The 57,671-nt window shown below is 72.1% G+C and carries 51 protein-coding genes (2 of these 51 cut by a window edge); 29 read left to right on the forward strand and 22 right to left on the reverse strand.

The features are described from left to right. From FO059_RS09890 to FO059_RS09915, 6 genes are all read left to right on the forward strand, one after another. A protein-coding gene (locus tag FO059_RS09890) for an XdhC family protein (protein WP_143908402.1) crosses the window boundary here: on the forward strand, positions 1-850 show its 3' portion. 266 nt of this gene lie to the left of the window's left edge; only the last 850 of its 1,116 coding nucleotides appear in the window; its start codon lies beyond the left edge, outside the window; its stop codon occupies positions 848-850. A 128-nt stretch (positions 851-978) separates the two neighbouring features. After that, entirely contained in the window at positions 979-1,473 is a 495-nt protein-coding gene (locus FO059_RS09895; RefSeq protein WP_143908404.1) for a (2Fe-2S)-binding protein, read from the forward strand. Further along, the gene (locus FO059_RS09900; protein WP_143908406.1) at positions 1,470-3,872 is read left to right on the forward strand and encodes a xanthine dehydrogenase family protein molybdopterin-binding subunit; all 2,403 of its coding nucleotides are present in this window, start codon (positions 1,470-1,472) and stop codon (positions 3,870-3,872) included. Before FO059_RS09895 ends, FO059_RS09900 begins: the two co-directional genes overlap by 4 nt. Beyond that, positions 3,869-4,723: an FAD binding domain-containing protein gene (locus tag FO059_RS09905; RefSeq protein WP_143908408.1), complete on the forward strand. Its 855-nt coding sequence runs from the start codon at positions 3,869-3,871 to the stop codon at positions 4,721-4,723. The genes FO059_RS09900 and FO059_RS09905 overlap by 4 nt, the downstream gene beginning before the upstream one ends. Positions 4,724-4,811: 88 nt before the next feature. After that, on the forward strand, positions 4,812-5,594 hold the full coding sequence (locus FO059_RS09910) for an SRPBCC family protein (protein WP_143908410.1): 783 nt from the start codon (positions 4,812-4,814) through the stop codon (positions 5,592-5,594). Between the two features lie 20 nt (positions 5,595-5,614). After that, the gene (locus FO059_RS09915) at positions 5,615-6,157 is read left to right on the forward strand and encodes a GNAT family N-acetyltransferase (protein ID WP_143908412.1); all 543 of its coding nucleotides are present in this window, start codon (positions 5,615-5,617) and stop codon (positions 6,155-6,157) included. A 40-nt stretch (positions 6,158-6,197) separates the two neighbouring features. Here the strand turns inward: FO059_RS09915 and zapE are convergent, their stop codons facing one another. Further along, positions 6,198-7,214 (reverse strand): cell division protein ZapE, encoded by a 1,017-nt coding sequence (zapE, locus tag FO059_RS09920; RefSeq protein ID WP_143908414.1) that lies wholly within the window; start codon positions 7,212-7,214, stop codon positions 6,198-6,200. A 35-nt stretch (positions 7,215-7,249) separates the two neighbouring features. Here zapE and FO059_RS09925 point away from each other — a divergent pair, with 35 nt between their 5' ends. The 4 genes from FO059_RS09925 to msrB all read left to right on the forward strand — a co-directional run bounded on the left by FO059_RS09925 (position 7,250) and on the right by msrB (position 11,639). Next, positions 7,250-8,122 (forward strand): pyrimidine reductase family protein, encoded by an 873-nt coding sequence (locus FO059_RS09925; protein ID WP_233266950.1) that lies wholly within the window; start codon positions 7,250-7,252, stop codon positions 8,120-8,122. Positions 8,123-8,148: 26 nt separating this feature from the next. Continuing rightward, positions 8,149-9,693: an alpha/beta hydrolase gene (locus tag FO059_RS09930; protein ID WP_143908418.1), complete on the forward strand. Its 1,545-nt coding sequence runs from the start codon at positions 8,149-8,151 to the stop codon at positions 9,691-9,693. A 150-nt stretch (positions 9,694-9,843) separates the two neighbouring features. Then, entirely contained in the window at positions 9,844-11,223 is a 1,380-nt protein-coding gene (locus FO059_RS09935; RefSeq protein ID WP_233266949.1) for a glycosyltransferase family 87 protein, read from the forward strand. Beyond that, positions 11,220-11,639: a peptide-methionine (R)-S-oxide reductase MsrB gene (gene msrB / locus FO059_RS09940; RefSeq protein WP_143908420.1), complete on the forward strand. Its 420-nt coding sequence runs from the start codon at positions 11,220-11,222 to the stop codon at positions 11,637-11,639. The genes FO059_RS09935 and msrB overlap by 4 nt, the downstream gene beginning before the upstream one ends. A gap of 89 nt (positions 11,640-11,728) precedes the next feature. Here the strand turns inward: msrB and hemQ are convergent, their stop codons facing one another. From hemQ to hemE, 3 genes are read right to left on the reverse strand one after another with little or no spacing between them, the layout of a single operon-like run. Beyond that, positions 11,729-12,424 (reverse strand): hydrogen peroxide-dependent heme synthase, encoded by a 696-nt coding sequence (gene hemQ / locus FO059_RS09945; protein ID WP_143908422.1) that lies wholly within the window; start codon positions 12,422-12,424, stop codon positions 11,729-11,731. 59 nt (positions 12,425-12,483) lie between these two features. Next, positions 12,484-13,980, reverse strand: coding sequence for a protoporphyrinogen oxidase (gene hemG, locus FO059_RS09950; RefSeq protein ID WP_143908424.1), 1,497 nt, complete (start codon positions 13,978-13,980; stop codon positions 12,484-12,486). Further along, entirely contained in the window at positions 13,980-15,113 is a 1,134-nt protein-coding gene (hemE, locus tag FO059_RS09955) for a uroporphyrinogen decarboxylase (protein ID WP_143908426.1), read from the reverse strand. The genes hemG and hemE overlap by 1 nt, the downstream gene beginning before the upstream one ends. Before the next feature lie 189 nt (positions 15,114-15,302). Between hemE and FO059_RS09960 the strand changes: the two genes are divergently transcribed. After that, positions 15,303-15,893 (forward strand): DUF3000 domain-containing protein, encoded by a 591-nt coding sequence (locus FO059_RS09960; protein ID WP_143910628.1) that lies wholly within the window; start codon positions 15,303-15,305, stop codon positions 15,891-15,893. Here the strand turns inward: FO059_RS09960 and FO059_RS09965 are convergent. Next, positions 15,862-17,103 carry an alpha/beta hydrolase gene (locus tag FO059_RS09965; protein WP_143908428.1) on the reverse strand — a complete coding sequence of 414 codons (1,242 nt, stop codon included), beginning with the start codon at positions 17,101-17,103 and terminating at the stop codon, positions 15,862-15,864. The two genes, FO059_RS09960 and FO059_RS09965, sit on opposite strands and share 32 nt — an antisense overlap. Before the next feature lie 186 nt (positions 17,104-17,289). On the opposite strand from FO059_RS09965, the gene FO059_RS09970 reads away from it, so the two are divergent. Together FO059_RS09970 and FO059_RS09975 are read left to right on the forward strand one after the other, a co-directional pair. Beyond that, complete coding sequence (locus FO059_RS09970; protein ID WP_143908430.1) at positions 17,290-18,720, forward strand: WS/DGAT/MGAT family O-acyltransferase; 1,431 nt, start codon at positions 17,290-17,292, stop codon at positions 18,718-18,720. Positions 18,721-18,729: 9 nt separating this feature from the next. Beyond that, positions 18,730-20,022 (forward strand): HRDC domain-containing protein, encoded by a 1,293-nt coding sequence (locus FO059_RS09975; RefSeq protein ID WP_143908432.1) that lies wholly within the window; start codon positions 18,730-18,732, stop codon positions 20,020-20,022. Positions 20,023-20,080: 58 nt separating this feature from the next. Here FO059_RS09975 and dxs read toward each other — a convergent pair whose 3' ends face one another. The 3 genes from dxs to FO059_RS09990 form a co-directional block, all read right to left on the reverse strand. Next, a complete protein-coding gene (gene dxs / locus FO059_RS09980; RefSeq protein WP_143908434.1) occupies positions 20,081-22,039 on the reverse strand; it encodes a 1-deoxy-D-xylulose-5-phosphate synthase in 1,959 nt (652 codons plus the stop codon). A gap of 410 nt (positions 22,040-22,449) precedes the next feature. After that, the gene (locus FO059_RS09985) at positions 22,450-23,781 is read right to left on the reverse strand and encodes a class I SAM-dependent RNA methyltransferase (protein WP_143908436.1); all 1,332 of its coding nucleotides are present in this window, start codon (positions 23,779-23,781) and stop codon (positions 22,450-22,452) included. A 6-nt stretch (positions 23,782-23,787) separates the two neighbouring features. Further along, a complete protein-coding gene (locus FO059_RS09990; protein WP_143908438.1) occupies positions 23,788-25,833 on the reverse strand; it encodes an APC family permease in 2,046 nt (681 codons plus the stop codon). Positions 25,834-26,044: 211 nt separating this feature from the next. On the opposite strand from FO059_RS09990, the gene FO059_RS09995 reads away from it, so the two are divergent. Both FO059_RS09995 and FO059_RS10000 read left to right on the forward strand, forming a co-directional pair. Beyond that, a complete protein-coding gene (locus FO059_RS09995; protein ID WP_143908441.1) occupies positions 26,045-26,710 on the forward strand; it encodes a potassium channel family protein in 666 nt (221 codons plus the stop codon). 60 nt (positions 26,711-26,770) lie between these two features. Continuing rightward, the gene (locus FO059_RS10000; RefSeq protein WP_143908444.1) at positions 26,771-27,460 is read left to right on the forward strand and encodes a potassium channel family protein; all 690 of its coding nucleotides are present in this window, start codon (positions 26,771-26,773) and stop codon (positions 27,458-27,460) included. Here FO059_RS10000 and FO059_RS10005 read toward each other — a convergent pair. Together FO059_RS10005 and FO059_RS10010 are read right to left on the reverse strand one after the other, a co-directional pair. Beyond that, positions 27,409-28,185: a DUF3159 domain-containing protein gene (locus FO059_RS10005; protein WP_143910629.1), complete on the reverse strand. Its 777-nt coding sequence runs from the start codon at positions 28,183-28,185 to the stop codon at positions 27,409-27,411. The two genes, FO059_RS10000 and FO059_RS10005, sit on opposite strands and share 52 nt — an antisense overlap. Before the next feature lie 106 nt (positions 28,186-28,291). Beyond that, complete coding sequence (locus FO059_RS10010) at positions 28,292-28,669, reverse strand: OB-fold nucleic acid binding domain-containing protein (RefSeq protein WP_143908446.1); 378 nt, start codon at positions 28,667-28,669, stop codon at positions 28,292-28,294. A 102-nt stretch (positions 28,670-28,771) separates the two neighbouring features. Between FO059_RS10010 and FO059_RS10015 the strand changes: the two genes are divergently transcribed. Further along, on the forward strand, positions 28,772-29,494 hold the full coding sequence (locus FO059_RS10015; protein ID WP_199257086.1) for an alpha/beta hydrolase: 723 nt from the start codon (positions 28,772-28,774) through the stop codon (positions 29,492-29,494). 19 nt (positions 29,495-29,513) lie between these two features. Here FO059_RS10015 and FO059_RS10020 read toward each other — a convergent pair whose 3' ends face one another. Both FO059_RS10020 and dut read right to left on the reverse strand, forming a co-directional pair. Then, on the reverse strand, positions 29,514-30,524 hold the full coding sequence (locus FO059_RS10020; protein ID WP_143908448.1) for a DUF3710 domain-containing protein: 1,011 nt from the start codon (positions 30,522-30,524) through the stop codon (positions 29,514-29,516). 2 nt (positions 30,525-30,526) lie between these two features. Next, positions 30,527-31,021, reverse strand: a complete 495-nt coding sequence (gene dut, locus FO059_RS10025; protein ID WP_143910631.1) for a dUTP diphosphatase — start codon at positions 31,019-31,021, stop codon at positions 30,527-30,529. 111 nt (positions 31,022-31,132) lie between these two features. Between dut and FO059_RS10030 the strand changes: the two genes are divergently transcribed. Beyond that, the gene (locus tag FO059_RS10030; RefSeq protein ID WP_233266947.1) at positions 31,133-31,717 is read left to right on the forward strand and encodes a DUF3093 domain-containing protein; all 585 of its coding nucleotides are present in this window, start codon (positions 31,133-31,135) and stop codon (positions 31,715-31,717) included. 116 nt (positions 31,718-31,833) lie between these two features. Here FO059_RS10030 and FO059_RS10035 read toward each other — a convergent pair whose 3' ends face one another. Beyond that, positions 31,834-32,139 carry a DUF4193 domain-containing protein gene (locus FO059_RS10035; RefSeq protein WP_143908450.1) on the reverse strand — a complete coding sequence of 102 codons (306 nt, stop codon included), beginning with the start codon at positions 32,137-32,139 and terminating at the stop codon, positions 31,834-31,836. A gap of 491 nt (positions 32,140-32,630) precedes the next feature. Here FO059_RS10035 and cei point away from each other — a divergent pair, with 491 nt between their 5' ends. Continuing rightward, on the forward strand, positions 32,631-33,284 hold the full coding sequence (gene cei, locus FO059_RS10040; protein WP_143908453.1) for an envelope integrity protein Cei: 654 nt from the start codon (positions 32,631-32,633) through the stop codon (positions 33,282-33,284). A 57-nt stretch (positions 33,285-33,341) separates the two neighbouring features. Here cei and FO059_RS10045 read toward each other — a convergent pair whose 3' ends face one another. Continuing rightward, positions 33,342-34,259 carry an inositol monophosphatase family protein gene (locus tag FO059_RS10045; protein ID WP_372497894.1) on the reverse strand — a complete coding sequence of 306 codons (918 nt, stop codon included), beginning with the start codon at positions 34,257-34,259 and terminating at the stop codon, positions 33,342-33,344. A 253-nt stretch (positions 34,260-34,512) separates the two neighbouring features. Between FO059_RS10045 and ppgK the strand changes: the two genes are divergently transcribed. Both ppgK and FO059_RS10055 read left to right on the forward strand, forming a co-directional pair. Next, positions 34,513-35,286, forward strand: coding sequence for a polyphosphate--glucose phosphotransferase (gene ppgK / locus FO059_RS10050; protein WP_268892885.1), 774 nt, complete (start codon positions 34,513-34,515; stop codon positions 35,284-35,286). A gap of 245 nt (positions 35,287-35,531) precedes the next feature. Further along, positions 35,532-36,827 carry an RNA polymerase sigma factor gene (locus FO059_RS10055; protein WP_143908457.1) on the forward strand — a complete coding sequence of 432 codons (1,296 nt, stop codon included), beginning with the start codon at positions 35,532-35,534 and terminating at the stop codon, positions 36,825-36,827. A 150-nt stretch (positions 36,828-36,977) separates the two neighbouring features. Here FO059_RS10055 and FO059_RS10060 read toward each other — a convergent pair whose 3' ends face one another. Then, positions 36,978-38,288 (reverse strand): cation:proton antiporter, encoded by a 1,311-nt coding sequence (locus tag FO059_RS10060; RefSeq protein WP_143908459.1) that lies wholly within the window; start codon positions 38,286-38,288, stop codon positions 36,978-36,980. A gap of 6 nt (positions 38,289-38,294) precedes the next feature. Continuing rightward, the gene (locus tag FO059_RS10065) at positions 38,295-38,777 is read right to left on the reverse strand and encodes a cation:proton antiporter regulatory subunit (RefSeq protein ID WP_143908461.1); all 483 of its coding nucleotides are present in this window, start codon (positions 38,775-38,777) and stop codon (positions 38,295-38,297) included. A gap of 358 nt (positions 38,778-39,135) precedes the next feature. On the opposite strand from FO059_RS10065, the gene FO059_RS10070 reads away from it, so the two are divergent. After that, positions 39,136-39,327, forward strand: coding sequence for a DUF7455 domain-containing protein (locus FO059_RS10070; RefSeq protein ID WP_143908463.1), 192 nt, complete (start codon positions 39,136-39,138; stop codon positions 39,325-39,327). Between the two features lie 126 nt (positions 39,328-39,453). Here the strand turns inward: FO059_RS10070 and FO059_RS10075 are convergent, their stop codons facing one another. Then, entirely contained in the window at positions 39,454-41,217 is a 1,764-nt protein-coding gene (locus FO059_RS10075; RefSeq protein WP_143910634.1) for a DEAD/DEAH box helicase, read from the reverse strand. A gap of 205 nt (positions 41,218-41,422) precedes the next feature. On the opposite strand from FO059_RS10075, the gene FO059_RS10080 reads away from it, so the two are divergent. Continuing rightward, complete coding sequence (locus FO059_RS10080; protein ID WP_143908465.1) at positions 41,423-42,616, forward strand: YihY/virulence factor BrkB family protein; 1,194 nt, start codon at positions 41,423-41,425, stop codon at positions 42,614-42,616. Here FO059_RS10080 and FO059_RS10085 read toward each other — a convergent pair. Further along, the gene (locus FO059_RS10085) at positions 42,589-42,840 is read right to left on the reverse strand and encodes a DUF3039 domain-containing protein (RefSeq protein WP_372497893.1); all 252 of its coding nucleotides are present in this window, start codon (positions 42,838-42,840) and stop codon (positions 42,589-42,591) included. The two genes, FO059_RS10080 and FO059_RS10085, sit on opposite strands and share 28 nt — an antisense overlap. An 82-nt stretch (positions 42,841-42,922) precedes the next feature. On the opposite strand from FO059_RS10085, the gene FO059_RS10090 reads away from it, so the two are divergent. The 3 genes from FO059_RS10090 (at position 42,923) to FO059_RS10100 (ending at position 46,149) form a co-directional block, all read left to right on the forward strand. Next, positions 42,923-43,336 carry a DUF3099 domain-containing protein gene (locus FO059_RS10090; protein WP_143908469.1) on the forward strand — a complete coding sequence of 138 codons (414 nt, stop codon included), beginning with the start codon at positions 42,923-42,925 and terminating at the stop codon, positions 43,334-43,336. Between the two features lie 64 nt (positions 43,337-43,400). Next, positions 43,401-44,957, forward strand: coding sequence for a DUF7782 domain-containing protein (locus tag FO059_RS10095; RefSeq protein WP_372497892.1), 1,557 nt, complete (start codon positions 43,401-43,403; stop codon positions 44,955-44,957). Between the two features lie 205 nt (positions 44,958-45,162). Further along, positions 45,163-46,149 (forward strand): sigma-70 family RNA polymerase sigma factor, encoded by a 987-nt coding sequence (locus tag FO059_RS10100; RefSeq protein ID WP_143908471.1) that lies wholly within the window; start codon positions 45,163-45,165, stop codon positions 46,147-46,149. A gap of 210 nt (positions 46,150-46,359) precedes the next feature. Here FO059_RS10100 and FO059_RS10105 read toward each other — a convergent pair whose 3' ends face one another. Continuing rightward, entirely contained in the window at positions 46,360-49,065 is a 2,706-nt protein-coding gene (locus FO059_RS10105; protein ID WP_143908473.1) for a bifunctional acetate--CoA ligase family protein/GNAT family N-acetyltransferase, read from the reverse strand. Then, positions 49,049-50,368: an acetoin utilization protein AcuC gene (locus FO059_RS10110; protein ID WP_143908475.1), complete on the reverse strand. Its 1,320-nt coding sequence runs from the start codon at positions 50,366-50,368 to the stop codon at positions 49,049-49,051. The genes FO059_RS10105 and FO059_RS10110 overlap by 17 nt, the downstream gene beginning before the upstream one ends. Before the next feature lie 204 nt (positions 50,369-50,572). Between FO059_RS10110 and FO059_RS10115 the strand changes: the two genes are divergently transcribed. Together FO059_RS10115 and galE are read left to right on the forward strand one after the other, a co-directional pair. After that, a complete protein-coding gene (locus FO059_RS10115) occupies positions 50,573-51,265 on the forward strand; it encodes a metal-dependent transcriptional regulator (protein WP_143908477.1) in 693 nt (230 codons plus the stop codon). Positions 51,266-51,288: 23 nt separating this feature from the next. Next, a complete protein-coding gene (galE, locus tag FO059_RS10120) occupies positions 51,289-52,293 on the forward strand; it encodes a UDP-glucose 4-epimerase GalE (RefSeq protein ID WP_143910636.1) in 1,005 nt (334 codons plus the stop codon). A gap of 12 nt (positions 52,294-52,305) precedes the next feature. Here galE and FO059_RS10125 read toward each other — a convergent pair whose 3' ends face one another. Further along, a complete protein-coding gene (locus FO059_RS10125) occupies positions 52,306-53,472 on the reverse strand; it encodes a DUF4192 domain-containing protein (protein ID WP_143908479.1) in 1,167 nt (388 codons plus the stop codon). Between the two features lie 118 nt (positions 53,473-53,590). Next, positions 53,591-54,451: a hypothetical protein gene (locus FO059_RS10130; RefSeq protein WP_143908481.1), complete on the reverse strand. Its 861-nt coding sequence runs from the start codon at positions 54,449-54,451 to the stop codon at positions 53,591-53,593. Positions 54,452-54,737: 286 nt separating this feature from the next. Between FO059_RS10130 and FO059_RS10135 the strand changes: the two genes are divergently transcribed. Together FO059_RS10135 and FO059_RS10140 are read left to right on the forward strand one after the other, a co-directional pair. Beyond that, entirely contained in the window at positions 54,738-55,826 is a 1,089-nt protein-coding gene (locus tag FO059_RS10135; RefSeq protein WP_143910637.1) for a proteasome assembly chaperone family protein, read from the forward strand. 60 nt (positions 55,827-55,886) lie between these two features. Then, positions 55,887-57,671: the 5' portion of a DEAD/DEAH box helicase gene (locus FO059_RS10140; protein ID WP_143908483.1), read on the forward strand. It continues 741 nt past the right edge of the window; the window shows 1,785 of its 2,526 coding nt (coding positions 1-1,785); its start codon is at positions 55,887-55,889; its stop codon lies beyond the right edge, outside the window.

A 57,671-nucleotide genomic window follows, 5' to 3' on the forward strand; every position in this document is an offset into this window, starting at 1 on the left:
GACCTGCGGCGGCATCATCGACATCTTCGTCGAGCGCGTCGACACGCGGAGCTACGCCGAGTTGCGCGAGGCCATCGACGCGGTGCGCGACGAGGTGCCGCTCGCGGTCGCCACCGTGACCGGCCATCCCGATCCCCGGCTGATCGGGCGCCACATGCTCGTCTACGACGACGGCGCCACCGGGACTCTCGGATCCCGGCGCGTCGACGACGCCGTCGTCGACGACGCCCGCGGACAGCTCGACAGCGGCCGCTCCGGCACGCTCCACTACGGGCCGGACGGTCAGCGCCGCGGCGAGGGCCTGTCGGTGTTCGTCAACGTGTTCCGGCCGCCGCCGCGGCTGCTCGTGTTCGGCGCGATCGATTTCGCCGCCGCCATGGCGCGCATCGGCGCGTTCCTCGGCTACCGGGTGACGGTGTGCGATGCGCGGGCCGTGTTCGCCACCCGCACCCGGTTCCCCGAGGCCGACGAGGTGGTCACCGACTGGCCGCACCGGTACCTGGCCGCCGAGGCCGAGGCGGGGCGCGTGGACCGCCGCACCGTCGTCACGGTGCTGACGCACGACCCCAAGTTCGACGTGCCGCTGCTGGAGGTGGCGCTGCGGCTGGACCTGGCCTACGTGGGCGCGATGGGTTCGCGGCGCACGCACGACGACCGGCTTTCGCGGCTGCGGGAGGCCGGCATGGCCGAGGACGAGCTCGCCGCGCTGAGCTCGCCGATAGGCCTGGACCTGGGCGCACGCACCCCGGAGGAGACGGCGGTGGCCATCGCCGCCGAGATCATCCAGCTGCATTGGGGCGCCGCCGGCGCGCGCCTCACGCATTCGGACGGCCCGATACACGGCGCGTGACCGGGGCGGCCGGCGGCCGGAAGGCGCGGGCGCCCCGCGAATTTCGCCGATCCGGTTGTCCTCCGACCCGTTCCGGGGAAGAGTTGGGCAGTGACACTCCTCACACCCGCGTCAAGCCGGAGGTTTCCATGCGCATCTCTGTTGTGGTCGACGGCACCAGATACACCGACGATGTGGAGCCGCGCACCCTGCTGGTGCACTATCTGCGCGAGCGGATCGGCAAGGTCGGCACCGTGTCCGGCTGCGACACCAGCAACTGCGGCGCCTGCACGGTGCATCTGGACGGGCGCAGCGTCAAATCCTGCTCGGTGCTGGCCGTCCAGGCGGACGGGCATGAGGTGACGACCATCGAGGGGCTGGCGCGCGACGGACGGCTGCACCCGGTGCAGGAGGCGTTCCACGAGCATCACGCTCTGCAGTGCGGGTACTGCACGCCGGGCATGATCATGCAGTCCGTCGACCTGCTCGGCGAGAACCCGGACCCCGACGAGCAGGAGATCCGTGAGGGGCTCGAGGGCAACCTGTGCCGCTGCACCGGGTACCAGAACATCGTCCGTGCGGTACAGGATGCAGCGGGCCGCATGCACGAACAATCCGCCGCACGGTCGGGAGGTGCCCGATGACCTCCGTCGCCGAACCCGAGGCCCACTCCGGCGAGATCGGCCGGTCGCGTCCACGCAAGGAGGACGCGCACCTGATCACCGGGCGCTCGCGCTGGACCGCCAACATCACGCTGCCGGGCATGCTGCACATGGCCGTGCTCCGCAGCCCGCTCGCCCACGCGCGCATCACCGGCATCGACGTCTCCGAGGCGCGCGACATGCCGGGTGTCGTCGCCGTCTACACCGGCGCGGACCTGGCGGAGGAGCAGGGCAGCCTGCCGTGCGCGTGGCCGATCACCCCGGACATGCTCACGCCGCCCGCGCCGTCGCTGGCCGTCGGCACGGTCAACTTCGCCGGTGACGCGGTGGCCGTCGTCGTCGCCCGCAGCGACTACGAGGCGCACGACGCGCTCGAGGCCATCGACGTGGACTACGAGGACCTTCCCGTGGTGCTCGACCTCGACGAGGCCGCGGCGGACGGCGCTCCTCTCGTGCACGAGGACCTCGGTACCAACGTCTGCGCCACGTGGACGTTCGACTCCGTGGAGGCGGGCACCGGCGACGACGTCGACCAGGCCATCGCCGAGGCCGAGGACTCGCCCGACCACATCGTGGTGCGCCGCACCCTGCACCAGCAGCGCCTGATCCCGGCGTTCATGGAGCCGCGGGCCGTCGTCGTCGACCCCACCGCCGAGCAGATCACCATGTGGTCCGCCACGCAGATTCCGCACATCCTGAAGCTGATGCTGGCCATGACGTTGGGCCTGCCCGAACACAAGCTCCGCGTCATCGCCCCCGACGTGGGCGGCGGCTTCGGCGGCAAGCTGCAGGTGACGCCGGAGGAGGTGCTCACGCTGCTCGCCGCCCGGCGCCTGGGCAAGCCGGTCAAGTACGCCGAGTCGCGCAGCGAGACCATGCAGGCCGCACATCACGGTCGCGCGCAGGTCCAGCGGCTCACGGTAGCCGCCCGCCGCGACGGCACGCTCACCGGCCTCAAGGTGGACCTGCTGGCCGACATGGGCGGATATCTGCGGCTGATCTCCCCGGGCATCCCGGTGCTCGGGGCGTTCATGTACAGCGGCATCTACAAGATCCCCGCCTACCGTTTCACCTGCAGGCCGATCTTCACCACCAAGGTCCCCACCGACGCCTACCGGGGCGCCGGCCGCCCGGAGGCCACCTTCGCCATCGAGCGGATGATGTCCGAGCTCGCGTTCGAGCTGGGCATGGACCCGCTGGAGGTGCGCGAGAAAAACTGGATCGCGCACGAAGAGTTCCCCCACACCACGGTCGCGGGACTGACCTACGACACCGGAAACTACGAGGCCGCCACCGGCAAGGCCCGCGGGCTGTTCGACTACGACGCGCTGCGCCGCGAACAGGCGGAGCGGCGGGAACGCGGCGACGCCGTGCAGCTGGGCATCGGGGTATCCACCTTCACGGAGATGTGCGGGCTGGCGCCGTCGCGGGTCCTCGGCTCCCTCGACTACGGCGCCGGCGGCTGGGAGCACGCCTCGATCCGCATGCTGCCCACCGGCAAGGTCGAGGTGGTCACCGGCATCTCCCCGCACGGCCAGGGGCACGTCACCGGCTTCAGCCAGCTCGTGGCGGACCGGCTGGGCGTGCCGTTCGAGGACGTGGAGATCATCCACGGCGACACCCAGTCCTCGCCCAAAGGCCTCGACACCTACGGCTCCCGGTCGCTGACCGTCGGCGGCGTGGCCGTCGCACATGCTGTGGACAAGGTGATCGCGAAGGCACGGCCCATCGCCGCACACATGATGGAGTGCTCCGAGGACGACCTCGACTTCGCCGACGGCGGCTTCCGCGTGCGCGGCACAGACAAGTCGGTGGCGGTGACCGACGTGGCGCTGGCCGTGTTCGCGGCGCACGACCTGCCCGACGGCGTCGAGCCCAACCTCGACTCGCAGGTCACCTACGATCCCGAGAACTTCTCGTATCCGCACGGCACCCACCTGTGCGCCGTCGAGGTGGACACCGACACGGGCAGGGTGGGGCTCCGCTCGTATGTGGCGGTCGACGACGTCGGCACCGTGGTCAACCCGATGCTCGTGGAGGGGCAGGTCCACGGCGGCCTCGCCCAGGGCATCGCGCAGGCGCTGTTCGAGGAGGCGACCTACGACGAGTCCGGCACGCTGCTCAGCGGCTCGTTCGCCGAGTACCTGCTCCCCTCCGCGGCGGACCTCCCCTCGTTCACGACCGACCGCACCGAGACGCCCGCCACCAGCAACATCCTCGGCGTCAAGGGCGTGGGCGAGGCCGGGACCATCGCATCGACTCCGGCGGTGGTCAATGCGGTGCTCGACGCCGTCCGCCACCTCGGGGTCAAGGACATCGACATGCCGTGCACGCCGATGCGTGTGTGGAAGGCCATCCAGGAAGGCGCAGGTGCACGATGATCCCCTCCGCATTCGACTACACCTCCCCGGAGACGCTGGACGACGCGCTGCGCGCCCTGGCCGACGCCGGCGACGACGCCAAGATCATCGCCGGCGGCCAGAGCCTCATGCCCGTGCTGCGCCTGCGCATGAACGACCCGGCGGTGGTGGTGGACCTGGGGCGCATCCCCGAGCTGCGCGGCGTGCGCGACGACGGCGACGCGCTGGCCATCGGGGCGATGACCACCCACCACGACGTCCTGCACGACCCGCTCGTGCGCCGGCACGCGCTGCTGCTGGCGGAGGCCGCGGCCACCGTCGCGGACGCGCAGATCCGGCACCGCGGAACCCTGGGCGGGGCCCTCGCCCACGCCGACCCGGCCGGCGACCTCCTCGCGCCCGCGCTCGCCCTCGACGCGACGATGACCGTCGCCGGCCCGCGCGGGCGCCGGGAGGTCCCCGCGGGCGAGTTCTTCGAGGATCTGTTCACCACCGCGGTGGCGCCCGACGAGATCCTCGTCGAGATCCGCGTGCCCAAGCACACGGGGTGGACCGGGCACTACGAGAAGTTCAACCGCACCGCGCAGGCCTGGGCGATCGTCGCCGTCGCAGCCGCGCTCGAGGTGTCCGACGGGCGGATCTCCGAGGCCCGGGTGGCGCTGACCAACATGGCGTCCGTCCCCCTGCGTGCACGCGGGGTCGAGGAGGCGCTGGTGGGGCGGCCGGCCGACGCCGCCACGATCCGCGAGGCCGCCGCCCACGCGGGCGAGGGCACCCGCCCCACCGCCGACGGCAACGCCGACGAGCAGTACCGGACGCACCTGGCGGAGGTCCTCACCGCACGAGCGGTGACCGCCGCCGCGGGCGTGTGACGCGCAAACGTCGATCCCGCGGGCACGTCCGGCGCAGGACGGTCGGCATACCCGCACACATCATCGTGCTGTAAAAGGAGGAGTCGCAGTGGAACTCGAGCACTCATTCACCGTGCCGGCGTCGGTCGACGACGTCTGGCAGGCGCTGCTCGACCCCGAGCGCGTGGCGCCGTGCATGCCCGGCGCCGCCCTCACCGGGGTGGAAGGCCAGACGTTCAAGGGCAAGGTCAAGGTCAAGCTGGGCCCGGTGGCGATGCAATACAAGGGCACAGGCGAGTACATCGAGACCGACGAGGCCACGCACACCGTGGTGATCAAGGCCTCCGGGAAGGACGCCAAAGGCAACGGGACCGCTGCCGCCACCGTGACTCTGAAACTCACCGGCGACGGGCAGCGGACCACCGGCGCCTCCACCACCGACCTCACCGTCACGGGGAAGCCTGCGCAGTTCGGCCGGGGGATGATCGCGGAGGTGGGCGGCAAGATCCTCGAGCAGTTCGCCGCCAACCTGGGCGACTCCCTCGCCGGCTCGGAGGAGCCGGGCGCTGCGGCCGGAGGCGCCGTCGACGAAGGCGCTGCGGGCGCGGCGGACGGCGGCACCCCGGGCGGCGTGGGGGCCTCCAGCGGCGAAACGGCGGCGTCGGGAGGCGGAGGCGCAGGCGGCGCGGCGGCGCCGCTTTCCACCGCGGACGGCGCGCGGCCCACGGTCCGCCCCACCGCCCCGCCGCCTCGGGAGGCGGAGGCGCTGGACCTGTCCGAGTTCGCCCGCGGCGCGGTGCTCAAGCGCGCCCTGCCGCTGATCGGCGTCGGCGCCGTGGCGGCATTGATCGCGATCATCGTGCTGCGGTGCCGCGGATCGGACGACGACTGACGAGTGCCATGATGGCCTGCATGGCACTGCAGGCCGATTCCGGAATCGTCCGCGCCGGGCCGGCGCACGCCCACGAATTGGCCGCGCTGGCCGCGGCGACGTTCCCGCTGGCGTGCCCACCGGGCGTCACCGCAGCGGACGTCCGGGTCTACGTCGACCAGAACCTGTCCGCCGCCAGGTTCACCGGATATCTGGCCGACCCGGAACGCACCCTGCTCCTTGCGCGCGACGGCGGCGGCGCCATCGCATACGCGATGCTGATCCACACCCCGCCCGCCGACCCGGCCATCGCCCGGCTCATCACGCGGTTCCCTGCCACGGAGATCAGCAAGTTCTACGCCGCGCCCGCCGCACACGGTACCGGCGTCGGGGGCGCGCTCATGCGGGCCGTGCTGGAGTCATGCCGCGCCCGGGGCGACGCCGGCGCCTGGCTCGGCGTGAACCAGGAGAATGCGCGGGCGCAGCGTTTCTACCGCAAACACGGCTTCGCCGTCGCGGGCACCAAGACGCTGCAGGTCGGCGCGGGCGTGCACGACGACTATGTGATGACACGAGCGGTATAGCGGCGGTCATACTCCCCGCCGACGCGCTCGGCTCCGCGGCTCAGCCCGCCGAGGCGACGCTGAAGCGCGAGAGCGCCAGCAGCCTGGAGGTGGCACGCAGGTACTTCTTGCGATAGCCACCGGCGAGCATCTCCTGCGTGAAGATCTCGTCGAGCCGGGCGCCGGCCACGGTGACCGGGACCCCCGCGTCGTAGAGGCGGTCCGCGAGGACCACCAGCCGCAGCGCCACCGCCTGGTCGCGGGCAGCGTGCACGCCGTCGATGAACACCGCCGGCACCCCCTCCACCAGATTCTTGAACCGCGACGGGTGCAGCTTGGCCAGGTGGTCGCACAGATCGTCGAACCCGTCCAGGCTGGCGCCGTCCGTTGCCTCGGCCAGTTCATGCAGGCGCTCCGAGGTCACCGGTTCGGGCGCAGGGGGCAGGTCGCGGTGGCGGTAGTCGGGCCCGTCCACCCGGATCGTCTGGAAGATCGACGACAGGCTGCGGATCTCGCGCAGGAAATCCTGGGCGGCGAAACGCCCCTCCCCCAGCTGGCCGGGCAGCGTGTTGGAGGTGGCGACGATCGACACCCCCTGGGCGGAGAGTTCGGTCAACAAGCGCGAAATCAGCATCGTGTCGCCCGGGTCGTCCAGCTCGAACTCGTCGATGCACAGAACGCTGTGCCCCGAGAGCTGCTCGACCGCGTTGTTGAAGCCCAGCGCGCCCACCACATGGGTGAGCTCGACGAACGTGCCGAACGCCTTGGGCGACGGGGCCGCGTGGTAGACCGACGCCAGCAGGTGGGTCTTGCCGACTCCGAAGCCGCCGTCGAGGTAGAGCCCCGAGCCGGCCGTCGTCTTGCCCTTGCGGCCGAACAGGCCCCGCTTGCCCTTCTTGTCGCCCAGCGCGCTCGCGAACTTCTCGGCCGCCTGCACGGCCTCGGTCTGCGACGGCTCCGCCGGGTCCGGGATGTACGAGGCGAAGCTGACGTCATCGAACATCGCCGGCGGCGTGAGCTGGCCCACGAGCTGGTCCGACGGGACCTGGGGGTTGCGGTCGACGAGGTGCTGGAGCATTACGGCAGTTTAAGCGATGTGATGTGATCGACCCCGTGCACCGTGACAGTAATGCGACCCAGTTCACAGCCCTGGACGTCCGGGCCGACGGTGCCGACGGCCTCCCGCGCGGCGGCGCGGCACCGGCCGCCGGCCGCATCTCCGCCGACGGGCTGGCCGCGCTGTACGCCTACCCGGAGACGACCGGCCCCTGGTTGCGGATGAACTTCATCACGAGCGTCGACGGCGCCGTGGCCGTCGACGGCCGGTCCGGAAGGCTCGGCGGCCCAGGAGACCGCCGCGTGTTCGGGCTTCTGCGCAGCCTGGCCGATGTCATCGTCGTCGGCGCCGGCACCGTGCGCACCGAGAACTACGGCGGCGCGCGGATCCCCGCCGCGATCCGGCGACAGCGCGCCGCCGCGGGCCGGCCGGAGACGCCTCGCATCGCGGTCGTCAGCGCGTCGGCCCGCATCGACGCGGGGCACCGCGTCTTCCACGACACCGCTGTCCCGCCCCTCGTGCTCGTCTCCGCGTCGGCCGACCCGGCCCGCGTCCGCGCATTGTCGGGGGCGGGCGCGGAGGTCGTGGTGCTCCCGGAGCGCCCCGGCTCGTCCGGCATGGCCGGCGGAGCATCGTCCGCCGCTCCACGGCCCGACGTCGCCCGCATCGCGCCGCTGCTGGCCGGCCGCGGGCTGCCCCGAGTCCTGTGCGAGGGGGGGCCCAACCTGGCGGGCCAGTTGCTCGCCGCAGGCGCGGTGGACGAGCTGTGCCTGACGCTGGCTCCGATGCTGGTCGGGGGCAACGCGCCGCGCATGGCGGTGGGCCCGGCCGCGACGCCCGCGTCGCTGTCCCGCCGGCACCTCCTGGCCGACGACGACGGCGCGTTGTTCACCCGCTGGACCGTGGCCAGGGACCGGGGCGAGCGGTGAGCGCGAGTTACTGGCACGCTCGTGGGGTGCGTCGATCAGGCAAGTACCCGTTGACCGGGATCGCCCTCGTGGGGTTGGCGTTGTCGGGGTGCGCGGCGGGTCCGTCGATCCCGCCGGACTACGCGGTCGCCGGCCAGGCCCAGGGGTCGCCCGCCGAGCCGACCACCTCCGCGCCTCCTCCGCCTCCGCAGGCCGGGGTCCCGCAGAAGGAGCCGCGCTGGCGGCCGTGCCGCACCGACCCCACCGCGGGACTGCCGCCGGGGCCGGACGGGCTCGTCATCGAGTGCGCGACCATCACCGGCCCTCTGGACCCGGCCACCTCGCAGTCGGACGTCGGCATCGACCTGACCCGGGCACGCACCGCGGCCACCCCAGAAGATGCGGCCCCGCTGGTCTTGATGGCGGGCAGCGGCCAGTCGTCGCGCAGCGCCCTCGCCGGCCTCGCCACCGGTACGGGCGGCCCGGTGGTGGACGCGCGCCCGGTGGTCGCCGTCGACCGGCGCGGAACGGGCCCGTCGACGGACCCGGCCTGCTTCGCCGACACCGACGCCGCCGACCTCACCGCCGCCGGCCGTGGCGGCGATCCGGTCGCCCGCGCGCAGTCGATGATGGACACCGTCAACCGCGTGACCGTCTCGTGCACCGACGTGCTGCGTCCGGCCGTCGACGCCTTCGACGCCGTGCATGCCGCCTCCGACATCGACACGCTCCGCAACTACTGGGGCGTCGACAAGATCGACCTGCTCACCCTGGGCGACGCATCCGACGCGGCGATGGCCTATCAGGCGAACCTGCCCGGGCACCTGGCACGCGTCGCCATGGACTCGCCCGGCCCGTTCCGCGTCGACGCCGCGACCACCGCCGAGCGCCGGGCCCAGTCCGGCCAGGCCGCGTTCGCCCGCTTCGTCTCCGACTGCACCGCCACGGACTGCGCCGCGGGGCCCGACCCGGCGCGCACGCTGGACACCCTGGTCGCCTCGGCGCAGATGGGCCTCATCCGGGGGGTGAGCGACGGATCGGTGCTCACCGTGGTCCGCCAGACGCTGGCCGACGCCGCGCTGCCCTGGGACCGGCGGGTGGCCAGGCTCGGCGACCTCATCGGCGGGGCGGCCGGCGGCGACGTCGACACGCTGCGCGTCTTCGCCGACGCGCAGGCGATCACCAGCGGCGGATTCGTGGCCCGATGCAGCGACGCCCCGCCCCCCGCCACTCCGGACCAATCGCACACCGCGCAGACCGACTGGGCGGACAAGTACCCCGTGTTCGGCGCAGACGCCGCGGTCCGGATGCTCACCTGCTCGTCCTGGCCCTCCCACCAGGAGCCGGATCCGCCCGAGGGCTTCGACGTGCCGGTTCTGCTGTTCTCCGGCGCCGCCGACACCGTGGTCGGCGCCGGCGCGGTCGATTCGGTGTCGGCGGCGATCGCGCGCACCGGGTCGCCCGCGTCCACCGTGACCTGGGAAGGGGTGGGGCACGGGGCACTGTGGGGATCCGGCTGCGCCGTCGACCAGCTCAGCCGCTACCTCGCCGACGCCTCGATCCCCCCCGGCGGCACGGCCTGCCCGGTCTGATCCGCCCGGTCCGATCCGGTGCGGCCGGGCACCTGAGAGCCCGCGGCCGGGACCCCGCGCGCCTCCGCGCGGCCGTTTCCGACGTGCGGCCTCGGTCACGGACGGGGTGTCCCGGCGCACCCTCGCACCGATACGCGATACCGTGCACCCGTGCCGTCGACCGATCTCCTCCTGCCCCGCACCGCGTGGACCCGCGCCGCGGCGATCAAGGCCGCCATGTGGCCGATCGCCGTGTTCACCGTGCTCCACCGCGTGCTCTCGCTGGCAGTGCAGGGGGCGCACACCGATGACTTCAACCCCGTCTACGACGCGGCATGGCGGTTCTGGCAGAACCTGCCGATCTACGGCGGCGACCTCGACACCGTCACCCCGCACTACCTGTATCCGCCCGGGGGGACTCTGCTTCTCTCCCCGCTGGGGCTGGTCAACTACGAGTGGTCGCGGTGGCTGTTCATCGCCGCCAACGCCGTGGCGATCATCATCGCCGGCTACCTGCTGCTGCGCCTGTTCGGCTACGGCATCCGGTCCGTGGCCGCACCCGTGCTGCTGTTCGCGATGTTCTTCACCGAGACCGTGTCGAACACGCTCGTCTTCAGCAATGTCAACGGGATCGTCCTGCTGTGCGAGGTCCTGTTCATCACGCTGATGGTGCGCGGGCACCACCTGTGGGCCGGTGTGCCGATAGGCCTGACCATCGCGATCAAGCCGGTGCTGGCGCCGATCCTGCTGCTGCCGCTGCTCAAAAAGCAGTGGCGCCCGTTCGTCGCGGCCATCGGCATCCCGCTGATCCTCAACGCCGCCGCGTGGCCGCTGATCACCGACTCGGCCGAGTTCATCAAGCACACGCTCCCCTACCTCACCGAGGCGCGCGACTACTTCAACAGCGCGCTCGTCGGCGCGGGCGCCTATTTCGGGGTCGCGGAGCCGCTCGTGTGGGTGGTGCGGATCCTGCTGGGACTGACGGTGCTCGGGTCGCTGTACCTGCTCTTCCGGTTCCACCGCTCGGACGAGCTGTACTACCTGTGCACCGGCTCGGGGGTGCTGCTCACGGCGTCGTTCCTGCTGGGGTCGCTGGGTCAGCAGTACTACTCGATGCTCGTCTTCCCGCTCATGATGACCGTGGTGCTGCGCAACTCCGTGGTGCGCACGTGGCCGGCCTGGGTGGCGGCCTACCTGTTCCTCAGCTTCGACAGCTGGTATTCCTCGCGGTTCATCATGACCGGCAAGACCATCGAATCGTTGCGCGCCACCTTCGGCTGGGCGCTGCTGCTGGTGGTCGTCTTCACGGTGCTCCTCAACCGGTACCTCACCGCACGGGCGCAGGGCAGGCTGGACGGCGGCATCGACCCGCTGCCGCCCCGCGCCGCGGATACCGACACCGCCGTCGCGCCCGGCCCCGCACGGACCGACTCCGACCGGCGCGACGGCCGTGCGGACGCAGCGCGCGCGGCGGACCGCGGACCGGATATCCCGGGCGCGGATTCCGGCGATGGCCCGGCGGGTGCACAGAGTATTACCGTGGGGACATGACTTCCGGACAGTTGCCGATCCCCCAGGTAGAGCGCACCGATGCGGAGTGGCGCGCACAACTGACACCCGACGAGTACGCGGTGCTGCGCCAGGCCGGCACCGAACGCCCGTTCGTCGGCGAGTACACCGACACCACGGATGAGGGCGTCTACGAGTGCCGCGCGTGCGGCGCAGAGTTGTTCCGCAGCACCGAGAAGTTCCACTCGCACTGCGGGTGGCCGTCGTTCTTCGACCCCGCCGAATCCGACGCCGTGGTCCTCCGCGAGGACGCGAGCATGGGCATGGTGCGCACGGAGGTGCTGTGCCGCGACTGCCACAGCCACCTGGGGCACCTTTTCAACGGGGAGGGCTACCCGACGCCCACCGACCAGCGGTACTGCATCAACTCGATCTCACTGCGTCTCAAGCAGGCATAACCCGGCGCCGCCCCGCCGGGGGCCGCGCCGGGCCATGCCGTGCGGTCAGGCCGTGCCGGGTCGGGTCGCGTCGGGCGCGGTACTCCGGCTCAGGGCAGGGCTTCGATGAGCCGGGCTGCGGGCACGCGCGGTCCGGTGAAGAACGGGATCTCCTCGCGCACGTGCAGCCGGGCCTCGCTGGCGCGCAGATCACGCATGAGGTCGACGATGTCGGCCAGCACCGGGCCTTCGAACGCGAGGATCCACTCGTAATCGCCCAGCGCGAACGCCGGCACCGTGTTGGCGCGCACGTCCGGGTAGGCGCGGGCACCCATGCCGTGCTCGGCGAGCATGCGCCGCCGGTCATCGTCGGGCAGCACGTACCAGTCGTACGAGCGGACGAAGGGGTACACGCAGACGTAGTCGCCCGGATCCTCGCCCGCGATGAAGGCGGGCACGTGGCTCTTGTTGAACTCGGCGGGCCGGTGCAGCGCGGCGTTGCTCCAATACGGGGTGCTCGCCCGCCCCAGTGCGGTCGTGCGGCGCAGGTCCGAGTACACCTGCTGCAAGTCCTCGATCCGCTCCGCGTGCGTCCACATCATCCAATCGGCCTCGGCGCGCATCCCCTGGATGTCGTAGAGCCCGCGCAGCTCGACGCCGCGGCCCTCGAGGCCGCCGAAGAACTCCTCCGCCTCGGCGATCGCGGCCGCTCGGTCCGCGCCCAGCTCGCCCGGCGTCACATGGAACACCGAGAACATCAGGTAGCGGATGGTGGAATTGAGCTTCGCGTAGTCGAGTTTCGCCATGCCCTCATCCTGCCACCGACGACGCGGCCGGGGCCGTAGCGGCCGTCACACGGCCGGACTCACCGCGTGATATCCGCCACGACCGATTCGGCCGCGGCGCGCGCGCCGCCGATGCACGCGGGCACGCCCACGCCGTGCCAGGCGCTGCCGGCGACGCCGAGCGCCGGCACCGCCGCGACCGCCGACTCGACCGCGGCGACACGGTCGCCGTGGCCCGCGCCGTACTGCGGCAGCCCGCCCCGCCAGCGCTGCACGTGTATGTCCACCGGCGCGTCGTCGACGCCCAGCAAGGCGCGCAGATCGCTGCGGGCCCGTGCGACCAGGTCCGCGTCGGGCTCGCCGACGACCTCCGCCGCTCCGTAGCGGCCGTAGGACAGCCGGAGCAGCCGGACCCCGGCCGTGCCGGCGGGCGCCAGGTGCGGCCACTTGTTGCTCGACAGCGTGCAGGCCTTGGCGTCCACCCCGCGTTCGCCGGTGGCCACCAGCACCCCCGAAGCGTCGGGAAGTTCCGTCTCGAACGGCAAGGCCAGGGCGACGACGGCGGAATCGGCGACCGGTATCCGCGCGGCATCGGCGGCCGCCGCGGGGACCGGGACGCGCAACAGCTCCGCCGCCCGGGGGGCCGGCAGGGCCAGGATCAACGCGTCGGCGTGCACCGACCGCCCGCCGTACTGCGCGCCGCCCGAACCACCCGAACCATCAGGGCCGGTTCCGCCGTCGACGACGAGCCGCCACGCACCGTCCGCGGATCCGCGCGTCCTCTCCACCGCGGTGACCGCCGTGCGCATGCGGATCGTCGCCCCGCTCTGCCGGGCGAGCGCGTCGACGAGCCCCGAGTAGCCGCCGCGCAGCGCACCGAACACCGGCCCGGCGGCCGCGTTCCGGCGGGACTCCGCCGAGGCCGCGGCCACTGCGCGCGCCAGCGACGGCGCACCGTCGTCGAGCGCCCGGGCCAGGCCCGGCAGCGCCGCCCGCACGCCGATGGTCGCGGCCGAGCCCGAGTACACGCCGCCCAGCAGCGGGTCCACGCAGCGCTCCACCACGGCGGCGCCGTAGCGGCTCCGCACCAGCTCCCCCACCGTGATGTCGGCGCCGGGCTCCCACGTCATCGGGGCCGCGTCGCGCCGCGCCGCCTCGGCGGCGGACGCGCCCAGCAGGCCGGACAGCGACGCCGGATCGGCCGGGATCCCCATCAGCGTGTCCTTCGGCACTGCGTGCAGCCGCCCGCCGGCGCGCAGCATCGGCGAGCGGCCGGCGGGGTGCACCGTCTCACCGCTCAGCCCCAGCTCCGCAAGCAGGTCGGGCACCTCCGGGCGGCGGGCGAGGAAGGCCTCTGCGCCCACCTCCATGGGGACGCCGCCCAGCCGCACGGTGCGAAGCTTGCCGCCGAGCCTTCCCGACGACTCGAACAGCTCGATGCGGCAGTCGCCGCCCAGCAGCGACCGGACGCGGTGCGCCGCCGCGAGCCCGCTCACCCCGGCGCCGACGACGGCGACACGCGGCCCGCCGCCCACGCCGTTCCCAGGGGCCGAGGCCGTCCAGTCCCGATCCGCCATCAGTACTCGTGCACCCACTCCACGAGGCGTGTGAGCATGTCCGGATCCGTATCCGGGAGCACCCCGTGCCCCAGGTTGAAGATGTGCCCTGCCGCTCCGTTCCGCACGGCCCGTTCACCCGCGTCGAGCACCTCGACGGCCTTCCGGCGCACGGTCGCCGCGTCGGCGAAGAGCACCGCCGGGTCCAGGTTTCCCTGCAGCGCCTGCCCGCCGCCGATCCGTCGGGCCGCCTCGTCGAGCGGCACGCGCCAGTCGACGCCCACCACGTCGGCGCCCGCGTCCGCCATCTCCGCCAACAGCTCCCCCGTGCCCACGCCGAAGTGGATCCGCGGTATCCCGGCGCCGGCCACTTCGGCGAACACGCGCTCAGAATGCGGCTTCACGTACTCGCGGTAGTCCGCGAGCGACAACGCGCCCGCCCAGGAATCGAACAGCTGCACCGCGTCGACGCCCGCGTCGATCTGCGCGCGCAGGAACGTGATCGTGTTGTCCGTCAGCAGGCCCATGAGGGCGTGCCAGGTGTCCGGCTCGCCGTACATCAGCGCCTTGGTGTGCTCGTGATTGCGGCTGGGACCGCCCTCCACCAAGTAGGACGCCAGCGTGAACGGCGCACCGGCGAACCCCACCAGCGGCACCTGCCCCAGCTCGCCCACCAGTAGCCGGATCGTCTCGGCCACGGGCCCCACCTGCTCGGTCACCAGCCGCGGCAACGCGTCCACCTCGGCACGCGTGCGCACCGACTCCGCCATGACCGGGCCGCGGCCCGCCACGATGTCCAGGTCCACCCCCGCCGCCTTGAGCGGCACGACGATGTCCGAGAACAGCACCGCGGCGTCGACGTCGTGCCTGCGCACCGGCTGCAGCGTGATCTCGCAGGCGAGGTCCGGGGTGAAGCACGATTCGAGCATGCCGATGCCTTCCCGCACCCGCCGGTACTCGGGGAGCGAGCGGCCCGCCTGCCGCATGAACCACACGGGGCGGCGCGTGGGCGTTCGCCCCTGGGCGGCGGCGATCAAGGGGGCCTCGGCGAGGCTGCGCCGGGCAGAGCCGCGGACAGCGTCGCGCCGGGCGGGCGCCGGCCGGACGGCAGGCGGCGTCGCGGCGTCGGATGCGGAGGTCGGGGTGTCTGCCATGGTCACATCATCTCCCGGTATCGGTTCGCCGCGGAAATCGGCGGGAGCGCACGTCCCCTGCAAGCGTGCCATGCCGCCCGGCGGCACCGGTGCACGGCGGATCACAGGGCCGGGCCCGCGGCGGATCCGTATACTCATCGGCGCGCCTCCCCGGCCTCCGGGTACAAGGGGTTTAGCGTCCGTGGCGTGATGACTTCCGGACTGCAGGCGGAACCCGCGGTCTTTCGCGTCGCCGTCGACGCGATGAACTCCACGACGGTCCGCCGCGAGATCGAACTCGGGCCCATCCGCCCGCCCCAGCGCCTGGCCCCCTACAGCTACGCGGTCGGCGCCGAGGTGCGCCACGACGATTCGGCCCCCGTACCCGAACAGGCCGAGGGCGACGCCTTCGGCCGGCTGATCCTGCTGTACGACCCGCAGGGGGACGACGCCTGGAACGGCACGTTCCGGCTGGTGTCGTACGTGCAGGCCGACCTCGACTCCGCCGTCGCCTCCGACCCGCTCCTGCCCGAGGTGGCCTGGAGCTGGCTGCAGGAGGCATTGCAGCAGCGCGGCGTGGTGATCAATTCGCTCGGCGGTACGGTCACGTCCACCACCTCGGTGCGCTACGGGGACATCGCGGGCCCGCCGCGCGCGCATCAGCTGGAGATGCGCGCCTCATGGACCCCCGACCAGGCCGCGATCACCGCGCACGTGGAGGCCTTCTGCGAACTGCTGGCGAACGCCGCGGGCCTGCCGCCGGAGGGCGTCACGGAGTTGGGAGCGCGCGGCCGCTCCTGAGCAGCGACCACTCCAGGAAGCGCGCCGCCTGCCGGATCACGGCCACCGTGCGTACCGACGGGAAGACGTCGAAGGCGTGCTGGGCTCCGGGGATCTCCGCATACACCACCGGTTGCCGGGATTCCGCGCGCAGCTTCTCCGCGAAGATCCGCGCCTCCTGTGCCGGGATGAACACGTCGTTGCTCCCGTGCACGACGAGGAACGGCGGAGCATCCGCGGTGAGGTGCGCCAGCGGCGACGCCGCGCGGTAGGCGGACGGGAACTCCGCGCCGCGGCCCAGCACGATCGGGCTCAGCGGCGAGTGCACCCGTTTGCTGGTGGCCCTGATGCCGGTCTCGGCGGCGAAGTCGTAGACGCCGTACATCGGCACGGCCGCCTGCACGGCCACGTCCTGATCCTCGAAGCCTGGCTGCAGATCCATGTCATGACCGGTGAGGGCGGTCATCGCGGTCAGATGCCCGCCGGCGGATCCGCCTGTGACGGCGATGAACTCCGGGTCGGCACCCAGATCCGCGGCGTTGGCGCGCAGCCAGGCGACGGCCTTCTTCACCGCGATCAGGTGTTCAGGCCAGCGCGCCCGGGGCGAGAGCGGATAGTTCACCGCCGCGCACACCCACCCGCGGGAGGCCATCTCCTGCATGAGCGGAATGCCCTGCTGATCCTTGTTGCCGATGACCCACCCGCCGCCGTGGATCTGCAGCAGGATCGGCGCGCCGCCCGGGCTGTCGCCGCGGCTGTAGACGTTGAGGCGCGTGCGCTTGGAACCGTCCCCGTAGGTGAGGTTGCGCCGGCGCACCACGCCGGGGCGCGCCATCCGGAACGGGTTGACCAGCGCCCGGTACGGGATCGCCGTGTCCACAGCCGGAAGCCGGTCCATGATCGCCAGGTCCTCGCCGCTCAGGTCGGCGTCGAACGCGTCCGCCACCGCCCCGCCCGCGCGCCGGCTGAGGGCCAGCGACGCCCCGAACCCCGCGGCCGCCGCCGCGCCGAAGGCGAGACCCGCCTTGTCCCCCCGGCCGCGCAGCCCGCGGCGGATCACGTGCTGGGCGTTGTCGGCCGCGAGCGCCGCCAGCGCGTGCGGCGCCAGCTCCGCGCCCAGCCAACCGCCGAACATCGCGAACACCGAGGTCGCCATCTCCTTGGGCGGCGCAAGCACGTCCGCCGCCACCGCGGCCGCCGCCGCCTGCCTGATCAGATACCCGTTGGCCATGGACCCGACGATAACGTGTTCCGGTCGCGGTCGACGCCGGTCTCGATCGGGGCCGGCCGTCGCAGCGCACGCGGCCGGCGCCGGGCGGACTGTGAACAGTGACCGATATCCAAGGGCAGTCACTATTTTTCAAGGGCGGTGACCATACACTGCGCGACTCCGATGTCGACCCACTACGATCAAGGCATGGAACGCCTCAGCGGCTTGGATGCCAGTTTTCTCTATCTCGAAACCCCGTCGCAGCTGCTGCATGTCTGCGGTCTGATCATCGTCGACGGGTCCACCGTCGACGGCGGTTACGCCTACGACAAGCTCAAGTACGAGCTGGCGTCCAGGATCAAGGCGATGCCCGGTTTCCGGCGCAAACTGCAGGATTCCTTCCTCAACCTCGACCACCCGGTGTGGGTGGACGCGGACGATTTCGACATCGACCACCACTTCCACCGCATCGCGGTGCCCGCACCCGGCGGCCGCGAAGAGCTGTCCGAGCTGTGCTCGCAGATCGCCGGCCGGCCGCTCGACCGCACGCGTCCGCTGTGGGAGATGTGGGTGATCGAGGGCCTGGCCGACGGCGACGTGGCGGTGATGTCCAAGATGCACCACGCGACCGTCGACGGCATCACCGGCGCCAACATGATGTCCCAGCTGTGCAGCCTGTCCCCCGAGGCCCCGCCGATGGATCCAGATCTCATCGCACAGCGCGTGGGCGGCGCCGACACCCTCTCGCTGGCCGCGACCGGGATCGCGGCGGTGGCACGCCGCCCACTGCGCCTGGCGAAGCTGCTGCCCAGCACCATCGCGGTGGTGCCCCGGTGGATCAGCCGGGCCCGCGAGGGACGCGCCATGCCCGTGCCCTTCTCCGCGCCGCGCACCTCGTTCAACGGCACTATCACCGGGCACCGGTCGATCGCTTACACCCAGGTGCCGCTCGACGACGTCAAGGTCGTCAAGAACGCCTTCGGCGTCAAGGTCAACGACGTGGTGCTGGCCATGGTCGCGGGGGCGCTGCGCACGTACCTCGAGGGCAACGACGAGCTGCCGGACAACCCGCTCATCGGCATGGTCCCGGTGTCGGTGCACGGCAAGTCGGATCGGGCCGGCACCAACCAGGTCACCGGGATGTTCACCGACCTGGCCACCAACATCGAGGATCCCGCCGAGCGCCTCCGGTACATCTCCGAGCACAGCGACATCGCCAAAGAGCACAAGGACGCGATCAGTGCCACGCTCATGCAGGACTGGGCGCAGTTCTCCGGGGCGAACATGTTCGGCGTGGCCATGCGCGGCTACGCCAAGCTGCGTCTGGCGGAGAGGCACCCCGTGGTGCACAATCTCGTGGTCTCCAACGTCCCAGGCCCGCCGATCCCCCTGTACTTCCTGGGCGCCCGCATCGAGGCGATGTATCCGCTGGGGCCGGTGTTCCACGGCGCGGGGCTGAACATCACCGTGTTCTCGCTCGCCGGCCGCCTCAACATCGGGCTGATCGCGTGCCGCGAGCTCAGCCCCGACCTGTGGAACCTCGCCGAGGACATGACCGGCGCGCTCGAGGACCTGGTCGCGGCCGGGTATTCTGCGCTCGACGACGCGCCCGCGCAGTCCGCCGACACCCCCACCTGATCGGAAACGATGCCGCAATCATCACCGGACGGAGACGTCCACCCGACTGAGGATGCCTCCGTGCCGGCGGCGACACCGCTGACGGCTCCGCGCGAGGGGGTCCCGCCGCTCGCCACGTCGGCGGCGGACGTGGCGGAGGTGGCGCGGCGCCTGGCGGGGGGCACCGGCCCCGTCGCCGTCGACACCGAGCGCGCCTCCGGCTACCGCTACTCCGGCCGCGCCTACCTGGTTCAGCTGCGGCGGGCCGGTGCGGGGAGCGCCCTCATCGACCCCACCGAAGCCGGGCCGCTCGACGCCCTGGCACAGGTGCTCAACCCTCTGGAATGGGTGCTGCATTCCGCCGACCAGGACCTGCCCTGCCTCGCGGAGATCGGGCTGCACCCGGCGGCGCTGTTCGACACTGAGCTGGCCGGGCGGGTGCTGAACCAGGGGAAGGTCAACCTGGCCGCGATGGTGGAGCGCGAGTTCGGCCTGCTGCTGGCCAAGCAGCACGGCGCCGCGGACTGGTCGCGGCGGCCCCTGCCGGCCGACTGGCTGAACTACGCCGCACTGGACGTGGAGCTGCTCGTCGAGATGCGCGACTCGCTGTCGCGGCAGCTGCACGCCCAGGGCAAGGCGGAGTGGGCCCGCCAGGAGTTCGAGCACGTCCGCACCGCTCCGCCTCCCGCGCCCCGTCCGGACCGGTGGCGCAAGACGTCCGGCCTCCACCGGGTGGGCGGCCGGCGCAGACTGGCCGCCGTGCGCTCGTTGTGGACCGCGCGGGACACGCTCGCGGAGTCGCTCGACCGGGCTCCGGGCAGGGTGCTGCCCGATTCCGCCATCATCGAGGCCGCGCTGGCCGACCCGGGCACCACCCACGAGCTGCGTGCGCTCGCGGTGTTCGGCGGTCCGCGTCAGCGCAAACGCTCGGCGCTGTGGCTCGACGCTCTCGCCGAGGCGCGCGGCCTGCCGGACTCAGCGCTTCCGCCCAAACGCCCGGCGGGCGGGATCCCCCCGGCCGGGCGCTGGCCCGCAGCCCGCCCCGAGGCCGCCGACAGGCTCGCCGCGGCGCGAGGCGCCGTCGCGGCCATCGCCGAGGCGAACGATCTTCCCGCCGAGAACGTCCTCGAGCCGCGTGTACTGCGGGAGTTGTGCTGGGGCGACGGAACCGGCTCCGCCGGCGTCGGCGCTGCCGCCGACGTCTCCCCGGAGTCGTCCGAGCACATCGACGCGCTTCTCCACGCCGCAGGGGCACGCGAATGGCAATGCGCCCTCACCGCGGAGGCGCTGGCCGCCGCGTTCCGCGGGCACGCCCGGGCCTGACGCCGCAGGGCCCCGCGCCCATCGGGCGCCCCCGGCCTCGCTGGCCGGGGCCTGGCGGTCAGCCTGCCGCGATGTGCCCGCGGCCGGTGTCGGTGTGCAACGACGAGGCCGTCGGCGCAGCCAGGTGCGCCACCCACTCGGTGACCTCGCGTGCCACCGCCTCCGGCGTCAAACCGAGATCCGCCAGCACCTCGCCGCGGGACCCGTGGTCGAGGAACCGCTGCGGCACGCCGATCTCCCGGCACGGCACGTCGACGCCTGCGGCGCGCAACGCCGCGGACACGCCGCTCCCGACGCCGCCGTGCACCCCGCCGTCCTCGAGCGTGACCACCAGCGAATGGGTGCGGGCGAGCGACACCAGGGCGTCCGGCGTGGGGATCACCCACCGCGGGTCCACCACCGTCGCGGAGATGCCCTGCATCCGGAGCCGCTGGGCCGCGTCCACCCCCATGGCCGCGAACGGGCCGACGCCGACGATGAGCACGTCCGCACCCCCGGCGGCCGGCCCCCCTGCGCCGTCCCCGGTGCGGGCGAGCACGTCCACCCCGCCGATCCGTTCGAGCGCGGGCAGCTCCGCGGGCAGTGCGCCCTTGGGGAAGCGGACGACCGTCGGCCCGTCCTCCACCGCCAGCGCCTCGTCGAGCTCCTCGCGCAGCCGGGCGGCGTCACGCGGGGCCGCCACCCGGATGCCGGGCACGATCCCGAGCAGCGACAGGTCCCACATGCCGTTGTGCGAGGCGCCGTCCGATCCCGTCACCCCGGCGCGGTCCAGGACGAGCGTCACCGGCTGCCCGAGCAGCGCCACGTCCATCAGCAGCTGGTCGAACGCCCTGTTGAGAAATGTCGAGTAGATGGCCACCACCGGGTGCATTCCGGCCAGTGCCATGCCCGAGGCCGAGGCGACCGCGTGCTGCTCGGCGATCCCGACGTCGAAGAACCGGTCGGGGTAGGCGCGGCCGAACGCGGACAGCCCGGTGGGCCCGCCCATCGCCGCCGTGATCGCGACGATGTCGGCACGGGCGGCTCCCGCATCGACCAGGTGGGCGGAGAACGCGGACGTCCAATCCGGCTCCGAGGCGGACTTGGCCAGCCCCGTCGCCGGGTCGATGACGCGCACCGAGTGCATCTGGTCGGCCTCGTCGTTCTCCGCGGGGGCGTAGCCCATGCCTTTGCGGGTGACCGCGTGCACGATCACGGGGCCGCCGAACTCCTTGGCCATCCGCAGCGCCGACTCCATCGATTCGATGTCGTGGCCGTCCACCGGGCCCAGGTACTTCAGGCCCAGGTCGGTGAACAACACCTGCGGGCTGACCGCGTCCTTGACACCCGTCTTGACACCGTGCAGAACCTTGTAGGCGGCCTCCCCCACCACCGGCACCCCGCGCACCAGGCGGCGGCCGTTTTCGAGCGCCCGCTCGTATCCGGGCTGCAGGCGCAGGCCGGACAGGTGCGCTGCCAGGCCGCCGATGGTCGGCGAATAGGAACGCCCGTTATCGTTGACGACCACCACGAGCGGGCGGTCGGCGCCCTCGGCGATGTTGTTGAGCGCCTCCCAGCACATGCCGCCGGTCAGCGCGCCGTCGCCGACGACGGCCACCACGGTGCGGTCCGCCTGCCCGGAGACGGCGAACGCCTTGGCCATGCCGTCCGCGTACGACAGCGATGCGGACGCGTGGCTGGACTCGACCCAGTCGTGCTCGCTCTCCGCCCGCGACGGGTAGCCGGACAGCCCGCCCTTCTTGCGCAGGGTGGCGAAACCGTCCCGGCGCCCGGTGAGGATCTTGTGCACGTACGCCTGATGGCCGGTGTCGAAGATGATCGGGTCATGCGGCGAGTCGAAGACCCGGTGCAGCGCCAGCGTGGTCTCCACCACGCCCAGGTTGGGGCCCAGGTGCCCGCCGGTGGCCGCCACCTGCTGCACGAGGAACCGCCGGATCTCGTCGGCCAGCGACTCCAGCTCGCCGCCGCTCAGCCCGCGCAGATCTGCGGGCTCCTGCACGCGGTCGAGCATGCTCATCGTCGCCTGTCCTTCCCACGAATCCTCCGCCCGGTTGCGCGTCCGGGCACTGCACTGCTCTGCACTGCTACTGATCTGTACTGCTACTGCCCTGTACCGCTCTGTACTGCCCTGTACCGCTCTGTTACCGCTATGTACCGCTCTGTTACCGCTTTGTACCGCTCTGTTACCGCCGGGCCCGTCGGGTCACCGCGCGTCTCGACGGCCCGGTTCACGTCCGATCCAGTCTACGGAAGTCGCGGACGGATCCGTGCGGGCACGGACATGTCCTGCGCCACGGGCATGTCCCGCGCCTGGTCGACGCGCAGCGCCGCGGGTTTCACGTTACCGGCCGTCACGCCTCGTGCCGCACAGTGGCGCATCCTGCCCCGCCTTCGCGGCCCCGTCCCGCGCGCCCCGTGCCCATCGGATCAGCGCACCAACAGCGCGAAGCTCTCGAAGTGGTGCGTCATGGGGAACCCGTCGAACGCGCGCAGTTCCTCGACGCGGAAGCCGTGGCCGCCGTAGAGGGCGAGGTCGCGGGCGAACGACGCCGGGTCGCAGCCCACGTGGACCACCCGGGCGGCGGACGTCGCGGCCAGTGCGCCGATCACCTCGCGGCCCGCGCCCGCACGCGGCGGATCGAGCACCACCGTGTCCGGGCCGGGCGACCCACCGATGCGCCGCGCACCCCCATCGCCGTCGGCGAACTCCGCGAGCGCATGCCCCACCCGCGCGTGGTGAAATCGCACGCCGTCCAGGTCCACCAGAGCATCGCGCCCGTCGCGCACGGCCTGCGAGGACGATTCGACCACCTCGACGCGGCCCGCGGGACCGACCTGGCCGGCCATCGCCGCCGCGAACACCCCGGCACCGCCGTAGAGGTCCCACGCGGTGTCCCCGCCGCGCAGACCCGACCATTCCCGGATCAGGTCCGAGTAGGTCTGCGCCGCCGCGCCGTGCACCTGCCAGAACCCGGTGGGCGCCAGCCGCCACTCGCGCCCGTCCACGCGCTGGACCGCGCTCCCGCCGCCCTCGACGATGTGCTCGGCGCGACGCTGCGACCGGGCGGCCCGCCGGGCGCTCGCGCCCCGGCGACCGGACCGGCGGTGCGCCGCCCGTGTCATCGGCGGCGGAGCGATCTCCACCACGTGCCGACGGCCGTCGTCGTCCACGGCCACCGCCAGGTCGGCACCGGCCTGCCACACGGTGTCCTGCAGCCCGTCGAGCGCACCCGGGATCTGCTGCGGGCATCGCAGGTCCGCCACCACCTCCGAGCCGCGGTAGCGGCGGTATCCGGCGCGACCGGCCTCGTCCACCGACAACCGGATCCGCGTCCGCCACCCTTCGGCCCCGCCCTCACCCCCGGCGGGGGCACCCGCGTGGGGCGTGGCCGGCATCGGGAGCGGCGCCACGGGGATCCGCTGCGGAAGATGCGCGATGCGGGCGAGCTGCTCCGCGAGGACCTCCTGCTTGAGCCGCCGCTGGGCGGCGGGCGCGACGTGCGAGAAGTCGCAGCACCCCGCGCCGCCGGCCGCCGCCGGGCAGGCGTCCGCCACCCGGTCCGGCGCGGCCTCGAGGACGTCGGTGACCTCGGCCCGACAATACGAGCCGCCCTTGTCCTCGGTCACCCGCGCGCGGACCCGCTCCCCGGGCAACGCGCGCCGCACGAGCACCACGCGGCCCTCCGAGCGGGCCACGAACACTCCCCCGTGCCCCACTGCGTCGATGTGCAATTCCAGGACGCGTCCGGTCCAGTCCACTGTCGATCAGTCCCTTCCGCGCTTCTGTGCGCCGCCGTCGCCCGCGCCGCCGTCGCCCGCGCCGCCGTCGGTGAAGCCGCGCCGCACCGCACCGGGGGCCGCGGTGCCGCGCAGGCGCGAAACCGCCCGGGCGGACGATTCGAGTTGCCAGGGCACGCTCGCGACGATCACGCCGCGCTGGAACAGCAGACGGCTCTTGAGCCGCAACGCGCTCTGATTGTGCAGCACCTGCTCCCACCAGCGTCCCACCACGTACTCGGGGATGAACACCATCACGACGTCGCGCGGGGAGTCCCGGCGCAGCCGCTTGACGTAGTCGAGCACCGGCCGGGTGATCTCCCGGTACGGGGACTCGATCACCTTCAGCGGGACCCGGATGTCGCTGCTCTCCCACTTCCGTACGAGGTCGCGGGTGTCCGCGTCGTCCACGTTGACGGTGACGGCCTCCAGCGTGTCCGGCCTGGTCACCCGCGCGTAGGCGAGTGCGCGGAGCGTCGGCTTGTGGAGCTTGGAGACCAGCACCACCGACCGGGTGCGGCTGGGCAGCACCGCGTCCCAGTCCGAACCGGACAGTTCCTCGGCCACCGCAGCGTAGTGCCGTTGGATCCCCCGCATCATCAGGAACAGCAGGATCATCAGGACCAGCGCGATCCACGCGCCGGCGGCGAACTTGGTGATCAGGACGATCACCAGCACGGTGCCGGTGAGGACGAGCCCGACGCAGTTCACCAGGCGCGATCGGCGCATCCGCGCCCGCTCGCGGCGCGATTGCTCGTCCGCGAGCAGCCGGTTCCAGTGCAGCACCATTCCCGCCTGGCTCAGCGTGAACGAGATGAACACACCGACGATGTACAGCTGGATCAGCGCGGTGACCTGGCCGCCGAAGGCCACGACGAAACCGATGGCGGCGGCCGCGAGGAACAGGATGCCGTTCGAGAACGCGAGCCGGTCGCCGCGGGTGTGCAACTGGCGGGGCAGGTAGTTGTGCTGCGAGAGCACCGAGGCCAGCACGGGGAAGCCGTTGAAGGCGGTGTTCGCCGCGAGCATCAGCACCAGGGCGGTGGCGATGGTCACCACGTAGAAGCCCACGGGGAATCCATCGAACACCGCCTGTGCCAGCTGCGCCATCATCGTCTTCTGCTGGTAGCCGTCGGGCGCCCCGACAAGCTGCTCCTCCGGGTTCTCCGCGATCTTCACCCCCGTCTTCTCCGCCAGCACGATCATGCCCATGAGCATGGTGATCGCGATGCCGCCCAGCATGAGAAGCGTCGTCGCCGCGTTCTTCGACTTGGGCTTGCGGAACGCGGGGACCCCGTTGCTGATCGCCTCCACGCCCGTCAGCGCGGCGCAGCCGGAGGAGAACGCGCGCGCGATCAGGAACACAAGGGCGATCCCGTAGAGGTGGCTGTTGTCGGAGCGCATGCCGAAGTCCGCGGACTCCGCCTGCACGTCGGCGCCGAAGATGAACGTGTCCACCAGGCCCCATACGAGCATCACCAGAACCGACACGATGAATATGTAGGTGGGGACGGCGAAGGCCTTTCCCGCCTCCCGCACGCCACGCAGGTTCCCCGCGGTCAGCAGCGCGATCGCCAGCACCGCGAAGATCACCTTGTGGTCGCCGATCACCGGCACCGCCGCACCGATGTTCGACACCGCCGCCGCGATCGACACCGCCACCGTGAGCACGTAGTCCACCAGCAGCGCGCTGGCCACCGTCAGCCCCGCGGAGGGGCCGAGGTTCTTGGTGGCCACCTCGAAGTCCCCGCCGCCGGACGGGTAGGCGTGCACGTTCTGCCGGTAACTCGCGACGACGACGACCATCACCACGGCCACCGCGATGCCGATCCACGACGTGTAGGCGTAGGCGGAGATCCCGGCCATCGACAAGACCAGGAAGATCTCCTCGGGCGCGTAGGCGACCGACGAGACGGCGTCCGAGGCGAACACCGGCAGCGCGATGCGCTTGGGCAGCAGCGTGGCCCCCAGCGTGTCGCTGCGGTACGGCCGCCCCAGGATCAGCCGCTTCGTGGCTGTGGAAATCTTGGACACCCGGGCCAGCGTATGCCCTCGCCCCGAGTGGTGCGCCGCTAACCCGCCGCACCGGGGCGGGGGAGGTTTCGGGCACCCCGCCCCCGCCCGCGGCCCGGGTTGTAGCGTTCGTGGGACATCGCCGCGGCGACGGTGCCGCAGGCCCGTCCGCCGCGGCACGGACCGGCGCGCACCGGTGCTCGTCCGCACACCGCATGAAGGGAGTCCGCCAGTGCACGTCGTCGTCATGGGCTGCGGCCGCGTCGGAGCCTCGCTGGCGGCCTCGCTGTACCGGGTCGGCCACGAGGTCGCCATCATCGACCGCGACCCGCTGGCCTTCGACCGGCTCGCCACCGACTTCCCGTCCGAACGCATCGTGGGCATGGGCTTCGACCGCTCCGTGCTCATCCGCGCCGGCATCGAGAAGGCCGACGCCTTCGCCGCGGTCAGTTCGGGTGACAATTCCAACATCATCGGCGCCCGCGTGGCGCGCGAGATGTTCGGCGTCGAACGGGTCGTGGCGCGGATCTACGATGCCAAACGCGCCCGGGTGTTCGAGCGCCTCGGAATCCCCACGATCGCGACCGTCCCGTGGACCACCGACCGGTTCCTGCAGGCGATCACGCAGGACTCCCCGTCCGACAGCTGGCGCGACCCGTCCGGCAACGTCGCGGTCGTGGCCGTCAACCCGCACGAGGACTGGATGGGCCGCAGGACGTCGGCCCTGGAGGACGCGCTCCGCGCGCGAGTGGCGTTCCTCATCCGCTACGGCGCGGGCGTACTGCCCGACGCGCGCACAGTTCTACAGGCCGACGACCAGGTGTACATCGCCGCAGTCGCAGGGCGCGTCGCGGAGGCGGTGGCGCTGGCCGAGGCGCCACCGCCCGCCGACCTGTGACGCTCCTCCGCCCGATCGACCGCCGCACGACCGACCGCAACAAGTGACGAGGGTGCCCCGATGAGAATTGCCATAGCCGGAGCGGGCGCGGTGGGCCGCGCCATCGCCGGCGAGCTCCTGGTCAGCGGACACAGCGTCATGCTCATCGAGCGCAAGGCGACCGCCATCGACCCCGACGCCATCCCCGGCGCACGATGGGTGCACGCCGACGCCTGTGAGCTCGGCCGCCTCGAAGAGGCCGAGCTGCAGAACGTCGACGTCATGATCGCCGCCACCGGCGACGACAAGGCCAACCTCGTCGCGAGCCTGCTCGCCAAGATCGAGTTCGCAGTGCAGCGGGTGGTGGCCCGCGTCAACGACCCGCGCAACGAGTGGCTCTTCGACGAGTCGTGGGGCGTCGACGTGGCGGTCTCGACGCCCCAGATGCTCGCCTCGCTCGTCGAGGAAGCGGTGACGGTGGGAGACCTGGTGCGGCTGATGACGCTGCGCCAGGGCAACGCGAACCTCGTCGAGGTGACCCTGCCGGACGACACTCCGCTGGCCGGCAAGCCGGTGCGCAGGATACCGCTGCCCCGCGATGCGGCCCTGGTGACGATCCTGCGCGGGGGCCGCGTGATCGTGCCGGAGCCGGACGACCCGCTCGAGGGCAGCGACGAACTGCTCTTCGTCACCACCGACAGCGTCGAGGACGCCCTGCGTCAGGCCCTGGGGCTCGGATCGCCGGAGGAGTACGGCTCGCCGGCGCGATAGTCGGTGTCCGGCGCCGCTTCCGCGGGCCGCCGCGCGTCGCCGGCGTCCGGATCGCCTCCGGCCGCGGTGTCGCCGCCATCCTGCCCGGCGCTCTCCTGCCCGGCGCCCTCGTCATCGGCGCCTTCGTCATCGGCCGCCTCCTCCGGCCCGCCGAGCTCGTCGAACACCGCGGCGTCCGCGCGCCGGATCGCATAGAACGTGACCAGCAGTGCCACGGCGGCCAGCGGCCAGCCCATGGCGACGCGCGCGAAGGCCAGCCACCCGGTCTGGTCCGAATCGTAGAGCTGCGACTGCACCAGGTAGCGCGCGGCGAACACGACCGCCCAGCCGATGGTGGCGACGTCGTAGAGCGTGCGGGCCCGCCGCACGGTGCGCCACCGGGACGAGATCCCGTTGAGCCCGTTCCAGATGACGCCCACCAGAGGCCAGCGCACCAGCACCGACAGCAGGAACACGCCCCCGTAGACGAGCGAGGTGTAGATGCCGAACAGGAAGTACCCCTTGGCGGTGCCGGTCCGGTGCGCGATGTAGGCGCAGATGCCGACGCCGATGAACCCGGAGACGGCGGGCTGGATCTTCTCACCGCGTACGAGCCGCCACAGCAGGATGGCGGCAGCGACGCCCAGCGCCGCGTACAGCGCGGGCTGCAGGCTCCAGAGCGCGTTCACGGGCACGAACACGAGGATCGGCAGCGTCGAGTAGACGAGCCCGCCGATCCCGCCCATCTGCTCGAGAAGGGTCTCTTTGCGTTCCTGCTCCTGCGTCACCGTTCGAGGGTGCCACACGTCCGCGTGCTCCGGGGTTTCGCCCGGTCGGCCGCCCGGCCGCGGCTCACGGCTCGCCCTGCAGCTCGTACAGGGGGTTGTAGAGCACCTTCGCGCCGTCGCGATCGCCGAGGCGCCCGCGGACCGAGACGGTGCGGCCCGGCTCGATGCCGGGGATGCGGCGGCGGCCCAGCCAGACGAGTGTGACGGTGTCGTGCCCGTCCCACAGCTCGGCCTCCATGCCCGAAGTGCAGCCGCGCGTGCCCGCGGACACCGTCCGCAGGCGGCCGACCATCGTGATCTCCTCGCCGCGGACGTAATCGGTGCACGGGCGTACCCCTGCGGCCTCGGTGGCCGCGACCATCTCCTTGGTGTCGAGGTCGTCGATATCCTCCGTCAGCCGCTGTGACAGCCGACGGAAATAGCCCTTAGCCGCGGTGGCCATGACGCGCTCCTGTTGACGCTTCCTTCACGCGGTTCGCCCGCCTTGCACCGCCACCCTAGACCCGCTTGCGGGGAGGTTTCATCCGGGCTGGAAGATCGTCACGTGCCTGTGACCTATGACGCCCCGATCGCCGTCCTTCTGCCTGGTACGGGCTCCGATGCCGATTTCGCCCGGCGCGCCCTCGCCCCCGCTGCGGAGTCCCTCGGCGCCCGCAGCATCGACGCCGTCGAGCCCCGATCAGCGCTGGTCGACGGGTACCACCGCGCGCTCAACGAGGCCGCCCGCGAGGCCGGCGACGGCGGGCGCATCCTCATCGGCGGCGTGTCCATCGGCGCGATGACGGCCGTGCAGTGGGCGCTGCGCTCGCCGGACCGGGTGGCGGGCATCATCGCGGCGATGCCCGCCTGGTGCGGCCGGCCGGACGGCACCGCCGCGGCGGCGAGCGCCGCGCTCACCGCGCGCCGCATCGCCGCCGACGGCCTGGAGACGACGATCGCGCAGATGCGCGCCGGCTCGCCGCGCTGGCTGGGGGACGAGCTCGCGCGATCCTGGCGTGTGCTGGGAGCCGACCTCGTCGATTCGATGCGCGCGGCGTCCGGGTACGTGGCGCCCACGCCGACGGAGATAGCGGCGCTCGACGTCCCGATCGGCATCGTGGGCGTCGTCGACGACCCGCTGCACCCCGTCGACGTGGCCCACGCGTGGGCCCGCGCCGCACGGCGGTCCGCCGTGACCACGATCACACTCGACGAACTGGGAGCCGATCCGTCCGTGCTGTCGACGGCGGGGGCCGGGGCGCTGCGCCGGGCCGCCCGTACCCGATAATCGAGGGCGCGCAGGACCCTCAGGCGCCGCCGCCCCGCCGGAACTGCTGCATCGCGGAACCGTTGGGGTTCTGCCGCGGGGCCTGCGACGCACCGTCGCCGTCGGCACCGCCGGCGCCCTGCGCACCGCCGGACGCCTCGCGCAGCGCGTCGGTCATCTGCTGCTGACGCTGCTGGAGCTGCTCCGCCGCGGCGCGCTGCTGCTCCGCCTGTGTCTGCGCCGCGCGCTGCTGCTGGGCCTGCGCCAGCTGCTGCGCCAGCTCCTGGGGCAACGTCACCGTCAGCGGCGAGCGCACCGGCATGGGATCGGTGCCGCGCCGCACCACCGCGCCGCTGATCATCTCGCGTGCGACGCCGGTCAGCTCCGCGTCGTCGCCCACCGAGCCGCTGGGCCCGATCGCGACTCCGCGCAACATCCAACGCGGCCCGTCGACGCCGATGAAGCGCACGTCGCCGTTGGCGGAGGAGGCGTGCAGCTCGCGGCCCCACGGTCCGGTGCGCACCGACGCCGTCGCGCCGTCGCCGCGCACGGACTCCGCGAGTTCCGTGATCACCGACCGCCATTGGCCCGGCGACTTCGGCGCCGCGAACGCCGCCATCGTCACCCGTCCGCCGCCCACTGTGACGAAGACGCCGTTGACGCTGCCGTTGGGCGCCATCTCCACCTGGACCTGCCCGCCCTCGGGCACCGGGATGAGGACCGAGCCCAGGTCCAGCACGCGGGCCTCCGCGGCCAGCTCCTCGAGGCCCTCCACCTCGGCCTCGTCGAAGGGGCCGTCGCTGCGGTCCTGGGCCTCGGGGGCATCGTCGTCCGATCCGCCGGGCGCGGCCTCCGCCGCATCCGCCGAGTCCACCACAGCCTCTGCATCCGCCGCGTCCACCGCAGCCTCTGCATCCGCCGCGTCCACGGCACCGGCCTGCGCCGGTGCGGCGTCCGGTTCCGCACCGGTCTCCTGCCGCTCCGCGGGACTCTGCCCGGGCTGCCCGTCATCCGCCGCCTGGGCCTCGTTCCGCTTATTGCGCCCGAACACCGTCACACTCCCTGTTCCGTCGACTCGTCTGGGCCGCCGCCGCTGCCGGAACGTCCGTCCCCGAGCGCCGAGTGCCCTCCGCTCGATCCGTAGCCGCCATCGCCCCGCGACGTCGCGTCCAGCTCGTCGACCTCCACGAAGTCGACCAGCTCGACCCGCTGCACGACGAGCTGCGCGATCCGGTCTCCGCGCGTGATGTCGATGGCCGTCCGCCTGTCGTGATTGATCAGGCAGACCTTGATCTCACCACGGTAACCCGCGTCAATGGTGCCCGGGGTGTTGACGATCGACAACCCGGCGCGCGCGGCCAATCCGGAGCGCGGATGCACCAGTCCCACGGTCCCGACGGGCAGGGCGATCGCGACGCCCGTCCCGACCAGCACCCTCTCCCCCGGCCCGATGCGGAGGTCCGTCGCGGAACACAGGTCCACACCCGCATCCCCCGGATGCGCCCGCCGCGGCACGGGCAGGCCGTCGTCGAGGCGCCGGAGGCGCACCGGTCCCGGCGCGGCGCCGGAAAGGCCGGATGGCGGGGCGCCGGCGGGGTTGTCACGGCCGGCGGGGACAGCAGAATGAGTCGACACAGCCGGCCAGACTATCCTGGGGGCGTGTCCAACGCTTCACAGTCCACCGATACCGCCGGCAGGCCGGTCCGCAAGGTCGTCTACAGCGAGCGCCTGTGGATCCCGCTCTGGTGGTGGCTCATAGGCGCGGCCGTGGCCGCACTGATCGGGTACGAGCTCCATCTGGCCTTCACGTCGGTCCCCGCGTGGGTGCTGATGGTCGCGCTGCAGCCGATCTCCATCGCGGTCGGCGCCTGGCTCAGCCGGTCCCTGCTGACCGTCACCGACGATCCCGCCGCTGCCGACGGCACCGGACGCGAGTTCCACATCGCCGGCCGCGCCCACCTTCCGCTCAGCGCGGCGGCCAGGGCGATGGCGGTGCCGCGGTCTGCCAAACGGGCCGCCATGGGGCGCCAGCTGGATCCGGCCGCATTCGTCTTCCAGCGCCCGTGGGTGGGGCCGTTGGCGTTGATCGTGCTAGACGACCCCGACGACCCCACCCCCTATTGGCTGGTGAGCTCGCGGCGGCCCCGTCGCCTCCTCGACGCGCTGGGCGCGCCCCAGACGTCGATCCAGGGCGACCCCGCCCACGCGTCGCCGGCGGAGAAGGGCGCCGGCGCGGCGGAGTAGCGCCCTGCACGGCGGGAACCTCCCCGCACGACGGGCATCACGCATGAAAGGGCCGCCCCGAACCCTCGGCATGCCGAGGGTCCGGGGCGGCCGCGCCGCTCCCGCGCAGCGGAGCTCTAGCCGGCGCAATCGCGGCAGAGCAGCTGGCCGTCCGGGGTGACCTCCGCGAGTCGCGACCGGTGGTGCACCAGGTAGCAGCTACTGCAGGTGAACTCGTCCTGCTGCCTCGGCACCACGCGAACGGACAGCTCCTCGCCGGACAGGTCCGCTCCGGGCAACTCGTAGGACTCGGTCGTCTCACCGTCGTCCACGTCCGCGGACGCGGCCTGCGCATCGCCGCGACGGGACTTGAGCTCCTCCAAGGAGTTCTTTCCCGCTTCTTCCGAATCGCCGCGCCTGGGGGCGTCGTAGTCGGTAGCCATTGTTCCTTCCCCTGCCTCGCCGCACGGTGTCGCCGTGCCTGATGCTCGTATCGAACGCGAGCGCCTTGTCACGCCGGGTTCGAACGCCTTGGCTGCATAACGCGCACCTACCACGTTTTGTGCCCGCACATGTCCGAAATATGAAGTGATGTGTGTCACATTTTCGGTCTGCACGGCGCGGGCGCGCAGCACCCGGATCGGCCGGTCCAGGCGGCAAGACGATAGCGAACACTCCCGAACCACACGTCACCGCCCCCGCCCTCACCGGCCGAAGCCGCCGAAACCGCCCGGAATACCACGTGCTCAGCGTGTGTCGCGCTGCCCCGCGGCCGCCTGACGCATAGGGTGGGCACACCGGATGCAGCGAGCAAGCCCCGTGCCTGCCTGCGAGTACGTGCACGGCCCGCCGGTGCGCGCCCGCCATGCGGACGCGAATCCGGTGAACGACAAGAGGAAGCCGCCCCCGTGGCGCGAGGAAAGGCCCACAGCCCGTGGTTGCACTGATCACCAACGGTCACTCGACCGACTGGCGCGGCCGTCCGTTCCGGCACCGCAACCGCCTGCCCGGCCTGATCCTCGCCGCCGTCCTCGTCGTCATCGTCGCGATCGTCTGGACGCTCGCCTTCAGCTCCGACGGCGAGGACGCGTCGGCCACCGCCTGCAACGCGCCGGACCCGGGCGGCGCCCCGCTCGGCCGCCACGTGGACGGCTCGATCAAGGACGTCGACCCCGCGCCGCTGGCGGACACCCGCATCCGGGTGTTCAATGCCAACGGGCAGAGCGGCCAGGCGGCCCATGTGGCCGCGGGGCTGAGCGATATCGGCTTCCATCCGGCCGCGGACAATGCCGTCTCCAACGATCCGGTGTACCTCAATCAGGCCCTGCAATGTCAGGGTCAGATCCGCTTCGGCGCCCAGGGCGAAGCCGCTGCGAGCGCCCTGTGGCTGGTGGTCCCGTGCGCCGAGCTGATCCGGGACGACCGCGCCGACGCCACCGTCGACCTGGCCCTGGGCACCCTCTTCCACGACTTGTCCACCAACTCCGACGCGGAGGCCGTGCTCAAGGCCCTGCGGGTCCCCCAGGGCGGGCCAGCGCCGGAGATCGACCCGGCACTGATCGAAGGCGCACACAACGTGCGCTGCTGACGGCACGCGCGGCCGCCGCGCCGCACGCCGGAGCACGCACGGATCGCCGGCTCCGCGTCACTGCGCCGGGATCGGGTCCAGCCCTCCCGCGCGGTCCAGAATGCGCCGCAGCGCGGTCGCGATCCCCGGAGCGGCCGCGAGCGTGACGGCACCCTCGCCGCTGGTCGAATCGGGCCCGGGCACGTGCACCACTGCCCCGGCCTCGCCCGCGATCAGCGCCCCGGCCGCCCAATCCCACGGGCTCAGCCCGTGCTCGAAGTGCGCGTCCACCTGCCCGTCCGCGACCATGCACAGATCCAGCGCCCCGGCACCGATCCGCCGGATGTCGCGCACCTGCGGCAGCAGCTCCGCGATGACCCGGCCTTGACGCACGCGCCGCGACCTCTCATACCCGAAGCCGGTGGCCACCAGCGCCACCGCCGGGTCCGTGACGCCGGTGACCTGCAGGGGCGACACCGTCCCGTCGGCCTCCGTCACGTGCGCCCCGCCGCCGGCCGTCGCGCTGTAGAGCCGCCGGCCGGCCACGTCCACGACGGCCCCCGCCACCGAGCGGCCGTCGATCTGGGCGGCCAGTGAGACGGCGTAGGCCGGGATCCCGTAGAGGAAGTTCACAGTCCCGTCGATCGGGTCGACGACCCACCGCACCGCCCCCGGACGTGCCGCACCGCCGCCGGCCTCCTCGCCCAGCACCGTGTCGCCGGGACGAAGCCGCGCGAGCATGGACCGCACCAGGTCCTCCGACTCGGTGTCGACCACCGTCACGGGATCCGTGGGCGTGCTCTTGGCCCGCACCGCGCCGCCGCCCCGAGGCCCGCCCCCGGGCCCGCCGAAGACCTCCGGTCTGCGCCCCCGCACGTGCGCGGCCGCCGCCTGCGCCACGTCCACGGCCACCGTGAGCAGCTCCTGCGCCCCGGCTCCGTCGATGGCAGGGGCCTCCCCGGAGCCGGGTCCGTACCTGTTCTCGGGTCGATCCACGAAGCCTGTCACCCCTCCATCGCAGCACACGGGTCGCGATCCGTCGACGCCGGTACGGCCACCGCGCAGCGGGTATTGTGATGTCCGCTACTCAGGTTCGACGACGGGGAGAGGGATTGCGGTGGGCGTGACGCCGGGACTCAACGTGCATCAGGGCAGCGCGAATCAGGGCAGCGCGCATAAGAGCGACTCGGAACGGAGCAGCGCGGCTCAGGGCGGCGCGGACTCGACGGCCGCAGCGGCTTCGCACGAGATCGCGTTCGGTGTCGACATCGGCGGCAGCGGGATCAAGGGCGCCATGGTGGACCTGCGCACCGGTGATTTCGTCGATTCGCGCATCAAGATCGCGACGCCCTCGCCCGCCACACCCCACGCGGTCGCGGAGACCGTGCGCACCATCGTCGAGCGCGCCCAGTGGGCGGGGCCCGTGGGCATCACGCTCCCGTCGGTGGTGCGCGGCGGCATCGTGCGTACCGCCGCCAACATCGATCCGTCGTGGATCGGCGTCGCGGCGGCCGACCACTTCCGCGATGCCCTCGGCCTCGACTGCGCGGTCCTCAACGACGCGGACGCCGCGGGAATCGCCGAGGACCGATACGGGGCCGCCAGCGACGTCGACGGCGCCGTCATGCTGCTCACCTTCGGCACCGGGATCGGCTCGGCCATCCTCAACCACGGCATGCTCATACCCAACACGGAGTTCGGCCACCTGGAGGTGGACGGCAAGGAGGCGGAACATCGCGCCGCCTCGTCCGTGCGCACCCGCAAGAACATGAGCTGGAAGCACTGGAGCGCGGAAGTGTCCCGGGTGCTCGTGGCCATCGAGCGATTGGTCTATCCCGACGTGTTCATCGTCGGCGGCGGCATCAGCAGGGACTCGGACAAGTGGGTCCCGCGGCTGACCAACGAGACGCCGGTGCGCGTCGCGACCCTGCACAACAGGGCGGGCATCGCCGGCGCGGCGCTGATGGCCGCCGCGCCGGGGGCGGTGCTCCAGCCCCAGCCGCATTCCCCGGCGAGATCGTGAACGGCGGAGCGGACGGCCGGTCAGCCCCGTCGGCGCATGCGGGGGGACGGCGCCGCCGCAGGTGCACCGCCTGATCCGCGGGCCCGACGGGCCACGGCGCCGCTGCTGGGGTCACGTGCACGACCACCGGGTCCCGTCGATCGTTACAATGGCACACAGTCCGGCTCGTTCCGGAAGATCCGCTCAGACTCTCCGCCGGGCACCGCCGGTGTGATTTTGCACGACATCGTCATGAAAGGGCGTACGTGGTAGCCACCGATACCCGTCCCACACCCGACGGCTCTACGGAGTCCTCGGCACCGTCCGACGCCGACGCCGCACCAGTCAAGAAGGCCGCCGCCAAGAAGCCGGCGGCGAAGAAGACCGCCGCCAAGAAGGCTCCGGCCAAGAAGGCCGCGAAGAAGGCTCCTGCGAAGAAGGCCGCCGCCAAGAAGGCCGGCGCCAAGGCCACCGGCCCGGAGGGCGCCGCGCCCGAAGCCGAGGACATCGACCCGGCCGAGATCCCCGTGAACGACGAGCCCGAGGAGCCCTCCGAGAAGGACAAGGCGTCCGGCGACTTCGTCTGGGACGAGGACGAGTCGGAAGCGCTCCGCCAGGCCCGCAAGGACGCGGAGCTCACGGCCTCCGCCGACTCGGTGCGCGCGTACCTCAAGCAGATCGGCAAGGTGGCGCTGCTCAATGCGGAGCAGGAGGTGGAGCTGGCCAAGCGCATCGAGGCCGGGCTGTTCTCCAACCACAAGCTCGGCGAGTACAAGGAACGCGGCGAGCGCCCCACCGTCGCCGTGCGCCGCGACCTGATGTGGATCACCCGCGACGGCAACCGCGCGAAGAACCACCTGCTCGAGGCCAACCTGCGCCTGGTCGTCTCCCTGGCCAAGCGCTACACCGGCCGCGGCATGGCGTTCCTGGACCTTATCCAGGAGGGCAACCTGGGCCTGATCCGCGCCGTCGAGAAGTTCGACTACACCAAGGGCTACAAGTTCTCCACCTACGCCACGTGGTGGATCCGCCAGGCCATCACCCGCGCCATGGCAGACCAGGCCCGCACCATCCGCATCCCCGTGCACATGGTGGAGGTCATCAACAAGCTCGGCCGCATCCAGCGCGAGCTCCTCCAGGACCTGGGCCGCGAGCCCACGCCGGAGGAACTGGCCAAAGAGATGGACATCACCCCCGAGAAGGTCCTCGAGATCCAGCAGTACGCCCGCGAGCCGATCTCGCTCGACCAGACGATCGGCGACGAAGGCGATAGCCAGCTCGGCGATTTCATCGAGGATTCCGAGGCCATCGTGGCCGTGGACGCCGTCTCGTTCACCCTCCTGCAGGACCAGCTGCGCTCGGTGCTCGAGACGCTCTCCGAGCGCGAGGCGGGCGTCGTGCGGCTGCGCTTCGGCCTCACCGACGGGCAGCCTCGGACGCTCGACGAGATCGGGCAGGTCTACGGGGTCACCCGCGAGCGGATCCGCCAGATCGAGTCCAAGACGATGTCCAAGCTCCGCCACCCGTCGCGCTCACAGGTTCTGCGCGACTATCTCGACTGAGTCGTCGACCGGTTCCGCGGGGCGCGCACCCGCGGAACCGCATGCTCCGGCCGCCTCCCAGTGCACTGGGAGGCGGCCGGATTCGTCCCGTCCCCCGCCCGCCGGACCTGTCGCCGGGCAGATGCTCTCAACGCCCTCTGCGGGACGCCGTCACTCCCCCGCGGGTTCGGAGGACCCGCCCGGTCCGGCACGGAGTTCTCCGTCGCCGCCGGGGTCGCCGGACCGGGTTTCGGCCACGTCCGGCTCCGTGCCCGACAGCCGCTCGGCCCGTGCGCGCCTACGCCGGTTGCGCCGGCGCGCCACCCGGTCCTGCAGGCCCCGCGCGCCGGGTTCGGCCACCTTGGCCAGCACCGGCCCCAGGATCGCCATGATCAGCACGTAGGCACTCGCCATGGCCGCGAGTTCACCGTTGACGGCACCCGCGGCGACCGCCAGACCCGCGATGACGATGGAGAACTCGCCTCGCGCCACCAGCGTGGTGCCGGCACGGAGCTGGCCCATCCTGGCCACGTTGGCGTGCCGCGCCGCGATGACGCCGGTGATGATCTTGGTGACGGTGCTGACCAGCGCCAGCGCCAGCGCCCAGCCGAGCACGGGCGGGATCGTCGCGATGTCCGTGTTGAGCCCGAACACGACGAAGAAGATCGCCGCGAACAGGTCCCGCAGCGGCTCCAGCAGTTTGGCGGCACTGCGGGCGGTCGCACCCGATACCGCGATGCCCAGCAGGAACGCGCCCACCGCCGCGGAGACCTGGAGCGCCTGCGCCAGCCCCGCCACCAACAGCGCGGCACCCAGCATCTTGAGCAGGAACGTCTCTTTGTCCGGGCTGGAGACGAGTGCCGAGACGAACCGCCCGTAGCGCAACGCGATCACCAGGACCACGCTCACGGCCAGCAGCGCGATGCCGACCGCTTCAAACCCGCCGAGCACGCTGACTCCGCCGATCACGGCGGTGAGGATCGGCAGATACACCGCCATGGCGAGGTCCTCGAACACGAGGATGGACAGCACCACGGGCGTCTCCCTGTTGCCGTAGCGGCCCAGGTCCAACAGCACCTTCGCGATGATCCCCGTCGACGAGCTGTAGGTGACGCCGGCCATCACCAGCGCGCCCACGGGCCCCCACCCGAGCAGAAGCGCCAGACCCGCGCCCGGCGCGGCGTTGAGGACCACGTCGAGCACGCCCCCGAACCACGAGCGGCGCAGCCCGGTCATCAGCTCGGCCGCCGAGTACTCCAGCCCCAACAGCAGCAACAGCAGGACCACGCCGATATCGGCGGCCAAGTCGCTGAAGTCGCCGATGTCGCCCAGCGAGATCAGCCCGCCGTTGCCGAAGGCGAGCCCGCCCAGCAGGTACAGCGGGATCGGCGACAGCCCGATGCGGCCCGCGAGGCGTCCGACGACGCCCAGGACGAAGAAGACGCCACCGAGCTCGAGAAGCCCGAGAGTCGCGGCGTCCACCGATGCCTACCCGCGGTGCAGGATCTTGGCGGCGGCCTCGATTCCCTCTGCGGTTCCGACGATGATCAGGAGATCCGCGCCGATGATCGTGAAGTCCGGGCGCGGCGACGGGTAGATCTCGCCGGCGCGCATGACCGCGACGATCGACGCCCCCGTCCGGGTGCGGATCTGCGTGTCCCCCATCGCACGGCCGTCGAACGGCGAGTCCTCCGGCACGGAGATCTGCCGGGTGGTGAGCCCGGGAAGGTCGCGATGTTCATCGCGCAGCTGCTCGACAAGCTGCGGAGCGCCGAGCAGATTGCTCAGCGTCGACGCCTCCTCGACCGTCAGCGGGATCGAGGCCATGCAGGCGTCCGGATCGTCCGAACGGGACAGGATCAGGTCCAGTCCGCCCTCACGGTGCGAGACGACGCCGATGCGGCGCCGTGCTGAAACCTCGAAGTCCTTGCGGACACCGATCCCCGGGAGGGGCGTGACTTCAACGTTCATCGGCTCACCCTAACGCAGCGCGTTCGTCCACTTGCACCTCGATGATGCATCGCGTCCGCGTGGCGTGCGAGGCGGCCCCGCCACCGGCCTCGGCCGCCGATTTCGCTCTCGGCGCAATCCGCGGCTCCGCACGCCTGAACAGCGGGTTCAGCCGAGGTCGGGACGGTGGGCGCATGCCCTCGGTCACACGCCGACGCGCACGGGAACAACCCGGACCGCCCATGCGTCTGGCACAGTGAACGGACAGAACGTCACAGCCGAGTTCGCGTTCATGCAACCGGATGGTCCCGGACCCGAAATCCATCGGGGTCGGGAAACCGCTGAGACGCACCCATCGGGTGTCGAGGACGGAGGAGTCATGACAGGCACACTGATCAGCACCCCGCTGACCGCCGCCGACCGCTGCGACCGCTGTGGTGCGGCCGCCAAGGTCCGCGTGACGCTTCCCTCCGGCGGCGAGCTTCTGTTCTGCCGCCACCACGGAAACGAGCACGAGGACCGCCTCCGCGAGATCGCGGCGACCATCGACGCACAGCCCGTCGACGCCTGAGCGCGAGCGGCACCGCGCGGCCGCCTGACCACGCTTCCGCCCGGGCGGGGCCGATCGATCGGCCCCGCCCGGGCGCGTCGCGTCACCCCGATGCCTCGTCCGGCGGACCGCCGCGGCACCCCGGGGTCAGTGGCTGCGCAGGTAGGTGATCCGCGCCTGCAACTGCTCGGCCGAGGCCAGCGCCGTGGGCGGCCCGCCGCAGACGCGCCGCAGCTCACCGTGGACCACGCCGTGCGGGCGGCCTGTCCGGTGATGGTTGAGGGCCACGAGCGCATTGAGCTCGCGCCGCAGTTCCGTGAGCTGCCGCCGGGTATCGGTGCCGCCGTCCCCCGCGGGCGCCGGCACCGCCGGCCCGGCGGGCGTGGCCTGCGCGGCCGCACCGGCCCCGGTCGACCGATCGTCGAGCTGCTCGCTCTGCCGCCGCCGGAGCAGGTCGCGCATCTGGTCGGCGTTGAGCAGCCCGGGCAGACCCAGGTAGTCGGCCTCTTCGTCGGAACCGGCGAAGGTCGCGGTGCCGAACGAGGACCCGTCGTAGATCACCTGGTCCAGCTCCGCGTCGGCGCCGATCGACGTGTAGGCCTTCTCCTCCTCGCCCGGCTCGTCCTTCTGCTTGTTCGCGTCCGCGAGCAGCTGGTCGTCGAGCCCCTCCTCCCGGTGCGGCTTGCCCAGGATGTGGTCGCGCTGGGTTTCGAGCTGGCTGGCGAGGTCCAGCAGCACCGGCACCGAGGGCAGGAACACGCTGGCCGTCTCCCCCGGTCTGCGCGACCGGACGAAGCGTCCGATCGCCTGCGCGAAGTACAACGGCGTGGACGCGCTGGTGGCGTAGACGCCCACGGCCAGGCGCGGTACGTCGACGCCCTCGGAGACCATGCGTACCGCCACCATCCACCGGCTGTCCCCTGCGGCGAACTCCGCGATCCGCTGCGAGGCGGACGGGTCGTCGGAGAGGACCACTGCGGGCTCCTCGCCGCAGATGGCGGCGAGCACCTTCGCGTAGGCGCGCGCGGTGGTCTGGTCGGTGGCGATGACGAGTCCCCCGGCGTCCGGCATCCCTCCGGAGCGCAGCTGTGCCAGCCTGGTGTTGGCGGCCGTGAGGACGGACGGGATCCAGTCCCCCGCCGGGTCGAGCGCCGTCTTCCACGCCCGCGCCGTCTGCTCGGCGTTGAGCGGCTCGCCGAGCCGCGCCGAGTACTCCTCGCCTGCGCTCGTGCGCCAGCGCGCCTCGCCCGAATACGCGAGGAACACCACGGGCCGGACGACGCCGTCGGCGAGAGCATCGGAATAGCCGTACGAGTGGTCGGACTTCGAGCGCATCAGGCCGTCACCGTCGGGCTCGTAGGTGACGAACGGGATCGCGCTGTCGTCGCTGCGGAAGGGCGTGCCGGTGAGCGAGAGACGGCGGGCGGCGTCATCGAACGCCTCGCGGATGCCCTCGCCCCAGCTCTTCGCGTCGCCGCCGTGGTGGATCTCGTCCAGGATTACCAGGGTGCGCCGGTTCTCGGTGCGGACGCGGTGCCGGAACGGATGCGAGGCGACCTGCGCATAGGTGACGACCACGCCGTGGTAGTCGCCGGAGGTCTGCCCCACCGAGTTGGAGAAGTCCGGGTCCAGGGCGATGCCGGCCCGGCGCGCGGACTCGGCCCACTGGTACTTGAGGTGCTCGGTGGGGGCGACCACCGTGATCTGATCCACGGTGCGGTCCGCCAGCAGCTCCGCGGCCACCCGCAGTCCGAACGTGGTCTTCCCGGCACCCGGCGTGGCCACCGCGAGGAAGTCGCGCGGATTGGTCGTCAGATACCTGGTGAGCGCCCTGCGCTGCCAGGCGCGCAGCGCACCCTTTCCCACGCGGGCGTCCGCGTTGGCCGCCTCCGCCGTTTCCGCATCCTGCACCTCGGAGACCCCTGTACCGACGACCAACTGCTGCCACACCTCTTCCGCATCGGCTCCCCCGCCGATGATGGAGCCTACCGCCACTCGGCGGGCCGCGCGCGTGCGGGAGAGGGAGGCTTTCGGCACCTTTCGTGGCCCGGTCCGGACGACACGCCGCGACCTTCATGGCAGGTCCGGACCGCGGTCAGGGATGCTGGAGGGCGACATGGACGAAAACGGACAGGCCCACCGCACCCGCGGGCAGGAGGCGGGCGGGGCGCGACGAGCGCGCAAGGGGATCTTCGGCGCGCTGGCCACCGTGTGGCGGGTCATCGCACGCGTGTCCGTCAAGTCGTTCACCGAGGGGATCTTCGGCCGGTCCGCGCAGGCCGCGTTCTGGCAGACGTTGTCGCTGCCGCCGCTGCTCCTGGGGCTGCTCGGCTCCCTCGGCTACATCGGCGGGCTGTTCGGCCCCGACACCGTCGACCTGATCGAGTCGAAGATCGTCACCGCCGCCCACACCGCGTTCACCGACAACGTGGTCGACCAGATCATCCAGCCGACCATCGAGGACATCCTCGCCCGCGGCCGCGGCGCCATCGTGTCCGTGGGCTTCGTGTTGTCGCTGTGGGCCGGGTCGTCGGCCATCTCGTGTTTCGTCGACGCCATCGTCGAGGCGCACGGGCAGAAGGATGAGCGCCACCCCGTCTGGCAACGGGTGGTGGCGCTGATCCTCTACCTGTTCTTCCTGGTGCTCAGCGTGATCACGCTGCCCCTGGTGGCGCTGGGCCCCACCTACATCGCCCAGATCCTGCCGGACTCCTGGTATGGCTTCGGTTCGCGGCTGATCGACTTCGCGTACTTCCCGGCCGTCGGGGTGCTGCTGGTGGCGGGCCTGACCACCCTCTACAAGCTGGCCCTGCCCCGGTCGTTGCCCTGGCACCGGCTGCTCGCGGGAGCGGTGCTCGCCGGGGTGTTCTTCGTCCTCGCCAGCGCCGGGCTGCGCTTCTACCTGACGCTCGTCACCCAGACCGGGTACAGCTACGGCGCGCTGGCGACGCCGATCGCGTTCCTGCTGTTCACATTCTTCCTGGGGTTCGCGGTGGTGCTCGGGGCGCAGTTCAACGCCGTCATCCAGGAGTTCTGGCCTGCGCGCCGCACCCGCATCGATCAGCTCCGGGACTGGCTCAGCACGCAGTCCGACGCGCTGGACGGGCTCTCCGGGAGCACGGTGACCTCACCGCTGCGCCGCATCGCCACCGCGCCGCGGCGCACCACGGTCCAACGGCACCCCGCGGCGCGCCCGGGCGACGCCGCGCAACCGCCGCCGGGGCCGGCCCGCCCCTCCAGCGGCGGGACACGCACCGGCCCCCCGTCCGCGGGAGAGATCCGTCAGCTCCCGGACGGCAGGGTCTCGTAGACCTTCTTGCACTCCGGGCACACCGGCGAATTCGGCTTGGGCGACTTGGTCACGGAGAAGACCTCACCGCACAGCGCCACCACCTGGGTGCCCATGACGGCGCTCTCCGCGATCTTGTCCTTGCGCACATAGTGGAAGAACTTGGGGATGTCGTCGTCGGTGTGCTCATCCTCGACGACCTCGGGCTCCAGCAGGCCGGTCTGCCCGGCGGTTTGAGTACTCACGTACCCCATGATGCCGGAAAACGCGCCCCGAGTACCAGCCCCGGCCAGTGCGCCCGCCGCCGCGCAGTGGGAGCATGGGGGCATGGGACATGACGGCGGCGACGAGGATGCGGGACGCGGCGAGCAGTACCGCGGTGGATCGGGCTTCGACGGAACGGGGTCGGACCTGTCCTCCGCATCCTCGACCCGCAAGCCGCCCAGGATCACCGAGGCCCAGGAGTCGTTCGAGGCGCAGCAGCGCGTCCGCATACGCAAGTACGCGCTCCTCATGGGTTTCCGCATCCCCGCGCTGGTGATCGCGGTGATCGTCTACAGCACGTGGAACAACGTGTGGGCGGCGCTGATCATCGTCGCCATATCGATCCCGCTGCCGTGGATCGCGGTGCTGATCGCCAACGACGCGCCGCCCCGGCGCAAGGACAAGCTGCGGCGCTACGAACGCCCTGCACACGACCGGCAGCTGGAACCCCGCACGCATCACACAATCGAGGGCTGACGGCAGGCGGCCGCCTTCCGGGCGTCCCGGCCCCGGCCCGGCGGCGTCCTGAAACAATCCGTGCATGAGCATGCACCCGGACGGCGCCTCGCGCCTCGTCACACTCGCACCGCGGTTGCGGGAGGCGTTCCTGTCCCAGCGCTACGACGCCGACACCCTCATGGAGGTCCTCGGCGACGACGGGCATGACGCGCTCGGCCGTGGTGAGCCCGTTCCGGTGCGCCGCGCCGCCGCCGGCGCCGGCCTCACCGGCACCCTCATCCGCCTTCTGCTGACCGGCGACGACTGTCCGCGCAGCGAAGCCGCCGCGGCCCTGGCCCCCGTCGACGTCGACGAAGCCGTCGCCGCGGGCCTGCTGGAGGTCGCGGGCGACCGCGTCCGGGCCGCACTGGACGTGCGCCCCATGGACCTGGGCGCCGGGAACCGGTGGATGATCTCCGACCTCGACGGCAGCATGCGCCCGCGCGACACCGCCCCCGACCACGTCCTGGGCGTCGGCCACGCATCCCTGTCGCTGCTGCGCGCCACCCCCACCGCCCGCACCGGATCGGTGCTCGACGTGGGCACGGGCTGCGGCGTCCAGGCGGCGCACGCGGCCGGGTACGCGCGCAGTGTCACGGCCACCGACGTGAGCGCACGCGCACTCGAGTTCGCGGCGGCAGGGTGTGCGCTCAACGAGACGCCGGTCGAGTTCCTGCGCGGCCCCTGGTACGAGCCCGCAGCGGGGCGCACGTTCGACCGGATCGTCGCCAACCCGCCGTTCGTCGTGGGCCGCGGCACCGTGGACCACACCTACCGCGACTCCGGGCTTCCCCTCGACGGCGCGAGCGAGACCATGATCTCCGGGGCGCTCGCGCACCTGGCGCCCGGCGGAGTCGCCACGATGCTGGCGTCCTGGGTGCATCTGCGCGACGAGGACTGGCGTTCCCGCGTCGCAGGGTGGCTTCCCGACGACGGTCTCGAGGCGTGGGTGGTCCAACGCGATGTCGCCGACCCGGCGCTGTATGTGGGCACGTGGATGCGCGATGCCGGTCTGGACCCGCGCGACCCCGCGAACGCGGCGCTCGCGGACGACTGGCTGGAGCACTTCGCCCGCGCCGGCGTCGAGGGCGTCGGCTTCGGCTTCGTCTATCTGCAGCGCACCGACGCGCCGACGTCCGTGACGGCCGAGGACCTGCGGCACGGCTTCGACGATCCGCTGGGCGATGAGGCGCTGGACCAGCTCGCGCGCGCGGCCTGGCTCCGCAGCGCCGACGTGGCGGATGCGCGCTTCCGTTTCGACCCCGCGACCGCGCTCGAGCGCGTGCTGCTCCCCACCGCGTCCGCATCCGTCGCCGCCGCGGGGTCCGCAGACGCGCCGGAAGCGGACGAGGCGACCTGGCGCGAGGTGGTCACGCGTCTGCACCGCGGCGGCGGTCCGCGCTGGCAGCACGAGGTGGACGAGGCGTCGCTCCAACTGCTCACCGGTCTGGGCCGGGGCGAGCTGACCACGGCTCAGGTCGCCGGCCTGCTCGCCACCGCCCGGGGAGCCGACGCCGCCGCCCTGACGGCCGAGGCCACGGAGCTCGTCGTCGGTCTCATCCGGCACGGTTTGCTGAGGCCCGTCGCGGGGAACTCCTGAGAACGCGTCGCCACCCGGCGGCGGGGGCGCCGCGGACCGACCCTGAGAGCCCGCACGCACCTCCACATCGAACTCTCAGCAACTTCTCAGACAGAGTCACGCAAACATGCAGGTCAGATGGCATGACGCTGGGGAACGTCGGGAACTAAACCGTCGCTGTCGCGCGTTGAACGGTGTGAGACATCAACGAGGCAGGAGGCACCCCATGAGTAGCCCCGACACCGGCGTTTCCAAGACCCACCGCCCCCGCGCGATGAGCCGCGCAGACCTGGATGCGCAGAGCCCGTCGGCAGACCTTGTGCGCGTCTATCTCAACGGAATCGGCAAGACCGCGCTGCTCACCGCGGCCGAAGAGGTTGAGCTGGCCAAGTGCATCGAGACGGGCCTGTACGCGCGGCACCTGCTGGAGACCCGCCCGCGGCTCGGTGCGGCCAAGAAGCGCGACCTCGCGACCATCGTGCGTGAGGGCCAGGCGGCCCGCCAGCACCTGCTGGAGGCCAACCTGCGGCTGGTCGTGTCGCTCGCCAAGCGCTACACGGGCCGGGGAATGCCGTTGCTGGACCTGATCCAGGAGGGCAACCTGGGCTTGATCCGCGCGATGGAGAAGTTCGACTACGCCAAGGGCTTCAAGTTCTCCACCTACGCCACCTGGTGGATCCGGCAGGCCATCACCCGCGGCATGGCGGACCAGGGCCGCACCATCCGTCTACCCGTCCATCTGGTCGAGCAGGTGAACAAGCTCGCCCGCATCAAGCGTGAACTGCACCAGCAGCTGGGACGCGAGGCGACCGACGACGAGCTCGCCGCGGAGTCCGGCATCCCCAAGGAGAAGATCTCCGACCTGCTGGACCACAGCCGCGACCCGGTGAGCCTGGACATGCCGGTCGGCACCGACGAGGAGGCGCCGCTGGGCGACTTCATCGAGGACTCCGACGCCACCGACGCGGAGACCTCCGTCATCGCCAACCTCCTGCACTCGGATGTCCGCTCGGTGCTCGCCACCTTGGACGACCGTGAACAGCAGGTCATCCGCCTGCGCTTCGGCCTCGACGACGGCCAGCCGCGCACGCTGGATCAGATCGGCAAGTCCTTCGGGCTCTCACGCGAGCGCGTCCGTCAGATCGAGCGCGAGGTCATGGGCAAGCTGCGCCAGGGCGACCGCGCGGAGCGCCTGCGCGCCTACGCCGTGTGACGCAACCCCACCCCGTGTGACGCAGCGGGGCCGTGCCGGCGCGGCCCCGCTGGGCCCGGACCGGTCACGGTCCGGGCCTCCCTCAAGCGTCGGGGCGCATGGTTCCCGCCCCGATTCCGCGCGGTTCCCCTGGCCGCGTAGCCCGCCCCCTCGGCCTCCCTTCCGAGGGGGCGGGCGCATGTCCGCCCCCTGCCCCGCCGCCGGCGCGGTTCAGCGCAGGCGACGCGGGCCCAGATCCACGGACCGCGGCTCGTGGCCGATGCGCACCTGGGTCTCCAGGACGGCGACGCCGTCCGCGGAGGCCAGGATGGGCTCGCACACCAGCTCGCGCACTTCGGGGATGTCGTCGATCAACGCCGACACCCGATGGACCATGTCCACCAAGGCCCCCTTGTCCACCGGCACCCCGAAGCCGAAGCCATGCAGCAGCGGCGCCCCCTTGGGCGCGTCGATGAGCTCGACGGCCTCGTCCTCGGTGACCGGCAGGACGCGGTAGGCGCGGTCGCCGAGCAGCGTCGAGATGACGCCGGCGAGCCCGAACGAGATGACCGAGCCGAACGACGGGTCGTCCTGCACGGAGATCACGCAATTGATCCCCTTCGGCGCCATCTTCTGCACCTGGACCACGTCGCTGCCCGACAGCGCCGACACGTCCGCATAGGCGCTGCCGACCGCCTCGGCCGACGAGAGGTCCAGGCGCACCCCCATCAGGTCCGGCCGGCGCCGCCAGTCCGCGGCGCGCGCCTTGAGCGCCACCGGGTAGCCGATATTCGCCGCCGCCTCCCGCGCGGACGGCTCGTCCGCCACCTCCACATACGGCACCACGTCGATCCCGTAGCACGCCAGCAGCGCGGTGGACTCGCTGTCGGACAGCAGGCGCTGCCCCCGCTCGGCGAGCCAGCCGTGCACCAAGGCCCGCGCGCGCTCGGTGTCGATGCCGTCCGGCCGTGCCATCGTGGACACGGGCACGTCCAGCCACCGCGCATACCGCCAGGCACGAGCCAGCGACGTGGCCGCCCGCTCCGGGCCCGGGTAGGACGGGACGGAGCCGCGCCCGGGGTTGCCGTCGCCGTCGTGCACCGCGAGCATGTCCGGGATGCCCTCCTCGGCGAGGAACGTCGTCACTATCGGCTTCCCCGACTGCTGCGCGGCGTCGCGCAGCGCGGCCGCGTAGGGTTCCGGCGCCACCGCGATGGGCGGCACGAACACGGCCATGACCGAGTCGACCCACTCCGAACGGACGGCGGCGATCACCGCCTCGGCGAACTCCTCGGGCGTCGCGCGGGCGCCGAGGTCCACCGGGTCCCCGGCCTCGAGCCCCTCGCTGCGGACGGCGTCGGCGGCCAGGACGCCCAACGCCGTCGAGTTGCCGACGATCGCCACCCGCGGTCCGCTCGGCAGCGGCTGATAGGCCAGCACCTGCGCGCAGTCGAAAAGCTGCGCGATGGAATCGACGTGGATCACGCCCGACTGCTCGAACAGCGCGCGCACCGTCGCATCGTCGATCTCCACCCCGGTGGCCGCCAGCGCCGGGGGGACCGCGTGCCGCCCGCTCTTGACCGCGACCACCGGCTTGCCGCGCGCCACCCGGCGGGCGATCCGCGAGAACTTGCGCGGGTTGCCGAAGCTCTCCAGATACAGCAGCACCACGTCGGTGTCCGGGTCGGTGTCCCAGTACTGCAAGACGTCGTTGCCGGAGACGTCGCCGCGGTTGCCGGCCGAGACGAACGTGGACAGTCCGAGACGCCTTTTGGCCGCGCCGTCGAGGATCTGGATGCCCAGCGCGCCCGACTGGCAGAAGAAGCCGATCCGCCCGCGCCCCGGCAGAACGGGCGCCAGCGTCGAGTTGAGACCCACCGCGGTGTCCGTGTTGGCCACGCCCAGGGCGTTGGGGCCCACCACGCGCATCCCGTGCGCGCGGGCGGCCCGCACCAGGCGGCGTTCCTGCTCCTGGCCGTCCGGCCCGGTCTCGCTGAAACCGGCCGAGACCACCACCAGCGCCTTGACCTCCTTGGCCAGGCAGTCCTCGATCACCGCGTCCATGGCCTCAGCGGGGACGGCCACCACGGCGAGGTCGAGATCGTCCGGGACGTCGCGCACCGACGTGTAGGCGCGCACGCCCTGCACCGAGCGGTGCTCCGCATTCACGGGGAACACCGGGCCGGTGAACCCTGCGCCCAGCAGGTTGCGCAGCACCGCGTGGCCCACCTTGGACGGGTCCGTGGAGGCGCCGATCACCGCTATCGACCGCGGCGTGAGCACGTTGCGGACGCTGCGCGCCTCCGCCGCGCGCTCGCGCGCGTTGCGCACCGACAGCAGCGCCTCTGTGGGGTCGATGTCGAACTCCAGGTGCACCACGCCGCCGTCGTAGCTGCGGCTGACCTGGTATCCGGCCTCGCGGAACACCGACACCATGTGCCGGTTCTCGGCGAGCACCTCGGCGACGAACCGTTCGAGCCCGTTCTCGGCCGCGGCGCCCGCGAGATGCTCGAGCAGCACCGGTCCCAGCCCGCGGCCCTGGTGGTTGTCGGCCACCACGAAGGCGACCTCCGCGGACCTGCCGTCGTCGACGTTGTCGAGGCCCTCGTAGCTGCCGACGGCGATGATCTTGTCGCCGAGTTCCATGACCATCCCCACCCTGCGCACGTAGTCGAGGTGGGTGAAGTGCCGGACGTCGCGCGTCGACATGGTCGGGTACGGCCCGAAGTAGCGCAGGTACCGGGTGCGCTCGGACAGCGTGGAGTGGAACTCGACCAGCTTGTCACCGTCGTCGGGCGTGATGGGGCGCATGCGCACGGCGCGGCCGTCCGACGCGAGGACGTCGGCCACCCAGTGCTCGGGATAGTGGTAGACCTTTTCTCCCTCGGCGGGAAGGTCGGCGCCTGCGGGTGCGGGGTTCTCAGTCTCGTGGGTCATCCGGGTCCAGTCCGAGTAGGGGGAATACGTTGTCGCGGGTGTCGGCGATGGCCGCGTCGATACGCGCCAGGTCGCGCTCCGCCTTGTCGATCTGCGTGACCGCGCTCAGGGGCAGCGGGTCCGATCTGCCGTTCCACGGCTCGAAGTCCACGTCGCCGCCGTCGCCCATCGTCTCCGGCGCCTCCGCGCTGAGCATGAGCTCAGGCGACGCCGACGCGGCCACCGCCCGGGCGGCCTCGCGCCATCGTTCCGGCGTCGGAGTGTCCACGGGGACGTCCACGTCGAGCACGGTGGCCAGCAGGTGTGTCCACGACCGCGGCACGACCCGGGTGACGCCGTACCCGCCGCCCCCGGTGGACAGCCAGCGGCCCTCGCAGAGCTCGTCCGCCAGGTCACGGATCGCGCGGAACGCCGCGCGATGCCCGTCGACGGTGAGGTTGAGGTCGGCCAGCGGGTCCTCCCGGTGGCTGTCCACGCCGCACTGGCTGACGATGATCTGCGGACGGAACGCGCGCAGCGCGCCCGGCACCACCGCGTGGAATGCCCGCAGCCACAACGCGTCCGCGGTGCCCGGGAGCACCGCCAGATTCACCGCCGAACCCTCCGCGTCGCCGAAGCCCGTCTCCGCGGGCCAGCCGGTGTTCGGCCACAGCGTCGCCGGATGCTGGTGGATCGACACGGTGAGCACGCGCGGATCCCCGATGAACGCGCGCTGCACGCCGTCACCGTGGTGGACGTCCACGTCGACGTACCCGACGCGGTCGAAGCCGTTGTCCAGCAGCCAGGCGATGGCTATCGCGCAGTCGTTGTAGACGCAGAACCCCGCGGCGTGGTCGGACATCGCGTGGTGCATGCCGCCGCCGATGTTGACGGCCCGGCGCGCCGAGCCGGACGCGATGGCCCGGGCCGCGGCGAGGGACCCGCCCGCGAGGATGGCGCTGGCCTCGTGCATGTGCTCGAACACCGGGTTGTCGTCCGTGCCCAGGCCGTGCTCGACCCGGCCGTGCGGATTGCGCACCGCCGCGATGTACGCGGGCGTGTGCACGCGCAGCAGCTCGCCGTCCGAGGGCTGGGCGGGGCTGACAGTCTCCACCCCGTCGAGCACGCCGAGATCCGTGGCCAGGCGCATGGTCAGGTCCAGGCGTGCGGGATTCATCGGGTGCGTGTCGCTGAGCCGGTAGGACAGGTACTCGTCGGACCAGATGACCGCCGGATCCCCCGGTGCACGCCGCCCGCCCGGCGGCCCGTGGCCGTGGCTTCCGCGCGTCGCGCCGGCCACGCCCGGCTCCGTATGAGGTGACATGCACCTGACGCTACTGCCCGCCGCCGCCCGGTGTGCGCTGCTCGCTCCATCGCCCCCGCTGCCGCGCGGATCCCCGGGCCGCAGCGCGGCCGCCGTCCGGCTCGGATCCCCCGGACCGATCGTCCACATTGGTCTCTCCGGCCGCAGTGGGCGACGATAGACTGGCGAGGACGTGAGGGACAACCTAGTGAAGGATCCGACAGAGTGAAAGATCTGGTGGACACCACCGAGATGTATCTCCGCACCGTCTACGAGTTGGAGGAGGAGGGGGTCGTCCCTCTCCGGGCCCGCATCGCGGAACGCCTCGAGCAGTCCGGTCCCACCGTCAGCCAGACTGTGGCGCGCATGGAGCGCGACGGGCTGATCCGCGTCGGCGCCGACCGCCGCCTCGAACTCACCGATGAGGGCCGGGAGATCGCCGTGTCCGTCATGCGCAAGCACCGGCTGGCCGAGCGGCTGCTGGTCGACGTGATCGGGCTGGACTGGGAGGAGGTGCACGCGGAGGCGTGCCGCTGGGAGCACGTGATGAGCGAGGACGTCGAGCGGCGCCTGATCTCGGTGCTCGGCCGGCCGACCACGTCGCCGTACGGCAACCCCATTCCCGGGCTGCACCAGCTGGGTATCGAGCAGGCGGGCATGGCCACCACCCCCGGGCTGACGCGGCTGAGCGAGCTGCCGCAGGGCGAGTCCACCGCGGTGGTGATCCGCCGGCTGGCGGAGCACGTGCAGGTGGACACGGAGACGCTGGGCGCCTTGCGCGACGTCGGCGTGGTGCCCAACGCGCGCGTCACCGTCCTCGTGGACGGCGACGGCGTGTACATCACCGCCGTCGGCCACGAGTCGTTCCACCTGCCCGATGACCTCGCGCATGCCGTCCAGGTGGAGACGATCGCATGACCGACGGCGGAAACCCGGCACCGATGCGCCTGCTCGTCACCGGCGGTGCCGGGTACGTGGGCAGCGCTTGCGCCACCCTGCTGCTGGAGCGCGGGCATCAGGTGACGGTCCTCGACGACCTGTCCACCGGCAACCGTGACGCCGTCCCCGACGGCGCCGACTTCGTCGAGGGGGACGCGGGCACCGATTCCGCGCGCGTGCTGGCCGCGATGGCGGCGGACGGCCGCGGACCCGCCGACGGGGTGCTGCACTTCGCGGCGATGTCCCTCGTCGGCGAGTCCGTGCAGGATCCGGCGCAGTACTGGCGGCGCAACGTGGTCACCACCCTCGCCCTGCTGGACGCGATGCGCGCCGCCGGGGTGCCGCGCCTGGTGTTCTCGTCGACGGCCGCCACCTACGGCGAACCGCAACAGGTGCCCATCGCCGAGGACGCGCCCACGGCACCGACCAATCCCTACGGCGCCACCAAGCTGGCGATCGACCACGCGATCACCTCGTATGCCACCGCGTACGGGCTGGCCGCGGTGAGCCTGCGGTACTTCAACGTGGCCGGGGCGTACGGCTCCGCGGGCGAGAATCGCGCGGTGGAGACGCACCTGATCCCGCTCGTGCTGCAGACCGCCCTGGGCCACCGCGAGTCGATCTCGGTGTTCGGCCGCGACTGGCCCACCGAGGACGGCACTGCGGTCCGCGACTACATCCACGTCCTCGACCTCGCCGAGGCACATGCGCTGGCCCTCGACCAGGCCTCCCCCGGCGGCCACGCCGTCTACAACCTGGGCAGCGGCTCCGGCTTCTCCGTCCAGCAGGTGATCGACGCCTGCGGGCGCGTGACCGGCCGCGGGATCCCCGTCGTCGACGCCCCCCGGCGCGCGGGCGACCCGGCGGTGCTGATCGCGTCGAGCCGCAAGGCGATCGACGAGCTCGGCTGGCGCCCCTCGCGCACGGGCCTCGACGAAATCGTCGCCGACGCGTGGCGCTACCTGCAGGATCTGGGACCGCGCGCCCGTTCCGCTCCGGAGCGTTAACCTCCGGCGGCCTCACGACGCCGTGCTTGCGGCGGCCCCGTCCTCGCCGCCGCAGGCACGCGCCGGCGGCGAGGACGGCAGCCACGGCACGACCAGCCCCTCCGCCGCGCTCGACTCCACGGCGTACTCGGCGAGCTCACGGATCCGTTCCGGATGCAGGGCCAGCGACAGCGCCTCGTCGAGCAGCCCCGCGAGTCCGTGTCCGGGGCATACCTGCAGGGCGGCGTCGACCGCCACCCCGGCCTCGGTGCCGTCGCCGGCCGCGTAGGCGGTGAACGCGAGCAGGGCGGCCGACTCCGCACGCAGCACGCCCTCCAGACGCCGGGCGAGCATTCCCCACAATCTCCGGGCGGCCACCGCCTTGCCGCCCACCGCCAGCCCCATCGCGGCATCGCGGACCTCGGCGTTCCCGAGCGCCAGCGCCGCCCGCGCCGACTCCCCCACCGACGGCTCGTCGCCGGTATCGACCTGCGCGACGGCGGCCAGCACGTCGTCGAACTCCGCCGCCACCGCCTCGGCGCCGCCGGTGCGCCGGCGTGTGAGGACCCCGCCGGCAATGCGGCCCAGCTCGTCGACGAGGGCCTCCCGCAATTCGAGCGGATCCGGTGACAGTACCGCCTCGATCTCCGCGCGCGAGCCGTGGATGGTGCGCCCGTGGAACACGTGCGTGGCGGTCAGATCGGAGGCGTGCGGGTCCGGCACAGTCCCGCAGCGCTCGCCGTCCGGAAGCTCCGACCACGGCGCGCCGTCGGCGACGGCCGAGGCGACCACGGCGCCCACCACCTCGATCGGCGCGGCGCCGAACCGCATCAGCAACTGCTGCACCAGCCAGTCGTGGCAGGCCTCCGGAACCGCGGGCCCCTCCCAGGCCCCGTCGACGATGACTGCGAGCACGTCGAACGTCTCCTCACGGCGCATGCACCGCAGCCGCTGAGCGAGGTCGTCCACCGCCTCCGGATGCGCCAGCAGCACGGGAAGGTCCTGACGGAGCGCGGCCACCACCTGCCGGCCGGATCCGCCGCCGAGCAGCACGAGGACGAGGGAGTCCTCCGGGACGAAGCCCAGCAGCCCGGGCAGCGCGGCGATGAGGTCGCCGGGGCCTCCGAGCCCGATGCGGTCAGGTTGCGGGGGCGTTCCGTCGCCGTGGCGCTGCGGGGTGTCTGATCTCCATGTGGTCATGCGAACCACCGTGCGCCACCGCACGCCGGCCCCGAACCGTTCCGCCGGACCGTCGCCTGCGGTTATGCAGGAACCTGTGGACAACGGGGCCTGTGCACAACCGCGTGCGGGAGGCCGATCAATCCGCCCGCACGGAGTCGATGGCCTCCGCCAGCAGGTCCGAGAGGTCCTCGGCCGCCGGCGGCCGGCCGTGCTGGTTCATTCCGACCACGAAGATCCGGACATCGTCGACCTGCGCCGCCAGCGTGGTCGACCGCTGTTCGATGGACGGCTCGCCCGCGCCGGAACGCACTTTCTGCTCGTAGGCCACCACGTGGTGATCCGCCACGTCCGGGACGTCGAGGAGGGAACGCGTGATCTTCGACTCCGCGCCGAAGCGGTTGGACTGCACCTTCGTGCAGCCGTCGATGCGTGATTCGAACTCGGTGAGGTCCGTGGGCACGCGTTCGAGCTGCACGGCGATCGTCGTGTTGTCGGCCGCATTGGTCGAGGTGATGACGGCCAGGTCGTCGGGCCCCGGGGGCTGCGAGCCGGGCGCGCACTGCACCGGCCGGGTCCGCGCCCCGCGCTGCTCACCGGACAGGTCCTCCGACGCCGACACCGCGTTGTGATGCGACAGGACCGCAGCGCTGTCGGCGAATCCGGCGGGGAATGCCGCGGGCTGCGGAAGGAGCCTGTCGAGCGCGCCGGGTTGCGCGCCCGGCACCGAGGTGGTCGCCTGCGGCGGCGCTGACGGAGCGGTCGTGGACGGCGTCGCGGGCGCGGTCGTGGTGCCGGGTGCCGCTGCGGTGGGCGGCGCCGGGTGCGCGTCCCCGCCGCCGCCCGCCGCCGGGTACGCCTGGCCGGCGACCGTCGAGCTGCACCCGCCGGCCAGCAACGCCGCCGCGCAGCACAACGCGGCGACGCCGCCGGCAGCGCGGGCCGGGCGTCCCGGACGGCCCGGCCCGCGCCGAATGCCATCGACGACAAAACTTCTCACGCGCTCCTCCGGCCATTCGCGGTTCGCGGTACACATTCCTCACCCCAACCATAGGCACAAGCCGTGCCCGTATCCGGCAGGACATACCCGCACCGCCCCGACCGCACGCCCGCCACCGTCGGACGGGACGGACCTCTACTATGGGGCGCGGGGGCCGGGCCGGTGGACAGCCGGCCGCCGACCGGCGCCGCGGCAGCCTTCCGCGCCCGCCACCTGACACACCCGGAGCCGCACCGGCGCCGGTTGCGGACGCGGAGAGCGCACCGCGTCGAGGAAGGGGATGAACGTGGATCAGGATTCCGGCATGTTCGAGTTGGAGTTCCCGTTGCCGGATGTCACGACGCCCGACGGCAGCGGGCCGGTCCTGCTGCACGCGCTCGAAGGCTTCACCGACGCCGGGCACGCGGTCCGCATCGCCACCGCGCATCTGCTGGACACGCTCGAGTCCGAGCCCGTCGCCACCTTCGACATCGACGCGCTGCTCGACTACCGCTCGCGCCGTCCCGTGATGACCTTCCGGGACAACCGGTTCACCGACTACGCCACGCCGCGCCTCGACCTGCACCGGGTGCTGGACGCGAACGGCGTGCCGTTCCTGCTGCTCTCCGGGTTGGAGCCCGACCTCAAGTGGGACCGCTTCACCGGCGCGGTGTGCGCACTGATCGACGAGCTGGGCGTGGAGCGCACAATCGGCCTCAGCGCGATCCCGATGGCCGTTCCGCACACCCGTCCCACCGGCGTCACCTCCCACTCCGGCAACAGCGAGATCCGCGGCGACTACCACAAGTGGGACGGTGAGATGTCGATCCCCGGCAGCGTCGCCGGGCTGCTCGAGCTGCGCCTGACGGAACTCGAACACCCCACCCTGGGGTTCGCCGTGCATGTGCCGCACTATCTGGCCCAGTCGGACTATCCGGGCTCTGCCGAGAAGCTCCTCGAGTGCGTCATGGAGAACACGGATCTGCAGTTGCCGCTGACAGAGCTGGGCACCGCCGCCGCGCGCGTGCGCGAGCAGATCGACGGGCAGGTGCAGGGCAACGAGGAAGTGGCCGGCGTGGTCAAGGCACTCGAGAACCAGTACGACGCCTACGTCACCGCCGAGGAACGCCGGTCGTCGCTGCTCGCCGAGGAGGGCGACCTTCCCAGCGGCGAAGAGCTGGGCGCCGAGTTCGAGCGTTTCCTGGCCGAACAGTTCGGCGGCAAGTCCGGCGATAATCCCGGGCAACCGTTCGACTCCGGGTCCGGCCGCAGCGGAGGCGAGGCACCGGGCTCCGGGGCCGCCGAGGACGGAACCACAGGTGAGAGTTCCGGTGACGAGGATCCGGACGGCTCCAGGGGCGACTCCGGCGACGGCGACGACCGCCCCCGGACCTGACCCGCGGGCCCCGGCCCCACCCCGGGCCGCGGCGCACCGGTCACCGCATAGGCTGGACGGATGCTGCTCAGCGACCGGATCCCCGTAGACCCCCTCGACGAGGACGCACTCTACGAGCGGTTCTCCCTGTGGGCGGAGGAGTCCGGCATCGCGCTGTATCCGGCGCAGGACGAGGCCGTCATGGAGCTCGTGTCCGGCGCCAACGTGGTCCTGGCGACGCCGACGGGCTCCGGCAAGTCGCTCGTCGCCGTCGCCGCCCATTTCATCGCGCTCGCCCAGGGCCGCCGGACCTACTACACCGCCCCCATCAAGGCGCTCGTGTCGGAGAAGTTCTTCGCCCTGTGCGAGGTCTTCGGCGCCGACAACGTGGGCATGATGACCGGCGACGCCGCCGTCAACGCGGACGCCCCCATCATCTGCGCCACCGCGGAGATCGTGGCCAACCTCGCGTTGCGCGGCGGGGCGGAATCCGACATCGGCCAGGTGGTGATGGACGAGTTCCACTACTACGCCGAACCCGACCGCGGCTGGGCGTGGCAGGTGCCCCTGCTCGAGCTGCCCCGCGCGCAGTTCCTGCTGATGTCCGCCACACTCGGCGACGTCACCGCACTGCGCGAGGACCTCACCCGCCGCACCGGCCGCACCACCGCGCTCGTCGCCGGTGCGGAACGCCCGGTGCCGCTGTCGTTCTCCTACGCGATGACGCCCGTGCACGAGACCATCGAGGAGCTCGTGGCGAACGACCTGTGCCCGGCCTATGTCGTGCACTTCACGCAGGCGGCGGCGCTCGAGCGCGCACAGTCGCTCACCAGCATCAAGCTGGCCGCGAAGGACCGGAAGGCCGAGATCACCGAGGCGCTGGCCGGGTTCCGCTTCAGCACCGCGTTCGGGCGCACGCTGCGGCGCCTGCTGCAGCACGGCATCGGCGTGCACCACGCGGGCATGCTGCCCAAGTACCGCCGGCTCGTCGAACGGCTCGCACAGGAAGGGCTGCTGACCGTCATCTGCGGCACCGACACCCTCGGCGTCGGCATCAACGTGCCCATCCGCACGGTTCTGTTCACCGGGCTGACCAAGTACGACGGCGTGCGCACCCGGCACCTCAAGGCGCGCGAGTTCCACCAGATCGCCGGGCGCGCGGGCCGCGCCGGATACGACACCGCGGGCACCGTGGTGGTGCAGGCGCCCGACCACGATATCGAGAACGCCCGGCTGCTGGCGAAGGCCGGCGACGACCCGAAGAAGCGCCGCAAGGTGCACCGCAAGAAGCCCCCGGAGGGTTTCGTCTCATGGAGCGAGCAGACCTTCGACAAGCTCGTGGCCGCGGATCCGGAGCCGCTGGTCTCCCGCTTCTCCGTCACCAATGCGATGCTGCTCAACGTGATCGCGCGGCCGGGGAACTGCTTCGACGCCATGCGCACGCTGCTGGAGGACAACCACGAGCCCCGCGTCCGCCAGCGCAAACACATCCTGCAGGCCATCCGGCTCTACCGGAGCCTGCTGCACGCGGGGGTCGTGGAACGCCTGGACACGCCCGACGAGGACGGGCGCATGGCCCGGCTCACCGTGGACCTGCAGGCCAACTTCGCGCTCAACCAGCCGCTGTCGCCGTTCGCCCTCGCCGCATTCGAGCTGCTCGACCCCGAGGCGGCCACCTACGCCGCCGACGTCATCTCGGTGGTGGAGGCGACGCTCGACGACCCGCGTCAGGTGCTGCGGGCGCAGCAGCACACCGCCCGCGGCGAGGCCGTGGCGGAGATGAAGGCGGAGGGCATCGAGTACGAGGAGCGCATGGAGCTGCTGGAGGAGGTCACCTGGCCCAAGCCGCTCGAGGACCTGCTGGCG

Source organism: Tomitella fengzijianii, assembly GCF_007559025.1.
Classification (GTDB): Bacteria; Actinomycetota; Actinomycetes; order Mycobacteriales; family Mycobacteriaceae; genus Tomitella; species Tomitella fengzijianii.

Coding starts and splice junctions, on each gene's coding strand:
- FO059_RS09895 (WP_143908404.1), top strand. CDS start 979: ATGCGCATCTCTGTTGTGGTCGACGGCACCAGATACACCGACGATGTG.
- FO059_RS09900 (WP_143908406.1), top strand. CDS start 1,470: ATGACCTCCGTCGCCGAACCCGAGGCCCACTCCGGCGAGATCGGCCGG.
- FO059_RS09905 (WP_143908408.1), top strand. CDS start 3,869: ATGATCCCCTCCGCATTCGACTACACCTCCCCGGAGACGCTGGACGAC.
- FO059_RS09915 (WP_143908412.1), top strand. CDS start 5,615: ATGGCACTGCAGGCCGATTCCGGAATCGTCCGCGCCGGGCCGGCGCAC.
- zapE (WP_143908414.1), bottom strand. CDS start 7,214: ATGCTCCAGCACCTCGTCGACCGCAACCCCCAGGTCCCGTCGGACCAG.
- msrB (WP_143908420.1), top strand. CDS start 11,220: ATGACTTCCGGACAGTTGCCGATCCCCCAGGTAGAGCGCACCGATGCG.
- hemQ (WP_143908422.1), bottom strand. CDS start 12,424: ATGGCGAAACTCGACTACGCGAAGCTCAATTCCACCATCCGCTACCTG.
- hemG (WP_143908424.1), bottom strand. CDS start 13,980: ATGGCGGATCGGGACTGGACGGCCTCGGCCCCTGGGAACGGCGTGGGC.
- hemE (WP_143908426.1), bottom strand. CDS start 15,113: ATGGCAGACACCCCGACCTCCGCATCCGACGCCGCGACGCCGCCTGCC.
- FO059_RS09960 (WP_143910628.1), top strand. CDS start 15,303: ATGACTTCCGGACTGCAGGCGGAACCCGCGGTCTTTCGCGTCGCCGTC.
- FO059_RS09965 (WP_143908428.1), bottom strand. CDS start 17,103: ATGGCCAACGGGTATCTGATCAGGCAGGCGGCGGCGGCCGCGGTGGCG.
- FO059_RS09970 (WP_143908430.1), top strand. CDS start 17,290: ATGGAACGCCTCAGCGGCTTGGATGCCAGTTTTCTCTATCTCGAAACC.
- FO059_RS09975 (WP_143908432.1), top strand. CDS start 18,730: ATGCCGCAATCATCACCGGACGGAGACGTCCACCCGACTGAGGATGCC.
- dxs (WP_143908434.1), bottom strand. CDS start 22,039: ATGAGCATGCTCGACCGCGTGCAGGAGCCCGCAGATCTGCGCGGGCTG.
- FO059_RS10000 (WP_143908444.1), top strand. CDS start 26,771: ATGAGAATTGCCATAGCCGGAGCGGGCGCGGTGGGCCGCGCCATCGCC.
- FO059_RS10005 (WP_143910629.1), bottom strand. CDS start 28,185: ATGGGCGGGATCGGCGGGCTCGTCTACTCGACGCTGCCGATCCTCGTG.
- FO059_RS10010 (WP_143908446.1), bottom strand. CDS start 28,669: ATGGCCACCGCGGCTAAGGGCTATTTCCGTCGGCTGTCACAGCGGCTG.
- FO059_RS10035 (WP_143908450.1), bottom strand. CDS start 32,139: ATGGCTACCGACTACGACGCCCCCAGGCGCGGCGATTCGGAAGAAGCG.
- FO059_RS10065 (WP_143908461.1), bottom strand. CDS start 38,777: ATGAACGTTGAAGTCACGCCCCTCCCGGGGATCGGTGTCCGCAAGGAC.
- FO059_RS10070 (WP_143908463.1), top strand. CDS start 39,136: ATGACAGGCACACTGATCAGCACCCCGCTGACCGCCGCCGACCGCTGC.
- FO059_RS10080 (WP_143908465.1), top strand. CDS start 41,423: ATGGACGAAAACGGACAGGCCCACCGCACCCGCGGGCAGGAGGCGGGC.
- FO059_RS10090 (WP_143908469.1), top strand. CDS start 42,923: ATGGGACATGACGGCGGCGACGAGGATGCGGGACGCGGCGAGCAGTAC.
- FO059_RS10095 (WP_372497892.1), top strand. CDS start 43,401: ATGAGCATGCACCCGGACGGCGCCTCGCGCCTCGTCACACTCGCACCG.
- FO059_RS10100 (WP_143908471.1), top strand. CDS start 45,163: ATGAGTAGCCCCGACACCGGCGTTTCCAAGACCCACCGCCCCCGCGCG.
- FO059_RS10105 (WP_143908473.1), bottom strand. CDS start 49,065: ATGACCCACGAGACTGAGAACCCCGCACCCGCAGGCGCCGACCTTCCC.
- FO059_RS10110 (WP_143908475.1), bottom strand. CDS start 50,368: ATGTCACCTCATACGGAGCCGGGCGTGGCCGGCGCGACGCGCGGAAGC.
- galE (WP_143910636.1), top strand. CDS start 51,289: ATGCGCCTGCTCGTCACCGGCGGTGCCGGGTACGTGGGCAGCGCTTGC.
- FO059_RS10125 (WP_143908479.1), bottom strand. CDS start 53,472: ATGACCACATGGAGATCAGACACCCCGCAGCGCCACGGCGACGGAACG.